This window comes from Tildeniella sp. (assembly GCF_059505325.1).
Genome location: NZ_JCACKI010000009.1, coordinates 57,672 through 114,758, shown reverse-complemented (window position 1 = coordinate 114,758; position 57,087 = coordinate 57,672). Strand labels below are relative to the sequence as shown.

Annotated in this window: 55 protein-coding genes (1 of these 55 cut by a window edge); 27 read left to right on the top strand and 28 right to left on the bottom strand. The window is 51.0% G+C overall.

Annotated elements, in window-relative coordinates; translation table 11 throughout:
- The 4 genes from AC5JO6_RS04525 to AC5JO6_RS04510 form a co-directional block, all read left to right on the top strand.
- Positions 1-351 carry the 3' portion of a tetratricopeptide repeat protein gene (locus AC5JO6_RS04525; protein WP_496079847.1) on the top strand. The gene continues 177 nt to the left of window position 1, outside the view, so only the last 351 of its 528 coding nucleotides appear in the window; the start codon falls outside the window, past its left edge; its stop codon occupies positions 349-351.
- Positions 352-547: 196 nt separating this feature from the next.
- On the top strand, positions 548-2,380 hold the full coding sequence (locus AC5JO6_RS04520; RefSeq protein ID WP_496079846.1) for a proline--tRNA ligase: 1,833 nt from the start codon (positions 548-550) through the stop codon (positions 2,378-2,380).
- A 3-nt stretch (positions 2,381-2,383) separates the two neighbouring features.
- Positions 2,384-3,175 carry an LmeA family phospholipid-binding protein gene (locus tag AC5JO6_RS04515; RefSeq protein WP_496079845.1) on the top strand — a complete coding sequence of 264 codons (792 nt, stop codon included), beginning with the start codon at positions 2,384-2,386 and terminating at the stop codon, positions 3,173-3,175.
- A 160-nt stretch (positions 3,176-3,335) separates the two neighbouring features.
- Positions 3,336-3,995: a GerMN domain-containing protein gene (locus AC5JO6_RS04510; protein WP_496079844.1), complete on the top strand. Its 660-nt coding sequence runs from the start codon at positions 3,336-3,338 to the stop codon at positions 3,993-3,995.
- A gap of 153 nt (positions 3,996-4,148) precedes the next feature.
- Here AC5JO6_RS04510 and AC5JO6_RS04505 read toward each other — a convergent pair whose 3' ends face one another.
- Positions 4,149-4,463, bottom strand: coding sequence for a hypothetical protein (locus AC5JO6_RS04505; protein ID WP_496079843.1), 315 nt, complete (start codon positions 4,461-4,463; stop codon positions 4,149-4,151).
- Positions 4,464-4,615: 152 nt separating this feature from the next.
- Entirely contained in the window at positions 4,616-5,731 is a 1,116-nt protein-coding gene (locus tag AC5JO6_RS04500; RefSeq protein WP_496079861.1) for a peptidylprolyl isomerase, read from the bottom strand.
- A gap of 304 nt (positions 5,732-6,035) precedes the next feature.
- Between AC5JO6_RS04500 and efp the strand changes: the two genes are divergently transcribed.
- From efp to AC5JO6_RS04485, 3 genes are all read left to right on the top strand, one after another.
- The gene (gene efp, locus AC5JO6_RS04495; RefSeq protein ID WP_496079842.1) at positions 6,036-6,596 is read left to right on the top strand and encodes an elongation factor P; all 561 of its coding nucleotides are present in this window, start codon (positions 6,036-6,038) and stop codon (positions 6,594-6,596) included.
- A gap of 100 nt (positions 6,597-6,696) precedes the next feature.
- Entirely contained in the window at positions 6,697-7,239 is a 543-nt protein-coding gene (gene accB / locus AC5JO6_RS04490) for an acetyl-CoA carboxylase biotin carboxyl carrier protein (protein WP_496079841.1), read from the top strand.
- 209 nt (positions 7,240-7,448) lie between these two features.
- Positions 7,449-7,799 carry an ArsR/SmtB family transcription factor gene (locus tag AC5JO6_RS04485; RefSeq protein ID WP_496079840.1) on the top strand — a complete coding sequence of 117 codons (351 nt, stop codon included), beginning with the start codon at positions 7,449-7,451 and terminating at the stop codon, positions 7,797-7,799.
- A gap of 231 nt (positions 7,800-8,030) precedes the next feature.
- Here AC5JO6_RS04485 and AC5JO6_RS04480 read toward each other — a convergent pair whose 3' ends face one another.
- From AC5JO6_RS04480 to psbB, 3 genes are all read right to left on the bottom strand, one after another.
- Positions 8,031-8,462 carry a GNAT family N-acetyltransferase gene (locus AC5JO6_RS04480; protein ID WP_496079860.1) on the bottom strand — a complete coding sequence of 144 codons (432 nt, stop codon included), beginning with the start codon at positions 8,460-8,462 and terminating at the stop codon, positions 8,031-8,033.
- Positions 8,463-8,872: 410 nt separating this feature from the next.
- On the bottom strand, positions 8,873-8,968 hold the full coding sequence (locus AC5JO6_RS04475) for a photosystem II reaction center protein T (protein WP_075600934.1): 96 nt from the start codon (positions 8,966-8,968) through the stop codon (positions 8,873-8,875).
- Positions 8,969-9,124: 156 nt separating this feature from the next.
- The gene (gene psbB, locus AC5JO6_RS04470) at positions 9,125-10,657 is read right to left on the bottom strand and encodes a photosystem II chlorophyll-binding protein CP47 (RefSeq protein WP_496079839.1); all 1,533 of its coding nucleotides are present in this window, start codon (positions 10,655-10,657) and stop codon (positions 9,125-9,127) included.
- A gap of 567 nt (positions 10,658-11,224) precedes the next feature.
- On the opposite strand from psbB, the gene AC5JO6_RS04465 reads away from it, so the two are divergent.
- Both AC5JO6_RS04465 and psbM read left to right on the top strand, forming a co-directional pair.
- Positions 11,225-11,530, top strand: coding sequence for a 2Fe-2S iron-sulfur cluster-binding protein (locus tag AC5JO6_RS04465; protein WP_496079838.1), 306 nt, complete (start codon positions 11,225-11,227; stop codon positions 11,528-11,530).
- 173 nt (positions 11,531-11,703) lie between these two features.
- Complete coding sequence (psbM, locus tag AC5JO6_RS04460; RefSeq protein WP_496069592.1) at positions 11,704-11,820, top strand: photosystem II reaction center protein PsbM; 117 nt, start codon at positions 11,704-11,706, stop codon at positions 11,818-11,820.
- 246 nt (positions 11,821-12,066) lie between these two features.
- Here psbM and AC5JO6_RS04455 read toward each other — a convergent pair whose 3' ends face one another.
- Both AC5JO6_RS04455 and AC5JO6_RS04450 read right to left on the bottom strand, forming a co-directional pair.
- On the bottom strand, positions 12,067-12,435 hold the full coding sequence (locus AC5JO6_RS04455) for a hypothetical protein (RefSeq protein WP_496079837.1): 369 nt from the start codon (positions 12,433-12,435) through the stop codon (positions 12,067-12,069).
- A complete protein-coding gene (locus tag AC5JO6_RS04450; RefSeq protein WP_496079836.1) occupies positions 12,413-12,616 on the bottom strand; it encodes a hypothetical protein in 204 nt (67 codons plus the stop codon). Before AC5JO6_RS04450 ends, AC5JO6_RS04455 begins: the two co-directional genes overlap by 23 nt.
- Before the next feature lie 245 nt (positions 12,617-12,861).
- Between AC5JO6_RS04450 and AC5JO6_RS04445 the strand changes: the two genes are divergently transcribed.
- Together AC5JO6_RS04445 and AC5JO6_RS04440 are read left to right on the top strand one after the other, a co-directional pair.
- Positions 12,862-13,692: a photosystem II manganese-stabilizing polypeptide gene (locus AC5JO6_RS04445; RefSeq protein ID WP_496079835.1), complete on the top strand. Its 831-nt coding sequence runs from the start codon at positions 12,862-12,864 to the stop codon at positions 13,690-13,692.
- A gap of 857 nt (positions 13,693-14,549) precedes the next feature.
- On the top strand, positions 14,550-15,326 hold the full coding sequence (locus AC5JO6_RS04440) for an RNA polymerase sigma factor SigF (RefSeq protein WP_496079834.1): 777 nt from the start codon (positions 14,550-14,552) through the stop codon (positions 15,324-15,326).
- 87 nt (positions 15,327-15,413) lie between these two features.
- On the opposite strand, the gene AC5JO6_RS04435 is transcribed toward AC5JO6_RS04440, so the two are convergent.
- Complete coding sequence (locus tag AC5JO6_RS04435) at positions 15,414-17,927, bottom strand: PAS domain-containing sensor histidine kinase (RefSeq protein WP_496079833.1); 2,514 nt, start codon at positions 17,925-17,927, stop codon at positions 15,414-15,416.
- Positions 17,928-18,364: 437 nt separating this feature from the next.
- Here AC5JO6_RS04435 and AC5JO6_RS04430 point away from each other — a divergent pair, with 437 nt between their 5' ends.
- Positions 18,365-19,591: an S-layer homology domain-containing protein gene (locus tag AC5JO6_RS04430; RefSeq protein WP_496079832.1), complete on the top strand. Its 1,227-nt coding sequence runs from the start codon at positions 18,365-18,367 to the stop codon at positions 19,589-19,591.
- Between the two features lie 146 nt (positions 19,592-19,737).
- Here AC5JO6_RS04430 and AC5JO6_RS04425 read toward each other — a convergent pair whose 3' ends face one another.
- On the bottom strand, positions 19,738-21,255 hold the full coding sequence (locus AC5JO6_RS04425; protein ID WP_496079831.1) for a GAF domain-containing sensor histidine kinase: 1,518 nt from the start codon (positions 21,253-21,255) through the stop codon (positions 19,738-19,740).
- A 415-nt stretch (positions 21,256-21,670) separates the two neighbouring features.
- Here AC5JO6_RS04425 and AC5JO6_RS04420 point away from each other — a divergent pair, with 415 nt between their 5' ends.
- A complete protein-coding gene (locus AC5JO6_RS04420) occupies positions 21,671-21,988 on the top strand; it encodes a DUF3155 domain-containing protein (protein WP_496079830.1) in 318 nt (105 codons plus the stop codon).
- Between the two features lie 404 nt (positions 21,989-22,392).
- Here AC5JO6_RS04420 and AC5JO6_RS04415 read toward each other — a convergent pair whose 3' ends face one another.
- The 3 genes from AC5JO6_RS04415 to AC5JO6_RS04405 form a co-directional block, all read right to left on the bottom strand.
- Entirely contained in the window at positions 22,393-22,923 is a 531-nt protein-coding gene (locus tag AC5JO6_RS04415) for a cofactor assembly of complex C subunit B (protein ID WP_496079829.1), read from the bottom strand.
- Positions 22,924-23,132: 209 nt separating this feature from the next.
- Positions 23,133-23,516 carry a PadR family transcriptional regulator gene (locus AC5JO6_RS04410; protein WP_496079828.1) on the bottom strand — a complete coding sequence of 128 codons (384 nt, stop codon included), beginning with the start codon at positions 23,514-23,516 and terminating at the stop codon, positions 23,133-23,135.
- A gap of 792 nt (positions 23,517-24,308) precedes the next feature.
- The gene (locus tag AC5JO6_RS04405; protein ID WP_496079827.1) at positions 24,309-24,986 is read right to left on the bottom strand and encodes a response regulator; all 678 of its coding nucleotides are present in this window, start codon (positions 24,984-24,986) and stop codon (positions 24,309-24,311) included.
- Between the two features lie 240 nt (positions 24,987-25,226).
- On the opposite strand from AC5JO6_RS04405, the gene AC5JO6_RS04400 reads away from it, so the two are divergent.
- Positions 25,227-25,796, top strand: coding sequence for a DUF3611 family protein (locus tag AC5JO6_RS04400; protein ID WP_496079826.1), 570 nt, complete (start codon positions 25,227-25,229; stop codon positions 25,794-25,796).
- Positions 25,797-26,037: 241 nt separating this feature from the next.
- On the opposite strand, the gene AC5JO6_RS04395 is transcribed toward AC5JO6_RS04400, so the two are convergent.
- Complete coding sequence (locus AC5JO6_RS04395; protein WP_496079825.1) at positions 26,038-26,229, bottom strand: DUF2949 domain-containing protein; 192 nt, start codon at positions 26,227-26,229, stop codon at positions 26,038-26,040.
- A 538-nt stretch (positions 26,230-26,767) separates the two neighbouring features.
- Here AC5JO6_RS04395 and clpB point away from each other — a divergent pair.
- Entirely contained in the window at positions 26,768-29,401 is a 2,634-nt protein-coding gene (gene clpB / locus AC5JO6_RS04390; protein ID WP_496079824.1) for an ATP-dependent chaperone ClpB, read from the top strand.
- A gap of 165 nt (positions 29,402-29,566) precedes the next feature.
- Here clpB and AC5JO6_RS04385 read toward each other — a convergent pair whose 3' ends face one another.
- Entirely contained in the window at positions 29,567-31,180 is a 1,614-nt protein-coding gene (locus tag AC5JO6_RS04385) for a hybrid sensor histidine kinase/response regulator (RefSeq protein ID WP_496079823.1), read from the bottom strand.
- A complete protein-coding gene (locus tag AC5JO6_RS04380; protein WP_496079822.1) occupies positions 31,177-33,057 on the bottom strand; it encodes a PAS domain S-box protein in 1,881 nt (626 codons plus the stop codon). Before AC5JO6_RS04380 ends, AC5JO6_RS04385 begins: the two co-directional genes overlap by 4 nt.
- Positions 33,058-33,463: 406 nt before the next feature.
- On the opposite strand from AC5JO6_RS04380, the gene AC5JO6_RS04375 reads away from it, so the two are divergent.
- Entirely contained in the window at positions 33,464-35,248 is a 1,785-nt protein-coding gene (locus AC5JO6_RS04375; protein ID WP_496079821.1) for an ABC transporter ATP-binding protein, read from the top strand.
- Positions 35,249-35,533: 285 nt separating this feature from the next.
- Here the strand turns inward: AC5JO6_RS04375 and AC5JO6_RS04370 are convergent, their stop codons facing one another.
- Positions 35,534-35,875, bottom strand: coding sequence for a hypothetical protein (locus AC5JO6_RS04370; protein ID WP_496079820.1), 342 nt, complete (start codon positions 35,873-35,875; stop codon positions 35,534-35,536).
- A gap of 282 nt (positions 35,876-36,157) precedes the next feature.
- On the opposite strand from AC5JO6_RS04370, the gene AC5JO6_RS04365 reads away from it, so the two are divergent.
- Together AC5JO6_RS04365 and AC5JO6_RS04360 are read left to right on the top strand one after the other, a co-directional pair.
- Entirely contained in the window at positions 36,158-38,338 is a 2,181-nt protein-coding gene (locus AC5JO6_RS04365; RefSeq protein ID WP_496079819.1) for a magnesium chelatase subunit D family protein, read from the top strand.
- A gap of 283 nt (positions 38,339-38,621) precedes the next feature.
- A complete protein-coding gene (locus AC5JO6_RS04360; RefSeq protein ID WP_496079818.1) occupies positions 38,622-38,909 on the top strand; it encodes a hypothetical protein in 288 nt (95 codons plus the stop codon).
- A 95-nt stretch (positions 38,910-39,004) separates the two neighbouring features.
- On the opposite strand, the gene AC5JO6_RS04355 is transcribed toward AC5JO6_RS04360, so the two are convergent.
- A complete protein-coding gene (locus tag AC5JO6_RS04355; RefSeq protein ID WP_496079817.1) occupies positions 39,005-39,316 on the bottom strand; it encodes a DUF6439 family protein in 312 nt (103 codons plus the stop codon).
- On the opposite strand from AC5JO6_RS04355, the gene AC5JO6_RS04350 reads away from it, so the two are divergent.
- Positions 39,283-39,822 carry a sll0565 family protein gene (locus tag AC5JO6_RS04350; RefSeq protein ID WP_496079816.1) on the top strand — a complete coding sequence of 180 codons (540 nt, stop codon included), beginning with the start codon at positions 39,283-39,285 and terminating at the stop codon, positions 39,820-39,822. The genes AC5JO6_RS04355 and AC5JO6_RS04350 overlap by 34 nt on opposite strands.
- Before the next feature lie 132 nt (positions 39,823-39,954).
- Here AC5JO6_RS04350 and AC5JO6_RS04345 read toward each other — a convergent pair whose 3' ends face one another.
- The 4 genes from AC5JO6_RS04345 to AC5JO6_RS04330 all read right to left on the bottom strand — a co-directional run bounded on the left by AC5JO6_RS04345 (position 39,955) and on the right by AC5JO6_RS04330 (position 41,909).
- On the bottom strand, positions 39,955-40,296 hold the full coding sequence (locus tag AC5JO6_RS04345; RefSeq protein ID WP_496079815.1) for a hypothetical protein: 342 nt from the start codon (positions 40,294-40,296) through the stop codon (positions 39,955-39,957).
- Positions 40,297-40,541: 245 nt separating this feature from the next.
- Positions 40,542-40,865: a Grx4 family monothiol glutaredoxin gene (gene grxD, locus AC5JO6_RS04340; protein WP_496079814.1), complete on the bottom strand. Its 324-nt coding sequence runs from the start codon at positions 40,863-40,865 to the stop codon at positions 40,542-40,544.
- Between the two features lie 62 nt (positions 40,866-40,927).
- Positions 40,928-41,182: a BolA family protein gene (locus AC5JO6_RS04335; protein ID WP_496079859.1), complete on the bottom strand. Its 255-nt coding sequence runs from the start codon at positions 41,180-41,182 to the stop codon at positions 40,928-40,930.
- A gap of 115 nt (positions 41,183-41,297) precedes the next feature.
- Positions 41,298-41,909, bottom strand: coding sequence for a hypothetical protein (locus AC5JO6_RS04330; protein WP_496079813.1), 612 nt, complete (start codon positions 41,907-41,909; stop codon positions 41,298-41,300).
- A 173-nt stretch (positions 41,910-42,082) separates the two neighbouring features.
- On the opposite strand from AC5JO6_RS04330, the gene AC5JO6_RS04325 reads away from it, so the two are divergent.
- Positions 42,083-44,197 (top strand): S8 family serine peptidase, encoded by a 2,115-nt coding sequence (locus tag AC5JO6_RS04325; RefSeq protein WP_496079812.1) that lies wholly within the window; start codon positions 42,083-42,085, stop codon positions 44,195-44,197.
- A gap of 102 nt (positions 44,198-44,299) precedes the next feature.
- On the opposite strand, the gene AC5JO6_RS04320 is transcribed toward AC5JO6_RS04325, so the two are convergent.
- Together AC5JO6_RS04320 and AC5JO6_RS04315 are read right to left on the bottom strand one after the other, a co-directional pair.
- On the bottom strand, positions 44,300-45,016 hold the full coding sequence (locus AC5JO6_RS04320) for a response regulator transcription factor (protein ID WP_496079811.1): 717 nt from the start codon (positions 45,014-45,016) through the stop codon (positions 44,300-44,302).
- A gap of 174 nt (positions 45,017-45,190) precedes the next feature.
- Positions 45,191-46,777, bottom strand: a complete 1,587-nt coding sequence (locus AC5JO6_RS04315; protein WP_496079810.1) for a glucose-6-phosphate isomerase — start codon at positions 46,775-46,777, stop codon at positions 45,191-45,193.
- Between the two features lie 113 nt (positions 46,778-46,890).
- Here AC5JO6_RS04315 and AC5JO6_RS04310 point away from each other — a divergent pair, with 113 nt between their 5' ends.
- The 6 genes from AC5JO6_RS04310 (at position 46,891) to AC5JO6_RS04285 (ending at position 50,459) form a co-directional block, all read left to right on the top strand.
- Positions 46,891-47,133 carry a hypothetical protein gene (locus AC5JO6_RS04310; protein ID WP_496079809.1) on the top strand — a complete coding sequence of 81 codons (243 nt, stop codon included), beginning with the start codon at positions 46,891-46,893 and terminating at the stop codon, positions 47,131-47,133.
- An 8-nt stretch (positions 47,134-47,141) separates the two neighbouring features.
- On the top strand, positions 47,142-48,332 hold the full coding sequence (locus AC5JO6_RS04305) for a branched-chain amino acid ABC transporter permease (RefSeq protein ID WP_496079808.1): 1,191 nt from the start codon (positions 47,142-47,144) through the stop codon (positions 48,330-48,332).
- A gap of 85 nt (positions 48,333-48,417) precedes the next feature.
- A complete protein-coding gene (locus AC5JO6_RS04300) occupies positions 48,418-49,197 on the top strand; it encodes an ABC transporter ATP-binding protein (protein ID WP_496079858.1) in 780 nt (259 codons plus the stop codon).
- 95 nt (positions 49,198-49,292) lie between these two features.
- The gene (locus tag AC5JO6_RS04295; RefSeq protein WP_496079807.1) at positions 49,293-49,484 is read left to right on the top strand and encodes a hypothetical protein; all 192 of its coding nucleotides are present in this window, start codon (positions 49,293-49,295) and stop codon (positions 49,482-49,484) included.
- A 140-nt stretch (positions 49,485-49,624) separates the two neighbouring features.
- Entirely contained in the window at positions 49,625-49,993 is a 369-nt protein-coding gene (locus AC5JO6_RS04290; RefSeq protein ID WP_496079806.1) for a nucleotidyltransferase family protein, read from the top strand.
- Positions 49,994-50,051: 58 nt separating this feature from the next.
- The gene (locus AC5JO6_RS04285; RefSeq protein ID WP_496079805.1) at positions 50,052-50,459 is read left to right on the top strand and encodes a ribonuclease toxin HepT-like protein; all 408 of its coding nucleotides are present in this window, start codon (positions 50,052-50,054) and stop codon (positions 50,457-50,459) included.
- 123 nt (positions 50,460-50,582) lie between these two features.
- Here AC5JO6_RS04285 and chlP read toward each other — a convergent pair whose 3' ends face one another.
- From chlP to AC5JO6_RS04265, 4 genes are all read right to left on the bottom strand, one after another.
- The gene (gene chlP, locus AC5JO6_RS04280; RefSeq protein WP_496079804.1) at positions 50,583-51,806 is read right to left on the bottom strand and encodes a geranylgeranyl reductase; all 1,224 of its coding nucleotides are present in this window, start codon (positions 51,804-51,806) and stop codon (positions 50,583-50,585) included.
- Between the two features lie 180 nt (positions 51,807-51,986).
- Positions 51,987-52,145: a hypothetical protein gene (locus AC5JO6_RS04275; RefSeq protein ID WP_496079803.1), complete on the bottom strand. Its 159-nt coding sequence runs from the start codon at positions 52,143-52,145 to the stop codon at positions 51,987-51,989.
- Positions 52,142-52,828, bottom strand: a complete 687-nt coding sequence (locus AC5JO6_RS04270) for a hypothetical protein (protein ID WP_496079802.1) — start codon at positions 52,826-52,828, stop codon at positions 52,142-52,144. The genes AC5JO6_RS04275 and AC5JO6_RS04270 overlap by 4 nt, the downstream gene beginning before the upstream one ends.
- Positions 52,829-53,133: 305 nt before the next feature.
- Complete coding sequence (locus AC5JO6_RS04265) at positions 53,134-53,901, bottom strand: Uma2 family endonuclease (protein WP_496079801.1); 768 nt, start codon at positions 53,899-53,901, stop codon at positions 53,134-53,136.
- A 113-nt stretch (positions 53,902-54,014) separates the two neighbouring features.
- Between AC5JO6_RS04265 and AC5JO6_RS04260 the strand changes: the two genes are divergently transcribed.
- On the top strand, positions 54,015-56,066 hold the full coding sequence (locus tag AC5JO6_RS04260) for a hypothetical protein (RefSeq protein WP_496079800.1): 2,052 nt from the start codon (positions 54,015-54,017) through the stop codon (positions 56,064-56,066).
- A gap of 42 nt (positions 56,067-56,108) precedes the next feature.
- Here the strand turns inward: AC5JO6_RS04260 and AC5JO6_RS04255 are convergent, their stop codons facing one another.
- Positions 56,109-56,744 (bottom strand): hypothetical protein, encoded by a 636-nt coding sequence (locus AC5JO6_RS04255; protein WP_496079799.1) that lies wholly within the window; start codon positions 56,742-56,744, stop codon positions 56,109-56,111.
- Positions 56,745-57,087: the final 343 nt, after the last annotated feature.

Here is a 57,087-nt window from a genome sequence, read left to right as displayed (position 1 = left end):
AGCATTTATTTAGATAAGAAAATTTATTCTCAAGCCACTATGCTCTTTCAGAAAGCGCTAAAGGCAGACGATTTGCAGGAGCCAGAAAGCCCACCCATTTACAATGCTCTAGGCTTTGCCTACTTTTCTCAAGAACAATACGACTTAGCCATCCGTCAGTATAAGGAAGCACTCAAAATCGAGCCGAACTATGTCACAGCGCTCAACAACATTGGTCATGCGTACGAGCGCAAGCAGCTGGCTGCTCAAGCGTTGGAGGTTTATGAACAGGTTCTAGAAGTAGAACCGAAAAACCCTACCGCCAGCCGTCGTGCTGAATCGCTACGCAAGCGTTTTGTGCCGTCTACTTAGATGACTTGGTGGTTTTGGCGGCTAACGGTTCCACCCATTTCGCTATCCTCGTGTGATGAACCCCTGCTGCAAACGCCGGTTTTTTTTGTTCATTTGTAAGATTGCATGTAATGGTTCTACAGAAGGAAACAAATCCAGTACATAGGATGTTCTAAACTGAAAAGATTGGTGACTGAATCGGAAAAGGAAATCGGCAATGCGACTGTCTCAGATGCTGTTTGTGACGCTTCGAGAAGACCCAGCAGAGGCGGAAATTCCCAGCCATAAGCTGCTGTTGCGAGCAGGCTATATTCGGCGTATTGCAGGTGGTGTTTATGCCTATCTGCCGCTGATGTGGCGAGTCTTGCAGAAAGTATCGCAGATTGTACGCGAGGAGATGGCAGCGGCAGGGGCACAAGAATGTCTGCTGCCTCAGCTTCAACCTGCCGAACTGTGGCGCGAATCTGGACGGTGGGATACTTACACAAAAGCGGACGGCATCATGTTTTCGCTCATCGATCGCCAGCAGCGCGAGATGGGCTTGGGACCAACGCACGAAGAGGTGATCACGACGATCGCCCGTGACATGATTCGCTCCTACCGCCAGTTACCGCTCAACCTTTACCAGATCCAAACTAAGTTTCGGGACGAAATTCGTCCCCGCTTTGGTTTGATGCGTGGGCGCGAGTTCATTATGAAAGATGCCTACTCGTTTGATGCTGATGAAACAGGACTCAAGCGGCAGTATGACAAGATGCATACGGCGTACTGCAATATTTTGCAGCGCTGTGGTCTGGCATTTCGGGCAGTGGATGCCGATTCGGGCGCGATCGGTGGCTCTGGCTCCCAGGAATTTATGGTGCTGGCAGACGCTGGTGAAGATGAAGTCCTTTACACTGACGATGGCAAGTATTCTGCCAACGTAGAGAAAGCGGTTTCTTTGCCTTCGGATGCAGAACCATCGCCCTTCAAAACGTATGAGAAGTTGGAAACTCCTGGCACTGAAACGATCGCGAAACTCGCTCAATTACTCAAATGCTCTCCCAGTGCGATCGTTAAAAATGTCCTTTACCAGGCAGTTTACGATAGCGGTAGGGTAGTTCTGGTGCTGATCAGCCTTCGAGGCGACCAGGAAGTAAACGAAATCAAGCTGCAAAATGAGTTGACGAAGCTGGCAGACCAGTACGGCAGTCAGACCGTTCTGTCGTTGACTGTGCCAGATGCAGAGGCTCAGGAAAAGTGGGCAACAAAGCCGTTACCATTGGGTTACATCGCGCCCAATCTAGACGATTCTTACATCAAAGCTCCCAAACCGATGCCAGCGGGTCAGGTAGCGGTCAATCCTGTGACTCCGAAATTCCTGCGGTTGGTGGATAAGACCGCTACTGAACTGACGCATTTTGTCACAGGCTCTAACGAGTCTGGCTATCACATTGTGGGTGCAAATTGGGGCACAGACTTTGAGTTGCCTAAGCTTGTTGTGGATGTGCGGAAGGCGATCGCGGGCGATCGCGCCCTCCACGATCCCATACAAACGCTGAAAACCGCGAGAGGCATCGAAATTGGACACATCTTCCAGCTTGGCACTAGGTATTCTCAAGCGCTGGGAGCCACGTATACCAATGAACAGGGTGAAGAAAAGCCTCTGGTGATGGGCTGCTACGGTGTCGGTGTCTCTCGTTTGGCGCAAGCGGCGGTCGAGCAATCCTATGACAAAGATGGCATTGTGTGGACCACTGCGATCGCTCCATATCAAGCGATCGTGGTGATCCCCGACATCGCCAAAGCCGAGCAGGTGCAGGCTGCCGAGACGCTCTACGACGAACTCAGTCAAGCGGGGATTGAAACCTTGCTGGACGATCGCAACGAACGGGCAGGCGTTAAATTCAAAGACGCGGATCTGATTGGCATTCCCTACCGGATTGTGACCGGGCGATCGCTCCAGCAAGGCAAGGTCGAAGTCGTCAAACGTGCGACTAAAGAAGCTCAAGAAATCCCACTTGAAGATGTTGTGACGACCTTAAAACAGTGGCTTGCGGAGAAGAACTAAGCTTTGGAATTTCTGACCATCTTTCTCTCTAGCTTGATCACACTGATTGCTCCAGCAGGGTTTGTGGTCGATCGCGTTGCCCAAAATGCCATTCGCAAGCAATTTACCTCTGTCGAACAATTGGAAGTCCGCATTGACAATGCGCCTAGCTACCAGATTGTGCAGGGCAAAGCCGATCGGGTGCGAATCGCCGGACGTGGACTGTTTCTCGCTCAAGACATTCGCCTGGATACACTGGAGCTAGAAACTGATCCAATTCAACTGGATGCCCGTCGGCTGCAACGCGGGAGACCACGCCTGGAAAAACCGCTCCGAGCAGGAGTACGGTTAGTCATCACTCAGGACGATCTGAATCGAGCGCTGCGATCGCCCACCGTCCTCAAACGTCTCACGTCCCTCGGCATCAACGCACTGGGGCAACGAGCAACGAGGCAACGCGTCCAGCAGTATACCTTGCTCAATCCTCGCATTGCCTTGCTCGCTAACCAGCGGCTTCAGATTCAGGCTGAGCTACAGGAAGCGGGTGATCCCGCGACGTTAAAAATCATGGCAGAGTCGGGTATTGAAATCATTGCAGGGCGGCAGTTGCGGCTCATTAATCCGCTGGTGAGGCTCAATGATGAAGCGGTGCCAGAACAGGTGGTGCGATCGATCGCTCAGGGGATCAGCGCACAGTCTGACTTGAGGCAGCTAGAAAAATCTGAAACAACAGCAAGAATTTTGCAATTGCAGGTGACACCCAAGCAAATTAATCTTGCTGCGTTCGTCCAACTCACTCCAGCACAGTCACGTTAGCTTGCAGACAGTGCTATCTACAGGCAAAACCTACCCAACTCATCTCTAGCTCTCAGCCCGTTACTTAAAAATATTTCCATGTTTCCGTAATCGCGCTGAGTAGACTGTAGTTACTTAGGAAGCCCCTTCACATCGCTTGCTATTTGTAAGGAGAACAGACATGGAAGACCAACGATCGCGTCGCCAACTCCCGCTAGGCATCATGGCAGGGTTGTCAGCCCTAGTGCTTGCCACAGGTAGCGCTGTCGCCTGGTGGGGGTGGCAAGCCTCGCAGAAAACTCCTGATGCAATTGAGCGTACTCAAGGGTCTTCAGAGCCGCAAAAAGCACCACCCGTAGCCTCTGCTCCAACGACGACGCAATCACCTACCAGCACCGCTCCAGCAGCACAAACAAAAACGCTCCAGGTTTACTGGTTGAAAGCGTCGAGTACCACGATCGCCCTTAGCCCCAGTCCCGTAACGTCTAGCACTAAAGAGAACTCAACCGAAACGCTGTCAGCCGCGATCGACACACTGCTTGCGGGTCCCAGCGATCCTGCCGTCACCACGACTATTCCTCGTGACACAAAACTTCGCAGCCTCGCCATTAAAAACGACGGCATTCATCTTGATCTCTCAAAAGCCTTCACGGACGGCGGCGGCAGCACCTCAATGACCGCCAGAGTTGGACAAGTACTCTACACCGCAACGAGCCTGACCCCAGACGCAAAGGTTTGGCTGTCAGTAGACGGTAAGCCGCTAGAAACACTGGGCGGTGAAGGTTTGATGCTAGACCAACCGCTGACCCGCGAGAGCTTTAAGCGCGATTTTCCACTTTAAGATGGGGCGATCGGCTCTCAGCCGTCAGCTTTCAGCTTTTCAGCATTCAGATATTGCGGTAGATAGATCACAGCCATCGTACACGTTGCTGACCGCCGACCGCTGACCGCTGACCGCTGACCGTCAATTGCTAATTGCTGACCGCTGTTACCCTCACTGCCACTCTTCCGGTTCGCTCCAGCGGCGCAACTTTGGAAAGCGATAAAATTCGTCACCATCATCATCGACTTCGGGCACGGCTCCAAAGAATTTCACTTGAGTATCGAGATAGCTTTTAGCCAATTCTGCATTGACTCGTGCTGAAGCGGCGAGTTGAATCAACGACACATTGCCATTTTCGACCTCTAGTAGTTGATAGAAGGCTTGTTCTAAACGAGACTGCTGCTGTCTATTTTGAATGACGTTCGTAACGGACACACCTGCTAGCACGCCAAAACCAACGAGAAAGATCCACTCAAAAATTGCCATAGCTTGTATGAGAGGATTTGAGACTAAAGACTAGACTTTGCGGACGATTGTCCTGAGATCTACTCCTATCCTTATCTCTACTTTAATGCGTGTACCGAATGAGATCCTCAAGGCTTGGACGTGCTGTACTCTCCAACATCCCATTCACTTGCTTACGCGGTCTTCGGCTCCACCAAGGCGTTTAGACCCTGAATGACTGTTGCTGATTCGATTTTGTCTCCGGCTCTCAGTTGCTCCAGCACGTCTTTGCCTTCAATGACGTAGCCAAACACTGAGTAGCGACCATCTAGTAAATTGCGTCCGGCTGGCGTTAGTTCTGGCTCAAACAGGAAAAAGAAAAACTGAGATGAACCACCGTTGGGATCTTCGCCAGGACGAGCCATTGCCAACGCACCGTAGGATGAAAACGGAAGCACGGGCTGGTCTTTGTAGCGTCCAGCATCCTCTAGAGTGATCTCATAAGTCGGTTCATTATCGCCTTGTACCAGCACTTCTAGCGGAATGGCTCGATACTTTTTCGTTTTGGGGTCGATGAAGCCAACGTCGTCTCCAGGCGGATCGCCGATTTGCAACACGTAAGATTCTTCGGAGCGAGTGAACGGCAGGTTGTTATAGAAGCCGCGCTGCACTAAATCAACGAAGTTGCCTGCGGTCACTGGAGCGCTGTAGCCGTCTACAACTGCCGTCATCTTGCCTTTGTTGGTCGTAAATTCGATCGTGGCACGCCCTTTAAGCTGCGGTAGGTTGCTGTAAGCGGCGGGCACTTCAAAAGGGAATGCCTGCACCATACTTTCTTCAAGCTGCCCGACTAGGTTTAATAGCTCCGATCGCTGTTGAAACGTTTGCTCTTTGTCTTTCACTTCGATCGCCGCTTGCAAAGGCGTAATGCCCTCTTTCATTTGAGTCAATAGTGCCTGTGCTTCGGCTTGCTTGGCTGCGGGAATGCTGGCAAGAATGGCTGGTTCTTTGTCTCGCAAAATCCAGCTAGCGCGCTTGACATCGCCCGCGATCGCGCCCCAACGACGATTTGCCCGCAGTTGTGTGGCAATATCTTCCAGACTGCCTTGCAATTCGCGCACAGGCGCATTGTCGATCGGTAAGGAGTACCGCAGTAACGCTTTGCCATCGGTAATCGGATTACCAGCAGGCATAATGTTGGTGGGTCTGCTAGCCGCAGCACTCAAACCTAGCGATAGAGCCACCATCAGGAGAAGCGTTGCTCCCGTTTTTAGCCAGTCTTTGAAGCGGTCAAAACCTTTTAGTTGCATATCTCGGTACAGATTGCTCAAAGTTAGCAAGTAGTGGTCGGGCGCTTTTGCCAACTCAACTGCATGTAAGGGCAGGCGATCGGGCGCTGCACAGGCAGCATTAAGCGCTCTCACTTAATAGTGCCACACAGAGGGTACTACAAAGGCAAAGGGCACGAGAGTAAGAAACCGCAGAGACGCGGAGAGGCAGAGATTTAATTCAATTTCATCCTTCACCTCTCTCCTATTCGTTAGCCTTCTTAGCGTGGTTCTCCGTGGAGCGGTACAATGAGGTGCCGAACATTTTCTCCCGATACACATACTCATGATCTCTAGTAATGACTTTCGATCTGGCGTAAGCATTGAGCTAGACGGATCTGTCTGGCGAGTCGTTGAATTTTTGCACGTCAAGCCTGGTAAAGGTTCTGCTTTTGTACGCACCAAGCTCAAAAATGTTCAAAGTGGGAACGTCATGGAGCGTACGTTTCGTGCTGGTGAAAGCTTGCCCCAGGCAAACCTGGAAAAGAACACCATGCAGCATACGTATAAAGATGGCGATGACTTCGTCTTTATGGAAATGGAGACGTATGATGAGGCACGTCTGAGCGCAAAACAAATCGGCGATCGCGTTAAATACCTCAAAGAAGGGATGGAAGTGAACGTCGTCCGCTGGGGCGAACAGGTGCTAGAAGTGGAACTGCCCAACTCCGTCGTACTGGAAGTGACTCAGACTGATCCGGGTCTAAAAGGCGATACGGCAACAGGTGGTACAAAACCTGCGATCGTCGAAACGGGTGCCCAAATCATGGTGCCGCTTTTTATTACCATTGGAGAGCGCATCAAAGTGGATACCCGCAATGATTCTTATTTGGGAAGAGAGCAGTAGACCAGAACGCTAAAGAATGAGGGATGAAAACACGTTTTAGTCTTTAGCCACTGACCCCTTTTTCGCTTCTACCCCCTTGTTTCTGAGGTCTACATTAACTGTGTCACTGGATATAAATGCACTCCGCGAACTTCTGGCAGCGATTAACCAGACCGATATCGCAGAACTAACCTTAAAAAGTGCTGATTTTGAATTAACCGTGCGTCGAGGCATCCGTCTCAATGAGCGGCTCAATACGGATGGGAGCGATCGCCTGAAGGCTGAAACATCTCCCCCTCCGCAGGTATTGGGCAACACTGATGCGGCACTGCCTGACCAGTACACGCCTGAAAGCACCACTCCACCAATCCAGACTCAGCCACTAACGAGCGAGGTGATGCGAGATAGCAAAGCTGATCGCCGACTGGTCGAGGTAATTTCGCCAATGGTGGGCACCTTTTACCGTGCTGCTGCCCCTGATGAACCACCGTTTATTGAAGTGGGCGATCGCATTCGTAAAGGACAAACCGTTTGCATTATCGAAGCGATGAAGCTCATGAACGAACTGGAAGCAGACGTTGGGGGCGAAGTCGTAGAAATTCTGGTGCAAAATGGCGAACCGATCGAATATGGTCAACTGCTGCTGCGCCTTAATCCAGATTAATCCAGCTTAGATGTGTCGTTCTGGTTGTCACCCCTCTTCCCAAGTAAAGGTAGACTGCTTAAAATTGCCACAGTCATCCAACTAGCCGCCAGACCTACTGAACAATGATGAAATTCTGAATAAATTATGGACTGTCATCAAACGCTCTATTGCTATAAAGCAGTCAAGTGGCTAAAATCTGGGGATCAGTGCCCCTCACATTAAATTGCATGAAATCTGCAAAGCCTTCGCAAGAAGTTGTCCAACAAGTGGCTGAATACTTCAGCGTTCTGGGCGAGCCAATGCGCCTGCGGATTCTCAACCTGCTCCGTGACGGTGAGAAATGTGTACAAGACTTGGTCGAGGCGACTGACACTAGCCAAGCCAATGTCTCCAAACATTTGAAGGTCATGATGCAGGCAGGTATTCTCAATCGACGTAGTAAAGGCACTTTGGCTTATTACAGCGTTAAAGATGACCTAATTTTTGAATTGTGCAATCTGGTCTGCGATCGACTCGCTAACCGCATCGAACAACAGGCTCTCCATTTCAGAGCCTTCACCTTTGCCGGAAAGCGTTGAGCATAGACAGTGTCATTGTTCATTCCATTGCTTGCCACTGCATCGGTAGCGTTTTAAGAAACGTCCACAACAGCTCTCACCACATACGCTCTTTTGATATTTTCTGCAAGCTGCTGTCGTCAGGCTATGAACAGCCTGCTCCTCTCGTTCCAGACGATGAGAACCGATCAAATACGTTGCGTTGCTCTTAGCACTAACCTTGGCGCTGTCAGATAGCTAAGTAGGGTCTTGCTAAAAGGGACGAGTCAACCGCTTATGCAAAAGCAACTTCTGGGGTTGTCTCAGGAACCAGCAGTGCCAAAAAGAATCAGCTTGCTTTGCTTGATAACCAGCTTTAGCGTATAGCTGTCTAGCCTGATGGTTATCCTCTAATACATGCAGGTACAAATCTTGAAAGCCTAAATCTAGGGCGATCGCCTCACATCGATCGAGAAGCTTTTGCGCCACTCCCTGCCTGCGGGCTTCCAACTGCACAGCTAAATTTGAAAGATAAGGGTAAGGAAGACTGCGGAACTGAAAAGGGCTTGTTGAACGGAAAGTGATTTCAACTGTTCCAACCAGGCTTGGGCTGCCGCTTGACAACGTCATCGTAGCAACAAGGCAGACGTAGCTCGACTCTGATGCTGAACGTAGGCGATAGCGCAGATCCTCGTACACACCCATCCGAAGGACAGGGAGAAACAAACGCGTAAGACCATTGCGAGGATAAAAACTAGCGGCAAGAACCTCAACGAGTTCAGTTAAGTCACTCAGCTGTGCAGAGCGAACAGAGAGATTTGGTGAGTTAAAAGACACTCCGTGAATGCTGTTTGCTATGGTTCAGGAACAAACGTAAAAACGTAAAACTAGAGCGTAAATCAAAAAGCTTGAGCTGGTTGCACTTTTTAATCGCGCAATGATTTTAACTACTTAATGAAAACATCCCACAGCTTCAAGATCTAGGGCTGTGGGATGTTCGCTTTTATCCGTATGAACAGATAAATTTTTCTTGAGACCAGCGTCTAAAAGACTGTGCGGTGGATTTAAATTTGACATACAGGCAGGAAAGCCAGTAGGTCACAATTCAAAATGAACTACTTACCAATACGGGGCGGTTCCCGAAAGGCGATCGCGAAAAAGAGCACACCGAGCGCCAGCGTAAGAATCAAAATGTAAGCAACGCTTTCCATTGTAGAATTTCTCAACCATTTACTAAGGGTAGTCTACCAACCAAACCGGAGAAAGTAGCCAACATTTAGAGAAGGGCATACAGCCGAACCATCAGTACGCTAGCGTAAAGCGGATACAGGCTGCACGTCCCTTCCCTAGTGTCACACAACTAAAGCCTACACAGCTTCTTTGCGACGGGTGCTCTTATCACCCACTTTTTGGAAGAAACCCCACTCTACTTGCTCCTCAGAAAGATCTGGATCAACACCCGCAAAGACATCTCGGAAGATGGTGCGAGTACCATGCCAGATATGACCGAAGAAGAAGAGTAACGCAAAGACTGCGTGACCAAAGGTAAACCAACCACGCGGACTTGTGCGGAATACACCGTCCGAATTCAGCGTTTCGCGATCGAACACGAATGGTTCACCTAGCTGATTGGCACGTGCATACCGTTTCACGGTTGCCGGATCTTTAAATGTCTGACCATTTAATTCACCACCATAGAAACTGACTGTCACACCATTCTGCTCAAAGCTGTATTTCGACTCCGCCTTGCGGAATGGGATGTCTGCCCGGACGATCCCATCTTTATCAGTCAAGACAACAGGAAAGTTCTCAAAGAAATTAGGCAGGCGACGAACCGATAGTTCTCGACCTTCGCTGTCTTTGAAAACTGGATGTCCCAGCCAGGATTGAGCAATACCATCGCCCTTGTTCATCTGCCCCGTGCGGAACAAACCACCCTTAGCAGGGCTGTTGCCCACGTAGTCATAGAACGCTAGCTTCTCAGGAATGGCTGAGTAGGCATCCGATAGACTGGCACCGCTCGCTAGACCTGACTGCACACGGCGATCGATTTCCTGTTTGAAGAAACTGCTGTCCCACTGATAACGAGTTGGACCAAACAGTTCGATCGGAGTGGTCGCGCTGCCAAACCACATCGTACCTGCCACAATAAACGCTGCAAAAAACACTGCTGCAATGCTGCTAGACAGCACTGTCTCAATATTTCCCATCCGTAACGCCTTATATAGACGCTCTGGTGGGCGTACGCTCAAGTGGAACAAGCCAGCAATAATGCCAACAATGCCTGCGGCGATGTGATGCGCCACGACTCCTCCTGGATTAAAGGGATTGAAACCTGCTGGACCCCATTCGGGCGCTACAGGTTGAACACTCCCAGTCAGACCATACGGGTCAGAGACCCACATGCCAGGACCAAATAGTCCTGTCAAGTGGAAAGCACCAAAACCGAAACAAAGCAAACCAGACAAAAACAAATGAATGCCAAACATCTTTGGCAAGTCGAGTGCAGGCTCACCAGTACGGGGATCTCTAAAGAGTTCCAAATCCCAGTAAACCCAGTGCCAACAGGCAGCTAGGAACAACAAACCGGAAAGAATGATGTGTGCAGCAGCAACACCCTCAAACGACCAGAAGCCAGTGTTAACATCAGACTCACCAGTGATGCTCCAGCCGCTCCAAGAACCAGTGACACCCAAGCGTGCCATGAACGGTAGCACAAACATCCCCTGTCGCCAGATCGGGTTTAGAACTGGATCGCTAGGGTCAAAGATCGCCAATTCGTAGAGTGCCATCGAACCAGCCCAGCCTGCCACCAGTGCAGTATGCATCAGGTGCGTTGCAATCAGCCGTCCGGGATCATTGATAAGGACAGTGTGTACTCGGTACCAGGGTAGTCCCATTGACTACGCTCCTCCTTGTGAATAGCTCAAGATCAACGTATTCCTAAACATTTTATTAAAGCGCCGGACATTGGTAAATGTACCAGGTCTAAGGCTACTTCAGCGTTGCACTCCCCAATCTGGTCTCCAGTTCGGTTCTTGAATGGAGCCGAATCGCAAGCCACCAGCTATGTTTATGAAAATGAAAGCGTATAAAGAAGTGTAACCAGTGTGAGAGACGATTGCAAGCAAAGGATGCATTTGGCAGAGTTTTGAGGAAATCCGATGCATTCTTGTAAACTTGTGTAACAGCTATCGTCTGTCTAGGTTTGCCAAATCAGTGTTGCGCTTTGGGAAACAACAATTAACTGTTCGTGACGACTTAATTCATCCACAATTCATCTGCAACCGTCGCCTTTCAAGGCAAGCGACTGGTTGGAGGAGCTTTTGCTCAGCCGATCGCTGAACTGCTCTGACTTGACTTCTCTGTCAGGGTGGAGATCAAATGGGATGCGATCGACGTGTGTCGATCGCATCCCATTTCGTTCCTCATCCGCACCACTGCTCTCTTAAAGGAAATTTAAGTTAATGACTACCATCAAATTTTTAAAGGAAGACCGAGAAGTGATCGTCGCGAACGGCGCGAACCTGAGGCTCAAAGCTATAGAGAACCGCATCGACATTTATACTTTTGTTGGAAAAATGACCAACTGCGGTGGCTATGGTCAATGCGGTACCTGCATTGTCGAGATTGTCGATGGCATGGAAAACCTTTCACCGCCCACCGAAACGGAAAAAAACAAGTTAAAGAAAAAGCCTGCGACCTACCGCTTAGCCTGCCAAGCCCTCGTCAACGGTGCCGTGACCGTTAAGACTAAACCTTCTGTTAAGTAGCCTTTCAAAGATGTCTTGCCTCTACCAGCATCCTGCCGTTGTGAGTAGCCAAACCTTGGGTCAAAAGGCACTCAGTGGCTATGGCTGATCTCTGCTTTTACACCCTGCACGGGGAGAGCGGACAGTGGTATCCTACTTGTATCGATGCAGCGCTATTTAATTAGGCAAGTCTTATGCAAGTCAACGATCTAGGGTTTATTGCAAGCATCCTTTTTGTCTTGGTTCCATCAGTTTTTCTGCTCATCCTTTACATTCAAACGGCAAGCAGTAATGCCAACAAAGATTCCTAAGAATGCTACCGAGTGTTCTTTGCTCTTTGCAAGCGCTGGAGGCAAATGCCTCCAGCGCTTTTTGATGTTATGGCAAAGGGGGCATAACTCGTCGTTGTCTAACTGTCGTTGTCTAGTTAAAGAGCAATCGAATCGCTGACTACAGGAGATTGGGCAAACTGGGCAGTAGCTTTACAGCGGGCTAGTACAAATGCCCCATCAGCTTGCTCAACAACGCACGAGAGACTGCCGTAGGACAGAGTCGTTTTAGCCGATCGTCTCATCGACAATTGACGTAGGGTTTAAGCTGGCAATTGCCCTCAGTTCATCCTCTGAGAGATCTTGAAAATTGCTTAGCAGCGATCGTAGCTTCATGCGGTGGATATAGGGCCAACCGCCCGATGCTTCAATATCTTTCAATAAGCTGTACAGTGCCTGACGATTGTCAGGTAGAGAGTCTTGAAAGAGGCTGTCGCGGATCTCCTGGTGTAACCCTTCTAACATCCTCAGCAACGACAGCAACGCCAAGCTATCTCCCTGACGACTGCTGGCGAGATTCCGAATAGTGTCGCACAGAGACTGTAGCTTAGATTCAAACTCAAGCTCTTCTGCCTTAGAGCGATCGCGATTGCTCATCAAAGTGGATTCCCATAAACGCCATCAGACAACCTAGACAGAGTTTAGCTTTAGATACTCCAGTACAGCGGGTAAAAACATTCCATAGCCGTTTGTCTCCTGTCTCCCAGTGAGCGGCACTAGCAAAGCCAATTTTGTTGTTCAAGCCAAAGTAAAGGTCACATTGCCATGTAGAATGCAAAGTGAAACCTTTGTTAAATCATTCCGGGGACATGAGAACTTAGTCAAGTGTAGGCGCGGTTCAGTTTGTCTCTTCAAAAATTAGGCACTGTCTCAGGTGATTAGCGTCTGTGCTTTATTCGGGCAAGACTGCCTCTTGGCAGCTTTACTGAGAAGGCAAACTTTTTGCCTGATGAGCGAAGACCATTGAAACCCGGCTTTGGATTACACTGGCGAAAAAATGTTTACGTCGATATTGAGGTTTTCATGAGGTACCGCGCTTTAACCGTTGCAGTTCTGGCACTTTGCTTCAGCCTATTGACCGCTTTTTCTACAAGCCCAGCGTTTGCTAAAGAAGCTCTCACCTACGATCAAATTCGAGGTACAGGCTTGGCTAACAGTTGCCCTCAGCTAGAGGAGACATCTCGTGGCTCGATTCCGATCGATTCTGATAAGTCCTACTCGCTAACCTCCCTTTGCTTACAGCCGACGAATTTTCTTGTTAAGGAAGAATCTGCGAACAAACGACAAAAAGCAGAGTTCGTTTCCGCTAAATTGATGACCCGCTACACCTCAAGCATTGAGTCGGTAGAGGGTAAGCTGAACGTCAATCCTGACGGCAGCCTTACCTTCATTGAGGAAGACGGTATTGACTTCCAAGCCATCACCGTTCAGCTTCCCGGCGGCGAACGTGTCCCGTTTCTATTCACCATTAAGAGCCTAGTTGCGACGACTCAGCCAGGGCTGAGCAGCATTGGCACCTCGACCGATTTTGAAGGCGTATTTAAGGTTCCCTCATACCGAACCTCTAACTTTCTTGATCCTAAAGGTCGTGGCTTGACGGCTGGTTACGACAACGCGGTTGGTCTACCTGGTCAAGCGGATGGCGAAGAATTGGCGAAAGAAAACACAAAGCAGTTCCAGCTTGATAAGGGTAACATTTCGCTTCAGGTTGCCAAGGTTGACAACGTGACGGGTGAAATCGCGGGTACATTTGAAAGCGAACAGCCTTCTGAGACCGACATGGGTTCCAAAAAAGCAAGCGATATTAGGATTCGTGGTCTTTTCTATGCCCGCGTTGAGCCAACCGCCGCGTAAGCCTTTCTGCCGCACTTGTTAATGTCTCTACGTGTTTGTGCTGAACCGTTTTCACTCTTGCCACAATCACTCAGTCCTAATTAGTGAAGCCTCTGGTACACTTCAGCCATTGCTCCACGGCAAGGCAAAAGATGTTACCTCACGCGATGTGCAACTAATTCGCCCTCATCCCCACCCTTCTCCCCAGGGAGAAGGGCTTCCAGACCGTTCCGGTTCCCTCTCCCGATGGGAGAGGGCTAGGGTGAGGGCAGTTTTGGCAGGTATTTTAGGAAAGTCGCACATCGCGTTACCTCTTGCAATTCAACCATTATCTATCTTTTTCTAAGGGGCTTTAAGCCCCTTTTTTATACCTATACGCTGAGTTCCCTACTTAGTAAATTAAGGTTGCAGTTAGCCGTTTGAGTAATATTTTGCAAGAATTAGTTTCTGCTTAGACACCTTTCCGTAGAATTAGTGAGTCCGTGGTTACGTTGCTGAGAGTGTGAGCTAATTGTGCTAACTTCCTCCTGACCATGATGTTCCAGTCACTGGTAAAAACCCGGTTTTAATCGAGCTAGTTTAATTGTCAAATCCGTAGGAATGCCGTTGCTGCAGTCTACAGGAACGAGTAGTGTTGGTTTGTAACCAGTAAGACGTTGGCACAATACCTGGTTATGCTGAGAACTCCGCTTTTAACTGAACTAAGTAGTTTTAGCGCTCTTTGCTGGAATACTTCAGCGTTTCTAGTCGAGTTACCAGTCGTTTGAAAAAGCCTATGCCCCCAGTCAATGCTTTAGCAAACAGTGCGCCCTGCTGAAAATCAAAAGACTGAGTTTGAATCGTCCTGATGTCACTTGCTCTACCGACTGAAATTCGTCATGCTTACGACAGCTAATTATGAACTGAAAAGCGAGAGTTTGCAGCTTCTGCGAACCTATCAACAATCCCCTTCTCCTCAGGTTCGGAATCAACTGGTCGAACTCAATTTTGGTTTAGTCAGAAAAGAGGCACACCACTGGATTCATCAATGCACAGAGTGTTACGAAGATTTGCTACAGGTTGGCTCGATCGGGTTGATTCGGGCGATCGAACGCTTTGATTTATCCAAAGGACACGCCTTCAGTTCGTTTGCCATTCCCTATATTCGGGGTGAGATTCAACATTACCTGCGTGATAAAAGCCCTTCTGTACGTATTCCCCGACGCTGGCAAGAGCTTGAGCGGCAGGCAGTGGTGGCAGCACGTGAGCTACAAATCAAGCTGAAACGTCAACCGCTAGATTCAGAAATTGCAGAGGCGATCAACATTGGGGTGTCTGAGTGGCAAGAAATCAAGCTAGCTTGCCGTAACCGTGCCATGCTCAGCTTAGATGCGCCAGTCCGTGATGAGGATGAAGGAGCATCGTCGCTGGGCGAATTGGTGCCAGATAATCAGTACCGGAGTTTTCAACTAGCGCAAGAAGATCAGCTTCGCTTGCAACAGGCACTAGTACAGCTAGAAAACCGGACTCGTGAAATTTTGGAATTTGTCTTTCTGCATGACCTAACCCAAAAAGAGACTGCCGATCGACTAGGTATCAGCGCAGTGACGGTTTCGCGTCGGGTTAAGAAAGGATTGGAGTCCCTTCAGCATCTTATGGTGGGCGTTGAAGACTAGCAGTTTGTCACCACTTACTTCTGCGTCTAGCGTGAGGCTTTTTAGAGCTGTCTCCGGCTAATGGCTTAGTTTGAGTCAGTCTTAAAACTAGGGTGCTAGCGGCAGCGTAAACCAAAAAGTGGCACCGTTACCTGGCGTGCTTGTCGCTCCGATTTGTCCACCATGAGCGGTAATAATCTGACGGCAAAGATAGAGACCCAAGCCGACTCCGGTAGAGCGGCGGGCGCGGGTACCACGAGCATACCGTTCAAAGAGGGAATCGCATTCGCTAACAGTCATGCCGACTCCGTTATCCCGAACGCTACAACAAATTAAATCATCTTCGATCGCGGCTTCTAGGGTCACTTGTAGTCCGGGAGGGTTGTGCTTGAGAGCATTCGTGAGGAGATTCTCAAAGACACGTCGAATTAGCGCTGGATCGGCAGTGACCAGTGGCAGATCAGGCGAAACCTCATTGACTAACGTTGCCTGACTCTCGACTAGCAGTGGTTCTAGATCGTTGACGATCGCCCGTACTAGATTGCCCAGAGACAGCCGTTCGCAATTTAAGTTGATACCCCAGGCTTCGCTGGAATGAGCCTCTAGCAACGAATTGATCATCTTGAGCTGACGATCGCCGCTTTGGATCATCCGTTCCAACACAGAGCGGGAGATGACAACGGTGTCGCCAGCTTTTTGCTGGAGATTTTTGAGCACCATCATTGTGCCCATGACAGGTGTCCGTAAGTCATGCGAAACGGCGTTCAGGAAGTCGTCTTTGGTTTGGCTGAGTTCCTGAAGCTCCTGCATATTTTGCTGAAGCTGGGCTGTGCGTTCCTGCACCTGCTGCTCCAGATTGGCGGCAAGGGTTTGTACTTGCTGGTACAGTTCTGCTTGCTGGATGGCGATCGCTACTTGTACTGCCAGTTGTTCTAGCAGCTGAATCTCGAAGGCTGTCCAGTGACGCGGTTGCTCACATTGATTAGCGATTAACACACCAAAAAATTCGTCGCCTAGAATAATGGGTACACCAAGACTAGCTTTGATATGACAGCGGGTGTAATAGTCTGAAAGAAGGGGTGATAGCGTTGCGGTGGCTGTGTCGTCGATTGCTTGCACTTGTCCTTGAGCAAAGAGTGCTCGAATTTCGCGCAGGTAGATATCGTCTGCAATCCAGGTAAGAATTGATCCCCAGGCGGGGGCGGCGGACTCGGCAACAACCTTACCCTGCCAGGCAGCATCGATTTGACCGATAAAGACGCGATCGACCTTCAAGAATTGACGTACCTCAGCTACGGTTGTTGTGAGGATTTGATCCAGGTTCAGCGATCGCCGAATGCGTAGAGCAATGAGTCCCAACAAGCGATCGCGTTCGGCATTTGCTTGAAGCTGTGCGATCGCCCGTTTTCGCTGCGTAATGTCACGCACAATGGCTAGCACTTCATCTTTGCCGCTGACCACTAAACGGGCTTCATAATCGCGTAGCTCCTCCCGGTTTAGCAGTTGATATTCAAAAATTTGGATCTCACCCGTTTCTAGCGTGCGCTCGATATGATCCATACGCTGTTGGGCGGCGGCTGGGGGGAGTACCTCGTAGACAGTTTTGCCGATCATGCTGCTTGGCAAGATGGCAAAATCGCTTTCTTGATCCGCCTTGCAGTCGAGGTACATGCCGTCTCGACGGATGCGAAACATCATGTCGGGGATGGCGTTCAAAAAGGCAAGGTTCCGTCCTTCGCTAATTTGGAGCGCTTCTTCTGTACGTTTGCGATCGGTGATGTCGATCGTGACTGTCTGCAAGCAAGGAGTATCTTTGAGGTGAATGATTTCCGCAGAGAGCAGCGCGACTCCTACTTCACCGGATTTGCGGCGAAAGTTCATCTCCAGGTTATGAACCGAGCCAGCCGCTTGAAGCATTTGCAACATTTGGGCACGCGCTTCTAAGTCTACCCAAAGGTTTAAATCTGCAATGGTGAGTCCAATGATTTCGTCTCTCTGATAGCCTGTGATGTCTAGAAAGCTATCGTTGACATCAATGACACGCGATAGAGTGGCTGGTTGCAGCGTTGTCAGGGTGATGGCGGTGGGGCTGGAACGGAAAGCGATCGAAAACTTTTCTTCCGATTCGCGTAGTGCTGCCTCGGCGCGTTTGCGTTCAGTAATATCACGCTCGATTGCCAGCACCTCGTTTTCACCGCTGATCACCAGACGCACTTCATAATCTCGTAATGCGGTTGTACCAGTATCCCAGTCGTTCAGAAGCTGGTACTCAAGTGTTTGCAGTTCGCCGGAGTCAAGGGTACGGGCGATCGCATCCAGGATCGTTTGTGCCAGATCAGGCGACAAATGCTCACAGAGGTTGGTTCCTACGATCGCTTCACGACTAACCCCGTGCTCAGCATCTTCTGGCGTACCTTTAAAATCCAGAGTGTCACCGTTCCGATTGCTCAAAAACACGCGATCGGGCAATGCACTCAAAATCGCCTCGTACCTTACACGTCGCGGTTCTATCTGCGGTTGCAGCAACTGGCGCTCTACCAGTAGGTTCAGAAGCCGCTCAAACGCCTCGTCATCTTGACAGCAATCCCGTATTGCCTGTAAATCAGCCGTCTCAAGAATCATCGCCAATGCCTGCAAGTAACGCTACTGTCTTGCTTCCTGGTTTCTACTGCTTCTATTTTCCTGTTAAAACCTGGAATGGACTCGTTTTCAAAGGAAGAATTTAAGCCCTTTGAGTCGTTTTAGCGTGACTCTAAACCGCTACAAACTCCTTCTTTGAGTGCCCTGCGAAAAATAATCGTGCATTCGTGTAGGGAGCGAGTATCATCACGGTCAACTTTCTATCGTCGCTCCTGTCGATTTTAACCGCAACTAATTGCATAACCATACGTCTTCAATGTTAGAAGGAGAAATGCCGTTCTCGATCGTGAGTCTCAAAAAAACGGCTTTTCTGCTAAAAATCGAAGCTTTTTGCCGATATTTCCTCACAGGAACCTTCAGGCTCCTTCAAGGTCTATAAATCTAACGAATCATCAATGTGTCTTTGGAGAACTTTTCCCATGTTTTATGTCAATGCGTGGAAATCTGGGACAGCCATTTTGGTTGCTCTTGGTATGACTGCGGGAACCGCTGCACCCATAGTCATGATGGCTCCCGCTTCTGCCCAAACCACCTTTCCAGATGTACCGTCTAGCTATTGGGCAAGCGGCTTTATTCAAGAACTGGTCACACGAGGCATTATCGCTGGGTTTCCGGATGGGTCTTTCCGCCCTGAAGAGCCAGTCACGCGCGCTCAGTTTGCCGCCATTGTGAGCAAAGCGTTTAACAAAACGCCCACTCGCAACCCGGTACAGTTTACTGATATTCCGGCTGGTTTTTGGGCAACCGATGCCATTCAGAAAGCTTACACGACTGGCTTTCTGGCTGGCTATCCTGGCAACACCTTCAGACCGAGCGAAAACATCCCTCGTGCCCAAGTGCTAGTCTCTTTGGCGAACGGGCTGAATTACGCCGCTACTGGTCCAGTTGATAGTGTGCTGGTGGCGTACAACGATGCTGCCAGTATTCCTGACTATGCCCGTCCTAGTGTCGCTGCCGCGACCCAAAAGCAAATTGTCGTCAACTACCCTGATGTCAAGACACTCGGTCCCAATCAAACAGCCACACGGGCTGAAGTTGCCGCCTTTGTTTATCAGGCATTGGTAAGCACAGGACAGGCATCTGCAATCAATTCGCCGTATATTGTTGGGGCAGTTCCACAAGGAGTACGTATTCCGGCTGGAACTGCGCTGCCTGTACGCTACGAAAAGGCAGATAAAATCCTGCTTGCCAAAAATGAACCGAATCCCACGCCGATCACCCTGAAAGTGTCACAGAATATTGTTGACGCTCAAGGAAAGGTGCTGATTCCAGTGAACAGCGATGTGATTGGGCAACTGCAAACGACCCAGGGCGGCGCTCAGTTTGTTGCTAGTCAGATTGTGCTGCCGGATGGTGCTCAATTACCTGTAAGTGCCAATTCTGAACTCATTACCAGGACTGAGACGGTGACCAAAGGTGCCAACGTCGGCAGAATCATCGCGGGTACCGTTGTGGGAGCTGGTGCAGCGGCTGGTATTTCTGGAGTCACGGGCGATCGCGTCATTAAAGCTGAAGAAGTTCTGCCAGGTGCAGCCGTGGGTGCGCTTGCTGGATTCTTTCTCGGTAAAGACAGAGTGGATCTAATTGTGATCAATCCCAATACGGATCTGAACTTAACGCTGGCATCAGACCTCGTGATTCGTTAAGGCTAAGTGAAACAATAGCGGCATGTTCCTGTATTCGCTATCAGCTATCAGATTTTCTCTGATGGCTGACAGTCACAAGGCATGACGTTATTTTTTGTAGTCGGTAACCACTCTTCATTCTGAGGTCAACCGACTGAATCTAAAGGTTAGGCGATCGCCAGTCGTATGACCACTGTTGTGCCAGGTCCTTTACTTGTCACAGTGCCCGTCACTTCTTGAGCTACCCAACTCATCCGTGCAGGGCTAAACACATCGATTTCGCCGTGCATTTGTGTCACTAGAGTACGCGCGATCGACAACCCCAGACCACTCCCAGGAATATCGGTTTGAGCTTGAATACCTCGATAACGACGCTCAAAAAGATGAAGCAGATCTTGAGGTGGAATACCTGGTCCAGTGTCTGTAATCGCAATTTCGGCTGACTGTTGTCGGTCTTCTGCTGTTTGCCCCTTCACATTGCCTACGCTTGCCTGCAATAGAACTAAGCCGCCAGCGGGGGTGTACTTCAGGGCATTGTCGATCGCATTACTGAGTATTTCTTGCAGCATCTGAGCATCTGCTTTCACAGGTGGCAGGTCTTCGGGAATATTGGTGAGTAGTTTGAGGTCACGATCTTGAGCAATCGCGCTTGCCGATGCCAGCAGCGGCTCCAGGACAGTTGCTATCTTGCAAGGCTTTAGAACGAGGGGAATGCTTGACAGAAAGCCTGCTGCTGGTAGCAGAGGCAGATTTTGTGCGCCCTGTCGTAGCGTCGCAGGATCGTCCATAGTACGATCGCCTAACTGCCGATCTTGGGTAGCGGGGGGCAGCGCTAGTGGTGGCAGGTTCACTGCATCAGCTCCCGCTACAGCTAATTCAAGCTGCTGGGCGAGGTCACGTAAGCGCGCTGTCTCACGCACAAGACTAGCAGCAATCTCACGATTGCTATCTTCGGGTAACAACCGTTTGAGAATTAATTTGCCAAAGGTCTGGAGCGTTGTCAGAGAGTTGCGAAACTGATGCAGCAAATTATCTAGCAGGTCATGCTGCTGTTCTTGAAGCATCTGCTGCTGACGATGGTCTTGCTTTAACCACTGATAGCGCTGGTCAAGGACACACGCGATCGCCAGTGTCTCGGCAATCTGATGAATTTGCGTTTGTTCCCACTCCGTCCAAGAGCGATCGCTCCGCTCTGTAACCAGCAACCCCAACACCACTTCTTCGTGCATCAGCGGCAGCACGATACGGCGCTCAGGCACCAGCGCTCTACGTTCCGACTGCGAATGTTCCGACGGCGAATAGGTCGCCGCCTCGACGCGTGAGACGCGATCGCTCTCAAGCCAAAGCCAATCAGTCGCTGTCTCTGCTGCTCGAACGGTTGCTTCATTCGATGTCGAGGCGGGAAGATGCTTGACCTGCAATAAGTCAGGATGCGGCTCTGCTAGTAACCACGGGGGAGGTTTAGCAGCATCGATCGCCGACGTGAGCGATCGAGCCACCCCCTGCGCTTGCCAATCAACAGCCGTCTCTGGATAAGCGACTACAGGTATGAGCTGTGTCTCTGCGCCGTCCACTAATTCTTGCGTTAGATACACTACGCTCAAGGAGGCACCCAACGTCTGCGTCAGGAGTACAACCTGTGCCCGACAAAGAGAGATGAATTCTGCACTGTTCAGCGTCAGCATGAAGCGATTTCTAAGAGCAAGCTGCAACGAGGGATTTATTCTCAAGCATAGCTCGGTTATTGGTACATCCAATGGAGCAGAGTTACCGTAGATTGGCAATGATGCGCTTCCAGGTCGCTTTACTAATGGCAACAAATGCCGAATCAGGGCTTACGTAAACCTCGGAGGTTTTAACCAAGCATCAAGCATCGTTACCAATCTAGTCGCTTAAACCTCCGAGGCTTTAATCACAATGCGTAGGTTTAAGTGCACAGCATCTCACGCTGAAACCTTTTCCTGACCTACTTCCCTAGGAAGTTCTAAATCTTTGTATCTTTGGGTTAAAAGAAGTTGAAATTCTAGCCCCAAATCGATATACTTGCGTCGTCTTTGTAACTATCACTACACTTGAGCGACAATAAAGGGGGTAACGGGATTGGCAAGGAGACGTAAGCGGAAAAGCCGTAGAAGGCAAGAGGGACGGAGGATTCTGGAGAATGTACCGCAGTTTAGCATTGAGTGCGGTGAGGATAAGCCAGTGACAGCAGCTCGAAAATTCATTCATTCAGAAGGCATTGCACCACCAGCCTTACTGCTTGTGAAGCGCAACGAGCACACCACCGATCGGTATTTCTGGGCGGAAAAGGGGTTGTTTGGAGCGCAATACGTTGAAGAAAACCATTTTCTGTTCCCCAGTCTGAAGCTCTCGGATGAAGAGTCCGATGAACTTCCAGTGGTTGCTCAGAGCCGTTAATCGTCAGATGACAGTTTTGGCAATTGCTACCGAGTATGTTGTTGACCTTACAGCATGCAAAATCTCGATCCACCAAGCATTTAATCCAAAAACCCCGTCCGGAGTCTCTCTCAGGCGGGGTTTGGCTTATGCAGAGGCTTTTAAGTAGACGCTTCGCATATCAGCGGGAGAATCAGCAGACTATAACCCGCGGCGTTGGTGAATGGCGGGATGCATTGCCCTCATCCCCTTTCTTGAATGCCCGAAGGGCTATACCCTTCTCCCCAGGGAGAAGAGAGTAAGAACTCTGGTTCCCTGTCCTTTTGGGAGAGGGCTAGGGTGAGGGTCAGTCAGATGGATTCATCCCAGGGTTCAGCAATGCCTACCCCGCAATAGACAACTCTTTTGGCTTGCCCGATCGATCCTTAAAGCGGCTTTAGGGAAAGGTTTCGCTGTAGTTCTGCCAACTCGTCACGATGCGCTGTGACTGTGACGACACTCATCGCCTGTGGCTCTGAAGTGCTCTCTCCGTCAATCTGAAGCACAACTTTTTCAGGTCGCGCAGCTCCACGCCAGTAAAAAATTCCCGCGATCGGCGATAGCAACGTTAGTCCCAGCAGTGCTTGAGAAAAATCGGGCAAGAGCATCGTCAGCATCAGCGCAAGACAGAGGAAACCGATCGCTGCCAGTAGCGTCAAAAAAACAGCCATTGCCCAACTCGGTCGAACCAATCCCTCAAAGGTCACCCGAAGTTGTGTCGCATCCGTTGCTGCAATGCGATAAGCACGGCTTGAAAAGTAGTTTTGCAGTTGGTCTAGAAGTGCCACTTCTGACTGCTCTGACGCAAGCCTAACCACTTCGATCCGATCCTTAACCGAAGCCCGAATAAAAAACATTAGCCCTACCGACATCAGCAGCGCTAGCACGAACGTTGACGGCAGAATAGCGACATTCATTATTTAGACGGTTGCCTGGAACAGCTTACCGCTTAGTTTACGTCATAGTCTCACAAATTCGGTCAGAGCAGGGGAGTGTCAGCAGTCACCCCCCTACATCATCACAACTAAAGCCTAATCATCTGGAACCTGAGCGTGCTCAAAAACTGAAGCATGGGGACTCGATCGCGCGACCCAAGACAGTCACATCATCACAAGCACACTAAATGCTAATTGTGACTTGGAGCTAACCCATTTGAGTGAACCACAGTACTGTGGTTTCTGACATAGTCGTACCATAGCCGAGTCAAGTCCTGCGCCTGCTGCGCCATCTCAGATTTGATCTGGTACATCCGGCGAGGACGACCTCGTCCCTCCACCTTTTTCCAATAACCTTCGATGATTTGCTCATCCTCTAGGAATTTCAGCGCGCTGTAAAGCACAGTATCAGAGAGACGGTAAGTTGGATATTCGTTCTCCAGCAGTTGAATCAGCTCTGTACCGTACGAATCGCCACGCGATAAAACGGCAAGGACATAACACACTGCTAACTCTTTGTTGAGGTAAAACGGTGGCGGTGCTTGAAAAAACTGATAGATATCGTCAAACTTCATCTTTCCCATCCAGACATACGAGTTAGTTCATGTTTTCTGCAGAAAGTGCAGAATGAACGGAGGACAATAAACATACCCTAGCAATGACACCCCAAGGACAGCCATCATCCAAAAGCATTAAATTTGCACTCAAAGTAAAAATCTTATACTGCTTGGTGATTGTCCCTGTTTTGTACTTAACCAGCCCAATGGTTTGGTTAATTGAGCCTCGACTATAGCGTTTCTTTAATCCAGTGAGTTGTGAACACGGCGCTCAAGCCCCTTCCTTTAGATGTCGATGATCTCACTGTTCTAAGAGGTGCTGTAGTCAGTTGAGCCTGCGGACGCTAGGGTTAAACGTGAAGAACCTCAATGATTGAAAGCAATCTTGAGAAACTCTTACTCTCAGCCGCTAATGATGGAATCCTCATTCCATTGCTCATGCATCGCTAGTAAACAAACTGAGCTTCTCGAAAGAAGTCCAACTTGAGGTGCAAAGAGTATGAACAGAGACAACGTTAGACTCTGTGGCAGACAACAAGGACTTTAGCTTGCACACCCTCATTCTAGATCGTAATCCGAATATCGTTCGCCTAGAAAGAAATAAGCTTTGCTTTCTAAGGCTAATGCATGATACGTGATGTTTGGCTTGAGGGGTGACAGCTATCAAAGTGACCAGTCGTAGAAAGAAAACTGATGGTCGAGTTGCACTCCTTAGCTGGATTGATCGGCTGCCGCTGCACTAAGACCAGCTCCAGTGCACTTGTATACCGCTCTGCAAGCTGTTCGTAGGCGATTGACAAGACTCTGGCTTTACTTGACCAAGCCCGATCGCAGCGCAACGACAGCCGCCTGAACGCGATCGTCAACAGCGAGTTTATTCATAATGCCGCGAACATGAGTTTTCACCGTATTGGGGCTGAGGTAAAGCGCTGCGGCAATTTCAGGATTACTTTGACCTTCAACCATGAGTTGCAACACCTCCTGCTCTCGATGAGACAACTGACCAATGTTACCTGTGGGTGTCGGTGGTTTGAGATGTTCGATCACACGACGAGCAATTTGTGGATCGAGATAAGTTGCGCCTTCTTGGGCAGCCGCGATCGCAGCCAACAAGCGTTCCACGTTGGTGCCTTTAATGCAGTAAGCATCTGCACCGCTAGAGAGCGCTGCAATCACTTCAGTTTCGGTTGTGTGCGACGTTAGCATCACGACACGCACAGAAGGTAAGGCTGCCTTAATCTGCTGCGTCGCTGCAATACCGTCCAGCCGTGGTAGTCCAATATCCATCACGATGATGTCGGGCTTCAGTTTCAGTGCGGCTTCAACGCCCAAGTAGCCATCGCTGGCTTGTCCGACCACCGTCAGTTGAGGGTAGTCTTCCAGGCATTGCTCTAAGCCTAGCTGCATCATGGGGTCATCTTCGACAATCAGAATCCGCAGAGGCGGCAGGTCTACAGCAGGACTGTGTGGTTGAATCTCATCAGGCATAAAAGCAACTCGAATTGAATGAGGAAGTGACTCGTCAGATCCCGCGCACGCAAATGCTCATTGCATCCTATGGTAAACGAAAAAACTGACTGCTTATTTTTGTGCAGAAACCCGGTTTTTGCGTTGACTTTGACCAACGTGCAGTGGCGCGATCGAAGTTAAGCAGTTGCTGCTACCGTCTAGCTTGATCAAGCCTTGCCATGAGAGACTAAGAGCAGTGCGCTTTCAGGCATTTGCATTATGTTCGGTAAGTCAGCCACCTCGCCCACTTTAAGGGAGATTGCCAAAACCTTTCGCATGACAGGCTGGATTAGCCTTTGGATTCAGCTCGTGCTTACAGTGGTTTCGAGCGTTATCTTAATTTTTGCTGGTGCGCTAAGTCGTTCTGGCGGTGCCAACCAGAATAGCCCCACGACTGGGATCGGTGTCCTTGTAACGATCTTTGGCATCGCGGTGCTGGTTTTTAATATGTATTGGGCGCTGTTCCGCTACATTCCGATCGGGCGCAAACTAGACGGCGTAGCAGCCAACCGACCTCGCAAGTCCGATACCATTCAGGTTTTGCGTACTGGTTTGATTGCAAGCCTCATTGGCATCTTACTTTCCCTGCTAGGTGCAGAAGCGACTGTAGGCTTGCTGGCAGCCAAAGCGTTTAATCAGGGTATTGGTGGCTTCGTAAATACCGATCCGTCAAAGTTTATTCAGCCGCTCGACATTTTGGTTGTTCAAGCGAGTATTAATGTCATCCTGGCGCAGTTTTTTGGCATTGCAGCGTCGCTTTGGCTGCTAAACCGTATGAGCCGCCAGTAGGGGAAAGGAGGCAGGAGGCAGGAGGCAGGAGGCAGAAGGCAGGAGGTTGAGCTTTCAGCCGTTGGTTTTCAGCCCACTCCCTACTCCCCACTCCCTACTCCCCACTCCCTACTCCCTACTCCTCACCCCTCACACCTCACTTCCGCGAAGAGGCAGAAAGCAGGAGTGAAGAGAGTTAACGTTGATCTGCCGATCGGTCTTTTTAGCCTTTAGCCTTTCTACTCTCTTCTAAAGCTGACTCCTACCCTTCTAGCCAGTCGAAGATTTGCTCAAGCTGCTCCAGTGAAACCAAGCCGTACTGCCAGAGAATCATAGGCAAAGGTCCGGGGTCTTGCTCAGAGTGACGGAGTGCCATGGCGATCGCCGCTGCTGAAAGAGCCAGTTCTTTTTGTAAAAAATTGATGAGTTGAGTGTTGCTACGGTCAGATTGCACGGCTAGACTTTTTACCCCTGAATGTTAAGTTGACGAATTTGAGTGCGCGATCGCTACAGTGACGGGTATAGCGTGGCGCTATGCTACTGAATGCCCACTGCAAAGGCATCACCCACTGGGGTCGCCCAGTTGAGTGAGGTTTGCTGATTGCAATCGTGATCTTACGTATTTGCCACTCACTTAAACCATAATCCTTGGTAAATGAACAGAGAATTTTATTCGGTCGTCAGCCCGCAGTGGCGATCGTCTACACGCTTGGCGTTTACAACAGTAAAAAGTAAGGTCTAGCCCCATATATAGAGTCTGAAGCGGTTGTGAAGATTTACGATGATGTCTCCGTTTGTTAAATGATTGCCTGGTAGCTATCAGTTGCAATTTTGCGTTTAGGGCTGACTGCCGATGCTAGCAACTGGAGGCTTTAAATACTCTTACGGTTTCGGCAATACTCATTGAGATGGCGTGAACACCGACCCTAACAATCGTGCTGGCTTCTCTACAATGACGTTAGTAACTACAGCGAACGTTTATCGAGGGGAACATGCAGCCAACCAACCCCAATCAATTTACAGAAAAAGCCTGGGAAGCGATCGCGCGCACACAAGAGGTTGTGAAGCAGGCGCAACAGCAGCAAATTGAATCAGAACACTTAATGAAGGCGCTGCTAGAACAGGACGGACTTGCCAGCAGCATCTTCAATAAACTGGGCGCAGAGGTCAGACTGGTCAGCGATCGTACGGATGAGTTCATTCGCAGACAGCCCAAGGTTTCTGGCAACAGCACATCAATTTATTTAGGACGTAGCTTGGATAGCTTGCTCGATCGTGCCGACAGCTACCGCAAGCAGCTTGGCGACGAGTTTATTTCCGTGGAGCATCTGTTATTGGGCTATGCCAATGACGATCGCTTTGGTAAAGGATTGCTGGCGGAACTTAAACTAAATGAAACTCAGCTTAGAAACGCGATCGATCAGATTCGAGGAAGTCAAAAGGTGACAGACCAAAATCCAGAAGGCAAGTACGAGTCCCTAGAAAAATATGGGCGCGACCTGACACAGTTTGCCCGTGAAGGCAGACTCGACCCTGTGATTGGGCGTGATGATGAGATTCGTCGCACCATCCAGATTTTATCTCGTCGAACCAAAAACAATCCCGTGCTGATTGGTGAACCGGGCGTGGGTAAAACGGCGATCGCGGAAGGACTTGCCCAACGCATCATCAAGGCTGAGGTGCCAGAATCACTCAAAGATCGCAAACTAATCTCCCTGGATATGGGTGCACTCATCGCGGGAGCAAAGTATCGCGGTGAGTTTGAAGAACGGCTGAAAGCTGTGCTCAAGGAAGTCACCGAAGCACAGGGACAAATCATCTTGTTTATCGATGAAATTCATACCGTGGTTGGAGCAGGAGCCGCACAAGGCTCAATGGATGCCGGAAACTTGTTGAAACCCATGCTGGCAAGGGGCGAACTTCGTTGTATTGGTGCGACAACACTGGATGAATACCGCAAGTACATTGAAAAAGATGCCGCGCTAGAACGACGCTTCCAACAGGTTTACATCGATCAACCGAACGTTGAAGACACAATCTCAATCCTGCGCGGCTTGAAGGATCGCTATGAGACACACCACAGCGTCACGATTTCAGACAATGCCTTGGTTGCCGCAGCCACCCTTTCTTCTCGTTATATCAGCGATCGTTTCCTGCCTGATAAAGCCATTGATTTGGTTGATGAGGCGGCTTCAAAGCTGAAGATGGAGAAGACTTCAAAACCGGAGGAGCTTGAGATCATTGATCGTCGCATTACGCAATTGGAGATGGAAATCCTGTCTCTTAAAGGCGCGATTGACTATGGTTCGGTGGAGCGGCGTCAGCGGTTAGAGAAAGAGCTTGCTGATCTGCGAGAGGAGCAGCACACCCTAAATGCTCAATGGCAAGCAGAGAAAGAGTCGAGTGATCGAATCCAAAAGCTGCGTGAAGAAATCGCTCAGCTTAAGACCGAGCTTGAGCAAGTCGAAAGTCCCCAAAGTCCAAGTTATGACCTGAACCGTGCATCTGAGATCCAACACGGTCGGTTGCCCCACTTTCAGGAGCAACTTCAAAAAGCGCAGGATAAATTCAATCAGTCACAAACTCACGGTATATCTCTACTGCGTGGAGAAGTCACTGAGTCTGACATTGCTGAAATTATCTCGAAGTGGACGGGCATTCCCATCAGCAAACTGGTGGAATCGGAAATGCAGAAACTCCTGCATTTAGAAGATGACCTGCACAAGCGCGTGATTGGACAGGAAGAAGCGGTTACGGCTGTGGCAGATGCGATTCAGCGATCGCGCGCTGGCTTAGCAGACCCCAACCGTCCCACTGCTAGCTTTATCTTCTTAGGACCGACTGGTGTTGGTAAAACCGAACTTGCCAAGGCACTCGCTGCTTACTTGTTCGACACGGAAGACGCGCTGGTTCGTATCGATATGTCTGAGTATATGGAGAAGCAGTCGGTTTCACGCTTGATCGGTGCACCTCCAGGGTATGTAGGTTACGACGAAGGCGGACAGTTGACGGAAGCGATCCGTCGTCGTCCCTATGCGGTGATTCTGTTCGACGAAATCGAGAAAGCGCATCCGGATGTATTCAACGTGATGCTGCAAATTCTGGATGATGGACGCGTGACCGATGCTCAAGGGCACACGGTGGACTTCAAAAACACTGTCATTATTATGACCAGCAATATCGGTTCGCAGTACATTCTGGACGTTGCGGGTGACGATAATCGCTACGACGAGATGCGATCGCGCGTGATGGAGGCAATGCGTACTAGCTTTCGCCCCGAATTTCTCAACCGAATCGACGAGATCATCATCTTTCATGCGCTACAGCGATCGGAGCTACGGCAAATCGTCAAGCTTCAGATATTGCGACTGGCAGAGCGGTTGGACGATCGCAAAATGTCTCTCAAGCTCTCTGACAGCGCATTGGACTTTCTCGTGGAAGTCGGCTACGACCCTGTCTTTGGTGCCCGTCCACTCAAACGTGCCATTCAGCGTGAACTCGAAACGCAGATTGCCAAGGCGATCCTCCGTGGGGAATTTACCAACGGCGACACCATCTTTGTGGATGTGGAGAATGAGCGACTAGCATTCAACCGCCTATCGTCGGAAGTGCTGACAACGCAGTAGAGGGGGCGGAGGAGGCACGGGAGCAGGGGAGGCTGAAGGGGAAAAGGGAGAAAAGCAAGAGGCTCAGGTTGAGCGCTGTAGGATTTTGACCCTTTTGAAGAGGCGCTGCATTGCGCTCCCTTGCTTCCACTACTGCCTCCGCCTCCCCTGCCGATAGTCTTCCTGTCAACCTGCGGGTGCGTTGGTCAAGTCAACAGGCAGCTCGACTGTAAAGCAGGTTTGTCCTTCTCCGCTCGTGACCTGAATGGAACCGCCCAAATGGTTGAGTAACTTCTTTACCAGCGTCAGTCCTAGTCCTGTTCCTCCTTGCCGCCAGCGATCGGCGCTAGGAATGCGGTAGAACTGATCAAAAATGCGAGGGAGTTCAGTTGCCGGAATTTCAACGCCAGAGTTACAAACCTGCATTTGAATCGTCGGTACGGTGGTTGATAGGGCATTTTCGATTAGCTGCACAGCGAGGCTAATTTGCTCATTGTCAGGCGTATACTTGACCGCGTTATTCAGTAATTCTGTCAGCACCCGACTGAGGGCAGAGGCATCTGTCACGATCGGCGGCAGGTTAGAGGCAGCCGTCATCTGTAGCTGTTGCTGCTGATTGAGTGCGCGTTCCTGAAACGTTTCTAGTAGTTCGGGTAGCCAGCTTTGCAGGTGAACGGTCGTCAGGTCGATCGTGTATGCGTCAGCGTTGAGCCGTTGTAAATCCAACAAGTCATTCACCAGGCTCAACTGGCGGTTACACTGATCGCTCAAAATCGTGAGATAACGAACGGTTTGGTTAGGATCGGTGCTCTCTATGAGATAACCCTGTTGACTTAAGGAAATTTCCAACATGCGGATTGCCATTTTGATGTTGGTGAGTGGCGTTCGCAGTTCGTGAGAAACCGTGTTCAAGAAGTCATCTTTAAGTTGATTGATGGTTTGAAGTTCCGTCATTTGTGCCTCTAGCTGCACTGCCCGGGCGATCGCCAGATTGCGTTCTTCTACCTGCCGCCGCTCGGTAATGTCGCGGAAGACTAAAACCGCTCCGGTGATGGTGCCTGCTTCATCACGAAACGGCGCAATACTATCTGCAATCGGAATGGTGTGACCCGTACGGGAACACAGCAGCGTTCTGTCTGCCAACGAAGTAACGTTGCCCGTTTGCAGTACGTCAGTCGTAGGGTTGGGTAATAGGCATTGAGTATCTTCATGGATCAGGTGGAAAACGTCGGTGATGTTCTGACCGATCGCCTCTTCCTGCCGCCAGCCAGTTAACACTTCAGCCGCAAAATTGATAAATTTGACGCGGCTATGAGCGTCAACCACAATGACACCATCACCGATCGATCGCAGGATGTTGAATAACCACTGTTCGCGCCGTTCTAGCTCCTGATCCAGTCGATGGCGCTGTAGTGCAGTTTCGATCGCAACATACAGTTCACGTTCCTCGATTGGCTTGAGGACGTAACCGAACGGACCCGTTACTTTAGCTCGTTCGATCGTGCTGCGATCGGAATAGCCTGACGCATACACTACGGGAATATGTAAGCGCTCCCAGATTTGTTGTGCTGCCTGAATGCCGTCCATTTCGCCCTTCAGCCGGATATCCATCAGCACGATGTTAGGATTTGTGGTGCGCGCAAGCTGCACTGCCATTTCGCCCGAAGTGGCAATATCTACCACCGCATAACCCAAGTTTTCTAAACAATCCCTAATGTCGGCAGCAATAATGCTTTCATCTTCAACGATCAGAATCTGAACCTTTTCTACATTGGGCGTTGGAGCCGGAGCGGTCATCATGCTTTACTCCCAACAAAGGTAATTCTGAATTCTGTGCCACGATCGCGGTTAAGCTCGATCGTGCCCTCTAATTGGTTGACCAAATCTTTCATTAGTTTTAATCCCAACGAATTGACTTGAGCGAATGCAAAGTCCGCTGGCATCCCAATGCCGTTATCACGCACTGTGAGCACGATGGTATGGTTGCCCTGCCGATGCAGCTCGATCGCAATTTCGCCGGGTTGATCAGCAAACGCGTATTTCAGCGCATTAGAAACTAATTCATTAATGATTAAGCCACAGGGAATTGCCGCATCAATATCGAGCGAAACATCATCAATACACGTTTTAAGCGTAATGGCATTGGAGTTGATGTTGTAAGAGCTAAACAGGCTGGCTGCCAGATTTGGCACATAATGGCTCAAGTTAATGTGTGCCAAATCTTCAGAGCGATACAGTTTTTCATGCACGAGCGCGATCGATTTAATGCGAGTTTGGCTTTCTAGCAAAATGTCGGTTGCCTGTTTGTCTTTCACTCGCCGTTGTTGCAGACGGAGCAAGCTATAAACAATCTGCAAATTATTTTTGACTCGGTGATGAATTTCCTTCAGCAGTACATCTTTTTCGCCCAACGAAGCCTGCAACCGCTCTTCTGCCTGACGCAGCTCCTCCAACTGTTTTGCGGCTGTAATATCGACCGCAACACCCAGAATTTGTTGCGCTGAGCCATCCGGGTTGCGGGCAAACAGCGTTTCCTGGCGTTGGAAGTAGCGCCACTCGCCATTACGGTGTTTCATCCGCAACTCAGTACCGAGGATCGCGCCATCGCTTGCCGTATTCCAGCGTCTAAGATCTACGTATCTCTGTAAAAAGTCGTCTGGGTGCATGACGGTTTGCAGGAAGGTGGGCTGCATCGCCTGAATCTCATCCACGGTATAGCCGAGGTGCTCTCCAAGCTCACGATTCACGTAGATGCTGTCTTGCTTAGCCAGGTCGAATACATCGATCACGGCTGGGCTAGTGTCAGCGATTTTTTGAGCAAATCGCTGGCTCTCTTGCAGTGCCGCTTCTGCCTGTTTGAGGTCAGTGATATCGCGCCCGACAGACTGATACTCGACGAACTGACCTTGCTCGTCAAACAACATTCGATTGTTCCACTGCGTCCAGCGCCGTTGTCCGGCAACCAGAACTCGGTTTTCGTTCGTGGCGATCGGGTGCTCCTGGTTCATTGACTGCAAGGTACGTTCGATCTGTTCATCGTCTTCCTTAACCACAAAGGGCTTGTAAGAAGTGCCGATCGTGTCCTCTTTCTGCCGTCCAAAGTAACGGCAATAGGCTTCATTCACAAAGGTCAGCGTGCCATCTGGTTTGAAGCGGGCGATCAGTTCTGTCTGATCTTCGACGATCGCGCGATAGCGGGCTTCACTGGCTCGAAGGGCGGCTTCAATTTGCTTGCGCTCAGCAATTTCGCGCTCTAGCTCTCGGTTTGCCGCCTCCAGTTGTGCAGGACTGGGTAAAGAGAGTGCTTTGGGCAACAGCGGTATCAGCTCCAGCGCCGTAATCAGAGAGATGGTTGCTGTCGCTACTTTGATGGTGCCTGACAACCAGTAGACGGGGTACCAGAGCGTCCAGATTTCCAGAATATGCGTAGTGCCACACGCGATGATGAAGGCTCCAAAGAGCAGGAAGATCCAGCTAAAGGGTAAATCTTGCCGTTTGCGGACGAAGTAGAGTAACGCGATCGGAATGGAGTAATAGGCGATCGCAATCACCGCGTCTGAAAGGATGTGCAGCGCCACCAATTCAGGCTGCCAAAGGTAGCAGTGCCCATGCGGAATAAACGATCCGGTCGTGAAAAGAGCCTGGATAGCGTCCAACATTGAAGTAACGTCTGACACAGTTTTTTCCGAGAAAGAGACGGTTAGGGGATTGCAAGAAAACAAGATACCAGTGGTTTGGGTTTCGGCTACGCTCAACCCGCGATGACTGAAGGTTGAGCGCCGTCGAAACCTGGTTCATTGGTCGGTGATTAAACCGCAAAGCCCTTACGTCAAGTGATAAACCTAAATAAGGACTTGCTAGGTCACTTCTTCTAACCAAAGTAAACCCAAAAGCTTTGAAACAGGAGCCAAATGGCGGTAATTTTCTAGTTATTTAGCGCAAGACAAATTTTTGTGAACACAACATCCCCGACTTCTTCAAAAGTCGGAGATTTTAAGTGAGGCGAATTTGCACATTGATGCAGAGAAGAAAGACGGCTTACAATCTTGACGGAAGAGTAGATACGCCAAGCATGAGGCGGTAATGACTTTGGTACAGCAAGCAGAGCTTCGAGAACCGTCATCCATACAGCCCATCTGGCGCGTGTTGGGCAGTTTGCGCGGCTACGTCTGGACGGCTCTGGGCGCACTGGGCAGCCTGTTACTGCTCACTGTAGCGAGTGCAGTTACGCCTCAACTGTTTCGCTGGGGCATTGATCAAGGCATTGCGAAGCAGAACCTGTCGATCGTGCTCTCCAGTGCTGGCTGGCTGGTGGTTGCGGCGATCGGTCGTGGTTTGTTCAACTTTGGGCAAAGCTATTGGGCTGAAGCCGCCTCTCAAGGTGTTGCCTACGATTTACGCAACACGATTTTTAGTCAGATCCAAAACCTCAGCTTTAGCTATCACGACCAGTCGCAAACGTCGCAACTGCTGACTCGCGTGACCAATGATATTGAGCAGATTCGCGCCTTTCTCAGCACCAGTTTAATCCAGGTCATTAACTCAATCGTCACGCTGGTGGCGATCGCTGTCATTCTGCTGGTCATGAACTGGAAGCTGGCGTTGATTACGCTGACCGTCGTGCCGATGGCGGGTTTTCTACTAGCAAACTTTCTCACTCGCAATGGAGCGCTCTTTAAGCAGGTGCAAGAGCAACTGGGCGACCTCAACGCCATCCTGCAAGAAAATCTGGTGGGCATTCGCGTCGTGAAAGCGTTTGTGCGCGAGTCTACTGAAACAACGCGCTACACGTCGATGAATGATGCGCTGGTACGGGCAAATATGAAAACCATCCGTGCCATCCGCAATACGTTTCCGTTCATCTTCTTATTGAGTAATTTGGTCACGCTGGCAGTGTTTGGCTACGGCGGCGCAGAGGTCATTGATGGTCGGTTTTCGGTGGGCGAACTGGTCGCGTTCAACTCCTATTTGTTGTTGATTTTGCAGCCAATTTTGTTAATTGGCTTTGCGGCACCCGCGATCGCCCAGGCAGTTGCTTCTGCTGAACGGGTGTATGAAGTGGTGGATGCCAAAGTGGAAATCCGCGATCGACCGAATGCGGTGCCCTTTGAAACCTGCGGCGGCAGACTGACCTTTGAAAACGTATCCTTCCGCTATCCCGGTGCTACGACTGAGGCGCTCAAAGGAGTCTCGTTTGAAACCAGACCGAACGAACTTATCGCCGTCTTGGGCATGACGGCATCAGGTAAAAGCACCATCATGAACCTGATTCCGCGCTTTTACGATGCCACGACTGGTGCCATTCGCATTGATGGGCGAGACGTGCGCGATTTTACGCTCCAAAGTCTGCGATCGCGCATCGGTATTGTCTTTCAAGAAACGACATTGTTCTCTGGCACTCTCCGCGAAAACATTGCCTACGCTAAGCCGAATGCCTCCTTAGAGCAGGTGATCGAAGTTGCCAAAGCCGCTCAAATGCACGACTTCATCATGGGCTTACCCGACGGCTACGAAACGATCGTTGGTGAACGTGGCGTTGGCTTATCAGGTGGGCAAAAGCAGCGAGTGGCGATCGCCCGTACGCTACTCACTGACTACAGCATCCTGATCCTGGACGATAGCACCTCTGCCGTCGATGCCCAAACCGCCGCCCAAATTCAAGCCGCCTTAGATGACTTGATGCACCAGCGTACCTGCACTTCATTCGTCGTCGCTCAACGCATCAGCACCGTTCAAAACGCCGATCGCATTTTTCTGATGGATAAAGGTCGCCTGATGGCACAAGGCACCCACGACGAATTAATGCAGACCAGCCCACTCTATGGCGTGATTTTGGAATCGCAGGTCAAGCGATCGGTATCTGTGTAGAGGCGATCGCCTGTTTAGGGTTTTGCGGTTTAATCACCGACCCATGACAGGTTTTGACGGCGCTCAACCTTCAGTCATCGCGGGTTGAGCGTAGCCGAAACCCAAACCACAGGTATCTTATTTTCTTGCAATCCCCTTAAGAGAACTCACTTTGAACCCAACCTGGCTGAACCCAACCTGGAGCCTCAAACAACATCTTCTCGTGAAGAAACCTGGTTCTGCATAAGCTCTACAAAACAGCCCCAGACATCGCTGCCTGGGGCTGTTTATTGATTGAACTAGGCGCTAGGCACTACGTCGGATAGGAATCACATTGAGTGCCTTCAACGCTTCAAGCATCTCGTGTTTTTTAAGGTGCTTATTTTTCCCATGTGCATCACGCCATTTGATGCCTGCCTGCTGGCATTGCTGTCGCAACTGCTCTACTGGCGAGAGCGATCGCTTCGCTGGTGGGACTGGTTCAACAATTCGGGTCGATGGCGTTGAGATGTGCTTGGATCTGGACTTGGACTTTAACTGAACGGGATGGGTGAACCGCTGATGGGTATACAAAGCAAGCGAACCTGCAACGTAACTGAAACTCAACAATTCGATCGCAACCGTCGCCTGGGTCAGTAACTCTTCCATGATCAAAAATTCCTTTTGTGACCCACCTGCCGCCAACAAATGTAGCGAAGCTGGGGACAGATGGAGATTTTGAGACAATAGTAGCAGCCTGAGCCAAAAAGGGAGCACTTTTTCTTCAGATTATTGCGGTGATGGAGCAAGACTCCGTTAGGCTAGAAATGCTGGTTGCTGATTGGACTCTAGACAGTCACTCCAGGCGCTTCAAAAGCCTAAATCTAGAGCGTTTTTTCGCCAACCAGTTGCCCGTCCCGCAAGCACTAGAACCTTTTTCAACCCCCATTCATGCCTGCACTTACGACCCCATTCATACCGCTTGCTTTTCCCCTTACTGCCGTTGTGGGTCAGGAAGCCATCAAACTCGCCCTACTGCTGGCAGCCGTCGATCCAGGCTTGGGCGGTGTGGTCATTGCCGGTCGTCGAGGTACTGCCAAATCGGTCATGGCACGGGCACTTCATGCACTGTTGCCGCCGATCGAAATTGTCGAAGGCTCCCTTAACAGCGATCCACTGCATCCCGAAGAGTGGGACGACGAGACCATTGAAAGGATAAAGGATGAAGGCTCAAGGCTAAGTATGGAACCTGTTTTAGACTTTAGCCTTGATATTTTAGCCTTTCCTACAGCAGTGATTCCCGCGCCCTTTGTACAAATTCCTCTGGGCATTACAGAAGATCGGCTGTTGGGTTCAGTGGATGTCACCCAGTCAATTAAGCGGGGCGAGACGGTATTTCAGCCCGGACTGCTGGCAGAAGCGCATCGAGGCGTACTTTACATTGACGAAATCAATCTACTGGATGACCAGGCGGCAAATTTACTGCTGTCGGTGCTGACGGATGGACGGAACCAGATCGAGCGCGAAGGCATTAGCTTTCAGCATCCCTGCAAACCGCTGCTGGTAGCTACCTACAATCCAGAAGAAGGAGACTTGCGCGAACATCTACTAGACCGGATTGCGATCGCCCTTTCTGCTGACATGGTGCTGGGTTTAGACGATCGTGTACTTGCGGTCGAGCAAGCCACTCGTTACACCGACTCACCACAGACGTTTTTGACTCAATACACCGACGACATCGACTCGCTCAAGACTCAAATTGTGCTGGCGCGAGAATGGCTCAGAGACGTGCAGATCACCTCCGAGCAAGTGGGTTATCTGGTGAATGAAGCAATTCGTGGCGGTGTGATGGGGCATCGAGCCGAACTATTTGCCGTGCGCGTTGCCAAAGCTCATGCTGCGTTAGATGGTCGTACAGACGTAACCGCAGACGATTTACGACGTGCCGTTGAATTGGTCATCGTGCCGCGATCGACCATTATACAAACGCCTCCTGAAGCACCGCCGCCGCCGCCCCCCCCCCCTCAGAGCCAGCAGGAACCAGAAGACGAGACAGAGCAGGAGCAGGACGATCGCGACGACGATGATCAGGATCAAGACAAGCCAGAACCAGAAACACCCGCTATTCCTGAAGAATTCATCTTCGATCCCGAAGGCGTAATCCTCGATCCGTCCGTCCTCTACTTTGCCCAGTCAGCAACCCGACAGGGCAAATCCGGTAGCCGTGCCATTATCTTCTCGGACGATCGCGGTCGCTATGTCAAACCCATGCTACCCAAAGGAAAGGCACGCCGCATCGCTGTTGATGCCACACTGAGAGCTGCGGCTCCCTATCAGAAAGGGCGACGGGCGAGGAGAGAGGAGTCAGCGGTCAGCGGTCAGCAGTCAGCAGTCAGCAGTCAGCTTGCATCCAACTCGACATCCTACTCGCCACTCGCCACTCCCTACTCCCCACTCCCATCCCCTCCCCCCAAACGCGTCTTCGTCGAGCAAGCAGACATTCGTGCCAAACGCTTAGCGCGCAAAGCCGGAGCGCTCGTTGTCTTCGTTGTGGATGCGTCTGGCTCGATGGCGCTCAACCGGATGCAGTCAGCAAAGGGTGCCGTGCTGAGGCTGCTGACTGAGGCATACCAGAACCGCGATCAGGTCGCGTTGATTCCGTTTCGGGGCGAACAGGCAGAGATTTTGCTGCCGCCCACCCGCTCGATCGAAGCTGCAAAACGACGACTCGATCGCATGCCCTGCGGAGGCGGTTCACCCTTGGCACACGGGCTAACTCAGGCAGTACGAGTGGGCATGAACGCCAGACAGTCGGGCGATATCGGGCAAGTGGTGGTGGTTGCCATTACTGATGGTCGCGGGAATGTACCGCTGGCACGATCGCTCGGTGAGACCATTCCACCCGATGAAAAGCCTGACATCAAAGCCGAACTGCTCGACATTGCTGCCAAAATTCGCGCTCTTGGCATTCAGCTACTCGTTATTGACACCGAAAACAAATTTATTTCCACTGGTTTTGCCAAGGAACTGGCGCAGCAAGCAGGCGGCAAATATTACCATCTACCAAAAGCCAACGATCAGGCGATCGCAGCAATGGCGCGAGGGGCGATGCGTGATATGACTCGTTCTTAAGAGCGGTCAGCGGTCAGCGGTCAACGCAGGATTGAAAGCTGAAAGCTGACGGCTGAAAGCTAAGTAGGACTACTCCATACCATGAACCGTTCTTAAGAGCGGTCAGCGTAGGATTTAAAGCTGAAAGCTGACGGCTGAAAGCTGACCGCTAAAAGCCAAATAGGACGACTCCATACCAGGAACAGGTTCATACCCCAATCCGTCTAAGCTAGACAGGCTTGCGATCGACTTGGGTATACTGAGAAGTCCAAGCCTTCTATCCGTTATCAACCGTTGCAACCCTATGACGCGCACCCGACTGAAGCAAACCATTTCCGGTTTTCCCGTCCGCAAAACGCAGCGGCGACTGTTAAGCAAAGAATTGGATTTGCTGCTCCTCACAGGTTGTTCCTGTCTGCTTACCCTGTTGCACCACCCCATTAGTGAAGCCATCCAAGCGCAATCTCCTGCCCGTAATGCGCCCTTAGAAGCATCCACCCAGACAGGTCAGCAGAACCTCAAGCTGGCTGGTCAGTTTTCGCTCACCATGCCACCCGAACGGAAGAAGGTCAAGGTGGTGAAGGAAGGGTAGGAGAAGGCAGAGGGCAGAGGGCAAAGGGCAGAAAAAGCTGGATGGTCAAAACAGCTTTAGCAACGTCATAACCGCTTCACTTGTGCCTTTTACCTTCATTCCCTCGCTCGATCGCCGTGTGATGGACAGGGTGGCGCAGAAATCGAGCGATCGAGCCACGCGACGGCTTGCTGAAGTCTGGGTAATGCTTCCTCTGGCTGATCTTTGAGCAAAAAGACGATCGCGGCGGCGGCTTGCTCATTGGCACGCACCTTGCGGTTGGACTTGAGGCGATGCCAGTCTCGTTCGGCGATCGCAAGTTTTTCCAATAACGCTTGCGCGAGTTCAGCCGCGCTAAATTGGCTCAGGCTATTGCTAGTAGCGGTAACTGCTGGTGACGACGCTGTGGAAAGGGAGGTATCAGGCATACGGTTGCGGCGATCGTGGGCATAATCAAGGGTATCTCTACTCTACTACTGCCGTTATGCCGCTGCCGCCACCATCGCCTGATTCTGCCTCCAATCACGATCATGACGTACCGCTGTTGGAAACGTTCGAGCAAGAGTTAGCAGCCGTTGAGCGATCGCTGCATGATCTCAAAGAGCGCTATACGCAGGTGCAGCAGGATGAGCAAACGCAGGCACAACTTCAGGAGCGTAAGGAGCAGCTTAAACGGCAAATGCAGCGATCGTCCGCCCCAGACCTCAAAGCCGAGTTAACCCATCTTCAAGCGCAGATTGACGAACTGGAAGTAAACCTGGAAAGTAAACTATTTTCCTGGGGCAGTCTGCGGGAACCATTTTGGCAAATAGTTCGTTTCGGTGGGTTAGGCATTGTCATTGGTTGGTCGATCGCCTTTACCGTGTTGCAAAGCCCCAATCCATCGCCTCGCCCTCCGGTTCCTGCACCCGGATCGCCTCAGCTAGAAAGGTAGGATGAGGTTTTTTCAGCCGTCACTGCTGACATAGCATCAACTCTAGGGGAATGATTGTATTTGGATACGGTGTAAGACTCTCTGTAAAAGAGCAATCGCACTTACAAATTCAGGCAAGCCTACTTGAAGCTATCAATTATACCAGAAGTGACCATCGGCAGAGCCACCAATTTGACTGTTAATTATTTCAACAGCACAATATTTACTGGAGGAGCCTTCTATCTTCTCGGAACTGGTTTTCTCGAACTGCCAATTAGGCTGCTTAGACGATCGCCAGGGTCTGCCAAACCAGGTATTGCCACTCTCGTCCTTAAACCAAATCAGGGCGGAATTCTGACTGTAATCTATCACTTTGATAGTTCTTGCATAGCCAATCAAACATCCATTATCAGAGGCTTGTTTGATCGCAGGAGAGAACTCAGACGCATACAGCCACGAAAGAAACTCCCATTTGCCATAAGTACACCCAAACATCAGTAAAATGAATCCAATTACGTACATCCGGAAAAACTTGTCAAGCCGGAATGCGGGTTTCTGTTTTACCATCATGACCTTCAGCCATTAAAAATAGTATCTGGTGAGATTGCAGCCAATGAAGTAGTTAAGCTTTTCAAAGAGCCACATAAATGCAAAAAGGTCAGGTCTAACAATTGACCTAACCTCTAAAGTCTTTCCAAAAACAATTGGCTTTGCTGGCGAAGGCACTGCCCAACGAAATGTTAGGAAGCCATTGCGACTTCGACCATTTCTTGCAGTTCGCCTTTTTGGTACAGCTCAATCAAAATATCAGAGCCGCCGACAAATTGACCGTCTACATAGACCTGGGGAATGGTGGGCCAGCTAGAGTATTCTTTAATGCCCTGACGAATCTCCTCATCTGCGAGGACATCCACTGTCTCGAAGGGAACGCCGAGCGTGTTGAGGATTTGCACAACGTTGTTGGAGAAGCCACATTGGGGCATAAGCTTGTTGCCCTTCATGAAGACCATGATTTTATTGTGGTTGATGAGGGTTTCGAGCCGCGTTTGGGTTTCAGGAGTCATAGGTTTGGAGGGGTGAGGTGTGCGAAAGAAGTGGAGCCAAAAGAGCCGAGCTTGACACAATTTCAGACCGCTTGGCTGGCGATCGCCCAAGCTTGAGGGGTATACGTCTTAATTGCCATTGCGTGGATTGCCCCGCTGAGTAAATGCTGCTGGACTGCCTTATTCACCAACTGATGCTGCTGCACCAGGCGTTTGCCGTCAAACTGAGATGACACAACGGTCACTTCGTAGTGTTCACCGTCATTTGTCAAGACCTGCACCTGGGCATCGGGCAGTTCAGCTTTGATCATGGTTTCAACCTGATCGGGGCTAATCATGTGCTCTCCTTGACCGCTACTAATATTCATAGCTCCAGTTTAACGTTCAGTGTCAAGCTGAGTTTCATTCGTTTGGAGAGAGATACGATCGCCTGCCCTCTTCTATAAACACCTACTAGCGCGGTGCCGCGCTCGGCTGGTCAGCGCGAGGACGAGGGTAAGGCGCATCTACAAAACCCAACTCCAGGAGCTGCTGATACGCTTTTTGTCCCAGGTTACGGGTTGGCTGTTGACTGCGAATGATTTGCACAAGCAGCGGTACTGCTAGTTCAGGCTGGTTCTGAGCACGATGTACGAGAGCCAGTTGATACGTCGCCTGGTCACGCATTTCAGCAGACTCCAGCGCTTTGCGTCGTTGAGTATCGGCAATGCGGTTGTCAATGCCGGAAAAGCTGCCAGCCAGGTCTTGATAAAAGTTAGACAACTGGTTGAAGACTTGCCGCGCTTCCTGAAGTTTTTTGATCGCGTTCGGGTAGTTTTGAGCCGACACAGCCTTGTCCGCTTCATCCATCAGGCGCTTGCCACCCTGTTGGCTGAGCAGTCCGGCATCTTGATCGGTTGGTTTCAAAACGCTTGGGTCGTTCGGGTTGATCGGCTGCGCCCGATCGGGACTGGATGGCAACGCTTGAGCAAAACCGCTTGCAGGCTTTAGCAGTACGGCAGCAGCCAACAGAGAAAGGGAGAGAATCCCCGCAGTGCGGAAACGAGTAGTTCCAAAGAGTTCCATGAGTCAGCTCTAGCCCTTATTGCAGAAATAGAAAGTGTAGAAAACAGAAGAAACACAACTGTATCAAAACTGTGAGTATATTACCATTGCAGGGTAACTCTACGCCTGAGTAGTCGTTAGCGACTAGGCACCGTCCTCTAAGCCTGCACCCTTCGTCTCAATGAGGTGTTTCAATGACGAATCAAACGCCAGCAAACTCAGCGCAAGGTACTCAGGGCGCAGCCATGCCTGAGTCAAGCATCAATAAAGTGTTGCAGCGCGGTGGCGAAGAACTGTTGCTGGAAAAAGTGGACGATCGCTTTACGGTCAACGCCACAGATCAAGCGGCGATCGCAAATCTCCTTCAACCGCTGCCCGCAGATGTCAGCCCGGAGCGTGCGCCAGCTCAGCTCACAGAAATTGTGGTCGCCCCAGCGCAGCGTGATGCGGTGATGCAGCAGGTGCGAGATGCCGATGCCGTCAACTACGCCAGTCATGTCTATCAACTCAAGGACGATCCGGCATCGCGGCTGTATTTAACGGATCAAATGACGATTCAGTTTGCGCCCTCAGTCACACCAGACGCGATCGCGCAAATCACTACACCGATAGGGTTACGCCAGGTGAAGCCGATCGCAGGCGTGCCGAACACCTTTGTGTTTGAAACCACTACTAGCGCTCAAGAAAATCCGCTTAAAATTGCCAATCGCCTGATGCAGCGATCGGAGGTACTGACCGCTGAGCCAAACATTATTGTGCGGACGCAAGATCACTATCGTCCTCGTGACCCCATTTATCCCAAGCAGTGGCATCTTAACCACAACGGCGGCGCTGATCTGGCTCTCAATTCTCATGTTTTCGCCGAGACAGCGTGGGATATTACGCGAGGCATTCGATCGGTCACGATCGCTGTCATGGATGACTCTGTAGACCTCACCCATCCGGACTTTCAGGGCATTGGCAAAATCGTTGCCCCGCGTGACTTCAAGGAGAATGACTTTCTGCCACTGCCCGGTGATCCCGATGACAATCACGGTACCGCCTGTGCAGGAGTTTCTACCGCTGAAGAAAACGGCGCGGGAGCCGTTGGAGTGGCTCCTGGTTGCGCCCTCATGCCCATTCGCACAACGGGCTTTTTGGATGATCAGACGATCGAAGACTTGTTCGGCTGGGCAGCCACAAAAGGTGCATCGGTCATTTCCTGTAGCTGGGGACCCGCGGCTGTCTACTTCCCACTCTCACTCCGACAGCGTGCCGCCCTCACTCAAGCTGCCACCACTGGGCGCAACGGCAAAGGCTGCGTAATTGTGTTCGCTGCTGGAAACGCTAACCGCCCGACCAACGGCACCATCAATGAAAGCGGCTGGACTAACAATGCCTTGAGCGGTGATACTGCCTGGTTAGGAGGCTTTACCGTGCATCCCGATATCATCACAGTTGCCGCTTCAACTAGCCTTAATAAAAAAGCGGCATACAGCAACTGGGGCGCAGAAATCTCCGTTTGTGCGCCCAGCAACAACGCACCACCGGGTATCGGTCTTCAGGATATCGGCTATGTTTTTACGCCACCGCAAGTCAGAGGCGCGTTGCCTGGATTGGGCATTGTGACGACCGATCGCGTGGGTGCAGCAGGCTATGCTCCCGATAATATTGCGATCGATTTTGGTGGTACATCCAGCGCTTGTCCGTTGGTGGCAGGAGTTGCAGCGCTGGTGCTATCGGCAAACCCTGATTTGACAGCAACAGAGGTTAAGCAACTGCTACAGCAAACCGCAGACAAAATTGTGGACTCCAACCCCGATCCGCAGTTTGGTTTCCGCAAAGGTACGTATGAGGCAGGGGGACGGTGCGACTGGTTTGGCTACGGTAAAGTGAATGCTGCCAAAGCGGTTCAGGCAGCCGTGCAGCGACAGGCAATGGCAGCGATCGCTCCCTCTCGCCAGATCCAGCAGCAAAACACGACCAGCAGCGCCATTCCCGATCACAATCCCCAGGGATTAACCAGCACGATTCAGATCACGGAGACTGGCACCGTACGATCGATTCAAATCAGCGTAGCGATCGACCATAGTTTTCTCGGTGATCTACAAATCAGCCTGACCTCACCCAGCAATCAAACCGTTTTGCTGCAAAGCCGCACCCTTGGACGCAGCACCCGCCTTCAGACCACTTACACACTGCAAACGACAGCACTACTCAGGCGCTTCTTGAACCAACCCGTTCAGGGACGTTGGCAACTGCGCATTGTCGATGCCGCCGAAGGCGACACGGGGACGCTGAATAGTTGGACGTTGACAGTGGGAGTGTGAGGAGTGAGGAGTGAGGAGTGAGGAGTGATTTCGAGTTGATCCTGACCGCTGACCGCTGACCGCTGACCGCTCCCTCCTGCCTTCCACCTTCTGCCTTCCACCTCACTCCACCAAATGATGATCCATCGCAAACCGCACCAGTTCAGCGCGGTTGTTGGTATCGGTTTTGCGCAGCAAGCTGCTGACGTATTTTTCGACGGTGCGTGGGCTGAGGTGCAAATGTTCACCAATTTGCATATTTGATTGCCCGTCCGATAGCACTTTGAGGACTTCGCGTTCGCGTTGAGTGAGGTTTAGCGCTGCAACAACGATAGTTAACGCCGCGTTCTGCGCTGCCGTGTGATTGTCGTTGTGAGTTGCCTGGGACGATCGCGATCGCTCCGTACGTTCAACATCACGCAAGCGCTCTGCATTCCCCCTTGCAAAGCGCCACTCCAGCTCAATCAATTGCAGTCGCTCCAGCAGATTTCGTACGACTGCTCCTAGCTCTTGCAGCTCAAACGGCTTGGAGAGATACACGTCACAGCCTGCCTGATAGCCTCGAATACGCTCTTGCGTGTCGTTGCGTGCCGTCAAAAACACTACAGGCAACAAGCGTGAAGTAGGGCGCTGCCGAATACGGCTTACTAGCTCGTAGCCATCCATCTGCGGCATGGTGATGTCGGTGACAACGAGATGGGGCTGATAGTCTTCAACCAGCTTGAGCGCCTCTCGACCATTTTCAGCAGTGACAACCAGATAGCCGATCGTCTCCAGATAATCGCTGATCGACAGACGTGTTCCTAAGTCATCATCAGCAACAAGGATTGTGAGAGGCATACAAGAGCTGCTGCTAGTGTGTCTAAGTCTTAAACATTACATTTTTTAGAAAGCGCTATCAAAACTAAAATATATCGGTTTTGTCCGTGTCTGTGTGGCATTGATGAGCGATCGCTAACAGAAATTTGTAAAAGCCTGCGGGCGATCGCTCATTCCATCCGAGTGAGAGCAATTTTAGCGAAGGCGTACGTTCAAGCTAGAGGGATCGCCGGGATTGCCTTCCAACGAAACATTTCGCTCATTGGCAGAGAGGTGACGCACAATCTTGTAAAGCGTCTCAGTGTGGTCAGATGCACCGATTTTTGCTGCTAATGCTGTCAGAGAGAGCGGCGCTCCTTCCTGCTCCAGCGCTTCTACTACTTCCATCTGTAGTTCTAAGATTGCTGCTGCTGCTTTCTTTCCAGCTTCTACCCCTGGTTGGTGGTAGGCATTGATATTGACGAGAAAGCCATAGAAACCCACGGCTCTTTCGTACAGTGCGATCAAGGCTCCTACCTGTCTGGGAGTAACTTCAGGAATGGTGACCGTGATGGAATCGCGCTGGTTTTCGTAGAGCGCTTGCCGGGTACCTTGGAGCAGCCCGGAAAGGTAATCTCCAGCCGTCACACCGGGTTCCACTTCAATGGATGGCTTGTCACGATCTTTCAGTACTTCGATAAAGGTGAGAAAGAAGTTTGGCACGCCTTCGCGTAGCTGCTGCACATAGGCATGTTGGTCAGTCGAACCCTTGTTGCCGTAAACCGCAATGCCCTGATAGACCGTTTTGCCATCCAGGTCTTTTTCTTTACCCAACGACTCCATCACTAACTGCTGAAGGTAACGGCTAAACAGCAGCAGGCTGTCTTTATAGGGCAGCACCACCATATCTTTTTCGCCCTTGCCGTTGCCTGCAAAGTACCAGGCAAGTGCCAACAACGCAGCCGGATTTGTTTTTAGCTGTGGCGCACGAGTGGCAGTATCCATCTCTTTTGCTCCTGCCAGCAGACTGCGGATGTCAATGCTTTGCAGGGCTGCGTCGAGCAATCCGACAGCCGAAAGCTCTGAGGTGCGTCCGCCCACCCAGTCGAACATGGGGAACGTTGCCAGCCAGCCTTCCGATCGCGCCAGGTCATCCATTTTGCTACCAGGCAGGGTGATTGCAACCGCCTGTCTGGCAAAGTCTAAGCCCTTGTCTGCGAAGGCTTTCTTTGCCTCAAGCATACCGTTGCGGGTTTCGGGTGTGCCGCCGGATTTGGTGATGACGATGACCAGTGTGCTGCTGAGACGATCGCCCAAACGCTCAAAGGTGCGATCGAAGCCATCCGGGTCAGTATTATCAAAAAAGTGAATCGCTAGCGGTGGCTGCTCAGGTGCCAGTGCCGCAGCGACAAATTCGGGACCCAATGCTGAACCGCCAATGCCGATCGAGAGAATATCGGTGAATTTGGTCGCTTGTGGTGGACGAATATCGCCTGCATGAATCTTTTGGGCAAACGCTTCAATTTGGTCAAGCGCCCCAGTAATTTCTTGCTTGAGCGCTGGCGTGGGTGCCAGGTCGGGATCGCGCAACCAGTAATGACCCACCATACGGGTTTCGTCGGGGTTGGCGATCGCGCCTCCTTCCAATGCCGCCATGTTCTTAAATGCCTGTTCAAATTTGGGCTGCATGGTCGCCACAAAGACATCATCAAACCGCATTCGGCTGATGTCTAAGTACAGTCCTAAACCATCGTGATAGTAAAGCCAGTCCTGGTAACGTTGCCAGAGTGCAGCAGCATCCATAGCGGGGTTCACGCCTCTTAACGTTCGTCACTGTTTAGTGTATCGGGGTGTGGGGCTAGGAATGTGAGGTTTTGGAAAGAAATAAGTAAAGTCGCGCAAGAAGGGGGAAAGTTTTGCGTTTTGAGTCGATCGAGCAGTCAGCGGTCAGCGGTCAGCGGTCAGCGGTCAGCAGTCAGCGGTCAGCGGTCAGCGGTCAGCGGTCAGCGGTCAGGATCAACTTGAAATCACTCCCCACTCCCCACTCCCCACTCCCCACTCCCCACTCCCCACCCCTCCACTCCCCACTGCTACGTATAAAATGTATCGCTACTGGTTCAACTTGCCTGATACGATACGATTCAATCGCCCTTTGCTAATAGTGTCCATGTTCGATTTCAGCGGCATTCTGCTGTTCTTTACACCTGGCTATCTTGTCTCGCTCATCATCTTTACGGCAACCTTTGCGCTGTTCAGCTTGGGCTTAAATTTGCAATGGGGTTTCACAGGGCTAATTAATTTTGGTCACATTGCTTTTATGACGGTTGGGGCATACACCACCGTGCTATTGAGTTTAAGGGGAGTACCGCTCATTCTGGCAGCGTTGATTGGGGCAGTCTTGGCGGCTGGATTAGGGCTGCTGATCGGACTATCCACATTGCGACTGCGGGAAGATTATTTGGCGATCGTGACCATCGGCGTGTCTGAAGTCATTCGGCTCATTGCGCTTAACGAAGAATGGCTGACACAAGGCGCACGCGGTGTTTACAGCTACCCCTTGCCACTGGAAGCGCTGACTCGACCCACGTTTATCAGTAAACTTGGCATGATTGGCATCTGGACAGCAATTTTTGCGCTGGCAGGCTGGCAGCTCTGGCGGTGGACATGGCAACGGCTCGATCGTCTCGGTCAAAAAGATACCCGCAACAGCACTCAACCGGGGCAAATCGGCAAACTGGCGCTTGGCATCTCGACTGCTCTTTTAGGCTTAGTGCTGTACTGGGCAGGTGCCGTTTCGCTCTACGATTATTCTTACAAAGCGGGCTTGATGCTGGTGCTGGTGATCGTGCTGGCGCTAGTGTACTGGCGACTGGAGGCGCTAGTGCGATCGCCCTGGGGTCGCGTCTTGAAAGCCATCCGTGAAGATGAGGAAATCGCCAAAGCGCTGGGCAAGAATGTGTTCTGGTACAAGCTACAAGCGCTGATGCTGGGTGGGGCGATCGCAGGTATTGCCGGAGCCTTCTACGCATGGCAGTTGAGCTTCATCAATCCGGATGGCTTCATTCCGCTGATTACCTTTCAGGCATGGACGATCGTGGTTCTGGGTGGCGCTGGCAACAACGCTGGAACACTGCTAGGAGCCGCGATTTTTTGGGCATATAACTCTGTAACGCGGTTTTTGCTGCCTGCGATCGCCCCTGCCCTACACGCGATCGTGCCTGCCATTCCGCCGCAATTAGATGAAGGCAGAGCCGGAGCGTTTCGGATTATGATCATCGGCTTGCTGCTCATTGTGCTGATGATGGCGCGACCACAAGGCATTTTAGGGAAGAAGGAGGAACTGTCTCTTGGTCGATGAAAACTCCCATACCGTTGATCCAGTTGAACACTTGAGCCATCCTGACAGTGAAGACCTGGCAGACATTCTGGCAGACGTGGAACCGATCGATCGTCCTGCTAAGTTACAACTGCCACTCCTGGCAGCAAGTGGGCTGATCAAACGCTTTGGTGGGCTGATTGCGATCGATCATGCCTCGATCGAAGTCGCCAAAGGCAGCATTACTGGACTCATCGGACCCAATGGTGCGGGCAAAACGACCCTCTTCAACCTGCTCTCCAACTTTAGCCATCCCGACAAAGGGCGCGTGCTATTCGATGGCGAACCCATTCACCAACTCCAATCGCATCAAATCGCGCAACGCGGTATGATCCGCACCTTTCAGGTTGCACGAGTTCTTTCGCGCCTCTCGGTGCTAGAAAATATGCTGCTGGCAACCCAACATCAAACGGGCGAAAATTTTTGGCTCACCTGGTTTAAACAAAAGCAGATTACCGCCGAAGAACGTCAGCAGCGCGATCGTGCCATAACCATTCTGGAGTCGATCGGGCTGGCACACATGGCACACGAATATGCTGGCGCTTTATCCGGCGGTCAACGCAAACTCTTGGAAATGGGACGAGCGCTGATGAGCCAACCCCAACTCATTTTGCTCGATGAACCCGCCGCTGGCGTGAACCCCACGCTCATTAATCAGATTTGCGATTGCATTCTCACCTGGAACCGTGAAGGGCTGACCTTTCTCATCATCGAACACAACATGGATGTGATTATGTCCCTGTGCGATCAGGTCTGGGTGCTCGCCGAAGGTCGCAATCTCGCCGTTGGCACACCCACCGAAATTCAAACCAATGCTCAGGTGCTAGAAGCCTATCTGGGGCAGTGAAGCATGGATTTCAATGCCTTGGTAGCCGCGATCGTGGCTGATCGAACCGTTTATCGTCCTGATCCAAGCCGTTGGGTTAACTGGAGATTCAGAAGATGACCTTGCAAGATTTACAAACGTGGGCACAGGCGCAGATTGACAATACAGCACGACCAGAAGTGCGACCAGAGGTTGGTGTTTCGGTGCTGCAAATGGTGGATGAGCTGGAACAACTCCAGGCGTATGTGCAGGAATTAGAAGCAAAGCTGGCAGCAACGATGCAACCATCATCGCAGGTAAGCGGCTGATCGACATCATTCGCAATCTCGCCATTGGCACCCCCCGAAATTCAAACCAATGCCCAGGTGCTAGAAGCCTATTTGGGGCAGTAAAGAGTTAAACCGTCGTCTGACGTATACTCAAAACTAAGAGTTAATCGGGGGTCTATATGGCTCACATTACGCCTGAGCAGATGGCAGTTTACCAAGCATCTCATCATGCCAGAAAGGAGCAAAAGCAGCAGCAGCTCTTGCTTCGCCAACAGCACGGATTGCAGGTAGCGCATCAGGCAGCACAGTTGTTAAAAGAGAAATTCGGCGCTACACGCATCGTTCTCTTTGGTTCTTTACTTGATCTGAATCGGTTGCATCCTCAGTCTGATATCGATCTTGCCGCATGGGGCTTACACGAGCAAGACTATCTTCATGCCGTATCTCAATTACTAGATTTGTCAGACTTCTCCATCGACTTAATTGAAGCAGAATATGCTCCACCAAAACTTTTAAAGTCCATTCAGGACACTGGAAGAGAATTGTGACTACCTATGCACTGCTGATTGGGCAAATTGCCAGGATTTGACCGATTTAGAACGGTTAGTGACGCAAACAATAACGCTGTTACAGAAAGTTCAAAGGACTGGTGATGAAGACTATCTGGGTACAGTTGCCTTAAATCTACACAGTTTTTACTCTGGTACAGAACGAATTTTTCGAGAGATCGCGAGAACGGTTGATGATTCCATGACTGAGGGTACAAATTGGCACAGACGCTTATTGAGGCAAATGTCAACAGAAATTGCAGATGTTCGCCCCGCTGTGCTTACAGAAGCAACCCGTAATACATTGGATGAATACTGTGCCTTTCGTCACGTCGTCAGGAATGTCTACACGTTTGATCTACGGGTAAACAGAATTCAGGCATTGGCAGCAGAGTTACCTGCTTGCTATGAATTGTTTCGGCAGGATACTGAAAGCTTTTGCGCCTTTTTAGCAGCAATCACTTAAGAGAAGGCATTGGATCGCCACAAAAAACCAGCATCAGAGACACGCTCCAATGCTGGCAATCAAAGTCTATTGGTTGATGGTGCAGTAGCCGTCTAACAACCAAAAACTAACCACTAACAACTTCTAAGGTGCAAGGGCATTGCCGCGAATCAGGCTGCCGATCGTCTTCGCGGTAATCTTCAACTGCGTCAGGGGATTTGCAGGCACCACTGTTTTATACAGGTAGCTGTCGAAGGTAAGTTTCTGCACATCGATGTCAGAACACATTTCGACAAACGCCTCACGGGTGGCATCCGATCGGTAGAAGACGGTTTGCAGGATATCCAACACCTTATAAGTCAAGCCATACTGCTTATCCCAGCGCTTGATGTAGACCTTGAGATCCGCTTCGGTGGGGACGCGATCGCCCTTTTCCGAAAACTCGACAATTGCCTCAGCACACATCCGCGCCGACTTTGCTGCGAAGTAAATGCCTTCACCCGATGACTTGGTGACGGTGCCTGCTGCATCACCCACCAGCGCCACACGCCCAACCACCCGGCGCGGTCTGGGATGTTCGGGAATGGGATGTGCTTCCACGCGAATAATTTTGCCGCCGCGCAGTCTTGCCGCTGCACGAGCGCGAATGCCCGCTTGCAGTTGCTTGATTTTCGCCTGGTTGGGCTTCATTGTGCCCGTACCAACGGCAACGTGGTCGTATTTAGGAAAGACCCAGGCATAGAAGTCGGGTGACACATCATCACCGACATACATTTCTGCCAGCTCGTTGTAGTACGCCATCTTGTCTTCGGGCAGGCGAATCCGCTCCTGAAAGGCGATCGCGTAGTTGTAATCACCCGCATCGATCGCTTTCGCCACGCGTGAGTTGGCACCATCGGCACCAATCACCAGATCCACTTGCAGCGTTTTCGGCTCACCTTCCAGACTGCCATTAGAATGATCGGCATAGTGCAGCGTGTAAGGATCTTTGTCATTGCTGGGAATTTCTAGCTTGTGCATCGTGCCATTGATGACCTTCGTACCCAGCTTCTCAGCCCGATCGCGCATAAAGCCATCCAGCACTTCCCGACGGCACATCCCAATATATTCATCGTCCTTCAGCGTGCCGCCAATATTGACCTCCACGTTTGATGGCGAGATCATTTTCATCTTGCGAACACGGCGATCGATAATCTCCGGCGGCAAGTCAAACTCGCTCACCATACACAGTGGAATCGCGCCGCCACAAGGCTTCACGTTGTCTAACTTGCGCTCAATTAAATAGGTTTCAATCCCCGCTTTTGCCAAAACTTCCGCCGCAGAGGAGCCTGCTGGACCGCCACCGACAACCGCAACCCGTAGTGCCAAAGGTTTTCTCCTACATCATTAGAAGCTACAGGATGCATGGTATCACGGACATTTCACGCAGATCCCTGAGTTGAAGGAGATCCCGCGAAGTTGAAACAGAGCTTAATAAATTGAAGGCTAAAGGATGAAGACTAAAGGATAAAAGTTGGAGTTAGCGGTCAGCGGTCAGCGGTCAGCTTTTTAGCCTTCTGCCTCTTCGCGGAAGTGAGGTGTGAGGTGTGAGATGTGAGGTGTGAGGTGTATTAGCTTCTGCCTTCTGCCTTCTGCCTTCTGCCTCCTGCCTCCTGCCTTCTGCCTTCTGCCTTTTGCCTTCTGCCTTCTGCCTTCTTCGTCCCTCACTTCCCAATATTCCCCGGTGTTGGAATGCGCGACGGGAGAATGGCACCAGGCGTAGTTGTAGCTGGCTGAGGACTCCCAGTGATTGCACCACCAGGAGCAGTTGTCGGTGCAGTGGGAGTCTTTGGGGTAGTCGATCGCGGCTGAGATGAGGTTGTCGGAGCTGTGGGTGCAGTTGGCGTTGATGTCACCGTAGGCTGAACGGTAGTCGCAGCGACAGATGGCGCTTTATTCAGACCCAGAAGTGCTTTGGCGGTACTGTAGTAGGTTGCCCAACGGCGTGGATCGGGCTGGCTGCGCCACTGCGATCGGGTGGTTGCCAGTGACAGTACGGGAACAGTAGATACGGCATTTTCAGCGATCACAACGATCGCCACATCCGTGACCAAAATATCGCGATCGAAGCTCCGTTGCGTGGCGGCTCTGGCGATCGCTTCCGCACGACGTACCAATGTATCGTAAGTTTCACTCGGCTGCACGTCGATCGTCACATTCACTGTTCCTGTATACGCATGGACGGCGAGAGGGGCGATCGCGTGAGTCACCAGCAAGCCACTAGCAAGCCCCAACATCACTGCTAAATTTGTCAGCACCACTTGCCGTTTCAACCAGCGACGGGATCTACGCCCGGTTAGAACGATGATCAATGGTAAAGGGTTGCGGTGAAGCGACTCCAAGGGCAGCATAATTCCTCCTGGTTGCGGTGAAGCGTGGGACTTGCAAATGGGATGCCCCATTATGGTTCAGCCTGCCCAAAAAACAACCGATTAAACTACAGCGCCAGTCAAGAACTAAATGTGACAGGTTTGTATTGGCTCACATTGCCATTGCATCGACCCACACCTCGACTTGATCGACTTCCAATACGATCGTGTTACCTACCAATACCATTGCATCGCGTCACATTTTGATTGATTCAACTCACTGGTTTGAGCAGCTCATTGGTTTGAGAGCTTGGCAGCTTGTTGAAGAAGTCGCAAAGCTGTGTTGTCTACACCTGCTCTGGGTCAATGCCGAGCGATCGCAACCGTGCTGCCAAACGCTCCGATCGTTGTCGCTCTTGTGCTGTCCGTTGCCGCTCTTGCTGTAGCTCCGTCTGTTCGCGTTCAGTCGGTGTGAGTATCCAGTTTTCGGCTGCGTCGTACCAGCGCAACCACAAGCGTTCAACACCCTGATAGGTTCCTTGCCATACGCCTAACCCCAGCGCTAAACCTGACATCCAGAGGCGGGGGGCTGCCAGGGTCAATTCGTGGTAGCGATCGGCTTGCAGCTCAAAGGCTCGGAGTGTATCGGTGTAGCGGTCAAACACGATGTAATAAGGTACTCGCAGGATCTGTTCGTACACCTGCCATTTTGTCGGCGGTTGCTCGATCGATCGCAGCGTTTGTCCCAGATCTTCTTTTTCAGTTCCAGGCGAGAGAAGTTCGACTACCACAAAGGGCGTAACGCCTTCTTGCCAGTTCACGTAGCTGAGGCGTAGATCGCGTCCTTCATAGAGGCGGGATGTCCCGACAACCGCAAACCAGTCTGGGCGCTTGTACCAGAGCGGATGCCGCACATCATAGTAAAGATTGAGATCGCTGGCGACGAAAATCTCAGCAGCAGCATAGTTTGGCGGATTGAACGTTTCTCGCAATAGCTGGGGCTGAAAAACGTGAAATTCGTCGGGCAAGCCGGGTTCCTCAGGATCTTCGCTAGGAAGATCGTACATGGTAGGGAGAAATTCTTTGGCGGGACGTGGGGGGTCGGTTTGATACATGGTGCGATCGCTTGACCAACTACCTTACATATAGCATTTTGCCTTCTAGAGCGAGCGTGTCATGATAGAGAGGACTGGGAATGCTATGTCAATAAATATCTGGGGCATCTGATATGAGACAGTGGGCAATCAGCGTTGGCATTAATCAGTATCAGTTCTTTCAGCCGTTGAGCTACGCCCAGCAGGATGCTCAGGCGATTCAGCGGTTTCTGATTACAGAGGTGGGCATTCCGGCTGAACAGTGCCTGCTGCTCACGGAGACATCGCCTCCTCAATGGGGCAAATCGACCTATCCCGATCGCCAAACGATCCAGAGTTGGCTTGATCTGCTGATGCAGCGATACATGCAGCCAGGAGACGCTCTCTGGTTTTTCTTCAGCGGCTATGGCGTGTGTCAGCAGGGGCAAGATTATCTGGTGCCGATCGAGGGTAATCCAGCAGCGATTCAACCGACTGCTATTCCACTAGAAAGCATCTTCCGTAGCTTGAGGCAGGTTTCGACGGAGAAGGTTTTGGTGCTGCTGGATGCGAATCGCAACGAAAGCAGCTTTTCGTATGAAACAGTCGGCACGCATACAGAGCATTTGGCACGCATCACAGGCATTCCCACGATGCTGTCTTGTCAGCCAGAGGAGTTTTCGCGCGAAACGTCAGCGTTGGGACACGGCTTTTTCACAGCAGCGCTGTTGGAAAGTTTACGAGACCATCATTGTACGACGGTAGGCGCGTTAGGACAGTACTTGAGCAGGACTGTACCAGCGCTAGGTGAACACTATTGGCGACCCCTTCAGCACCCAGTAACGATTTGTCCAGCCGAAAAACTTCAGCAACCGCTTGTACTGCCGGTGTCTGCCGTTGCGATGCATTCAGGTGACGATGGTGATAGACCGATCGGAGGTCATCGTGCCACGCCACAAACGACAGCAAATGGTACGGTCTCGACAGCCTCGCAGACACCCTCCAATGCAGGCACCCCCGATCGGTCTGGTACTACTAACGGCAACGGTGGTTGGCATTTCGCTTCAACAACGGCTGTGGTGGAACCGACACAGCGATCGCCCTTCACGTCCAACGGTGGCACGATTAATACTAATGGTGGGTCGATCGCTCCATCAGGAGAAAACTCAGGCGCTCATGCTGTCTACCCATCGTATGGTAATCCTGGTAGCTCCAATGGCTCGACGAACGGTTCGACACAGTCTGCTAATGTGACCACTCATCCAAGCAATGGCACGTCAGCCCACACACAACCAAATGGCTTCAAAACACACTCCCCTATCGACAGTGCTCCTAAAAATCACGAGAATGGAGTAGCTCAATCCACTCCCGCCGCCGTGCCTCAGCTATATTCTGACGATCCGGAAGACACAAACGACAGCTCTGATGCTCTTTTCTGGCAGCCTGTATTGCGGTGGGGCAGCTTTGTGGTGGTCGGGCTGATTCTAGGAGTGCTGCTGCGTAACTGTGCCTCTTTTACACCCAAAACTTCAACAGTCGCGCCGCAAGCCGCCAATGGCATGAAGCAAGCAGGCTCTGGACAAGTACCCACATCAACAACACCGCCTGATGTAAAGCCATCTGATGCCAGACCATCTGATGCCAGACCATCTGATGCAGCGACGATCGTGCCAGTGGTTCCGTCAGCAGCTCCAGCGGTCAATGCGCTCTCACCGCAGCCGATCGCCACCACTCAATCGTTTGGGGTATCGGGTGCGAGTCGAATTAATCTGTCTGCTAGCGCTGGAGCCGCAGCAACCCCTCGACCCGCTCAGCCAACAGTGGCTACTCGCACTCTTCAACCGCCAGTCCAATCTCATTTGGCGAAAGCGAGAGCATTAGCAGCCGTTAACAGCGATCAGGCATCGCCGTACTGGTTTGCCATTCAAGAAGCCAGCAAGGTGCAGCGGGGACAACCTGACTACGCACAAGCAAAGCAGGAGATTGCCCTGTGGAGTCGCCAAATTATGTCGATCGCCAACCAACGGGGCAGACAGAGCAGCTTTGATGCGGCAATTGTCGCGGCGCGGTTAGTCCCTCAAGACCAGCCAAGGTACGCTGAGGCTAAAGGCGCGATCGCGCGCTGGTGCCCATCCCTCAAACGTCAGCGAGTTGCTAATCCTGTTCAGCGACAACAAGCAAAGACTACTTGCCGCAGCCTTAGCTGATGACTTTCGGTCATGACCGAATTGCTTGTGCTTCGACGTTCGCTAAGGTCGGTGAACGTTTTCTTGTGACTGAGCCGCGCCTGAATCCACATTGTAGTGGGGCAACAACACCGAACCACCCCACAGCAGAACAACACCAACCAACATGCCAGTCAGCCAGCGCACTTGTTGTTGCAACTGCCGAATCTGACGATCGCGCTCTGTTGTTGGTGCCAAATTGCCTGCCAACGGTATATTAACCGCAGGGGCTGCTGGATCGGTCAACGGTGCGGGCAGTGGTGCAGGTGTTTCCTGAGCTTCAATCACTTTTGTCACAGTAACGGCAGGCTGTGTATCTGGCGCGTTGAAGCGGACTTTGCGGTGCAGCCAGTTAGTGATCAAGCGCGGGCAGTTTTTGTATAACCAGCGCAACGCGAAAGGCTTGAAGGCTGGCTTCGACATCACCGCGATCGCCTTCATCAATTGATTGAGCGGTTGAGCGCGAAACTTTTGATTAATCAGGTTGACTGAGCCAACATCATACAGGCAGTCCAGGATGAACTTAATCGTCACCGCCTCCTGCCTGAGCATGTGATCTAACAAAAGCTGCACATCTCTCATGCGTTCAGCCTGTCTCTCTGCCTCTGCGGTCAATTGTCTTGACTTCGCTTCTTGTCCTGATAGTGCCAGTTTAGCCATCGCAACTTGGTTAAACCCGTGAATATATTCAAATATAGTACGCGTATCATCCCAGCATGGCAAAGACTATGACTATTCGCCTACTGTCTAAAGACGGTAGCGTTTTGTCCTTGTGCAATTGACGATACAGAGCTGGGTTTTGGCGCGTTGTGCGATCGATGCAGCTTCTGGGTGAACATCTCAATGAAGCGTTTAGTTGCAGGGCTAGAGGATATCGCAACAAGAGTGGAATGTTGTCAGAGAGTTGTTAATCTGGCAACGAAGGATTGACGTTGGGCTTGTAGCGAAGGGAGCATGTCACTTTCGCAGATTGCCAATTTTGCCCTCATCCCCAGCCCTTCTC

What these genes read in the sequence shown, in the direction of transcription:
- AC5JO6_RS04520 (WP_496079846.1), top strand. Translation starts at nt 548, where the DNA reads ATGCGACTGTCTCAGATGCTGTTTGTGACGCTTCGAGAAGACCCAGCA.
- AC5JO6_RS04510 (WP_496079844.1), top strand. Translation starts at nt 3,336, where the DNA reads ATGGAAGACCAACGATCGCGTCGCCAACTCCCGCTAGGCATCATGGCA.
- AC5JO6_RS04505 (WP_496079843.1), bottom strand. Translation starts at nt 4,463, where the DNA reads ATGGCAATTTTTGAGTGGATCTTTCTCGTTGGTTTTGGCGTGCTAGCA.
- AC5JO6_RS04500 (WP_496079861.1), bottom strand. Translation starts at nt 5,731, where the DNA reads ATGCAACTAAAAGGTTTTGACCGCTTCAAAGACTGGCTAAAAACGGGA.
- efp (WP_496079842.1), top strand. Translation starts at nt 6,036, where the DNA reads ATGATCTCTAGTAATGACTTTCGATCTGGCGTAAGCATTGAGCTAGAC.
- AC5JO6_RS04485 (WP_496079840.1), top strand. Translation starts at nt 7,449, where the DNA reads ATGAAATCTGCAAAGCCTTCGCAAGAAGTTGTCCAACAAGTGGCTGAA.
- AC5JO6_RS04480 (WP_496079860.1), bottom strand. Translation starts at nt 8,462, where the DNA reads ATGGGTGTGTACGAGGATCTGCGCTATCGCCTACGTTCAGCATCAGAG.
- AC5JO6_RS04475 (WP_075600934.1), bottom strand. Translation starts at nt 8,968, where the DNA reads ATGGAAAGCGTTGCTTACATTTTGATTCTTACGCTGGCGCTCGGTGTG.
- psbB (WP_496079839.1), bottom strand. Translation starts at nt 10,657, where the DNA reads ATGGGACTACCCTGGTACCGAGTACACACTGTCCTTATCAATGATCCC.
- AC5JO6_RS04465 (WP_496079838.1), top strand. Translation starts at nt 11,225, where the DNA reads ATGACTACCATCAAATTTTTAAAGGAAGACCGAGAAGTGATCGTCGCG.
- psbM (WP_496069592.1), top strand. Translation starts at nt 11,704, where the DNA reads ATGCAAGTCAACGATCTAGGGTTTATTGCAAGCATCCTTTTTGTCTTG.
- AC5JO6_RS04455 (WP_496079837.1), bottom strand. Translation starts at nt 12,435, where the DNA reads ATGAGCAATCGCGATCGCTCTAAGGCAGAAGAGCTTGAGTTTGAATCT.
- AC5JO6_RS04445 (WP_496079835.1), top strand. Translation starts at nt 12,862, where the DNA reads ATGAGGTACCGCGCTTTAACCGTTGCAGTTCTGGCACTTTGCTTCAGC.
- AC5JO6_RS04440 (WP_496079834.1), top strand. Translation starts at nt 14,550, where the DNA reads ATGCTTACGACAGCTAATTATGAACTGAAAAGCGAGAGTTTGCAGCTT.
- AC5JO6_RS04435 (WP_496079833.1), bottom strand. Translation starts at nt 17,927, where the DNA reads ATGATTCTTGAGACGGCTGATTTACAGGCAATACGGGATTGCTGTCAA.
- AC5JO6_RS04430 (WP_496079832.1), top strand. Translation starts at nt 18,365, where the DNA reads ATGTTTTATGTCAATGCGTGGAAATCTGGGACAGCCATTTTGGTTGCT.
- AC5JO6_RS04425 (WP_496079831.1), bottom strand. Translation starts at nt 21,255, where the DNA reads ATGCTGACGCTGAACAGTGCAGAATTCATCTCTCTTTGTCGGGCACAG.
- AC5JO6_RS04415 (WP_496079829.1), bottom strand. Translation starts at nt 22,923, where the DNA reads ATGAATGTCGCTATTCTGCCGTCAACGTTCGTGCTAGCGCTGCTGATG.
- AC5JO6_RS04410 (WP_496079828.1), bottom strand. Translation starts at nt 23,516, where the DNA reads ATGAAGTTTGACGATATCTATCAGTTTTTTCAAGCACCGCCACCGTTT.
- AC5JO6_RS04405 (WP_496079827.1), bottom strand. Translation starts at nt 24,986, where the DNA reads ATGCCTGATGAGATTCAACCACACAGTCCTGCTGTAGACCTGCCGCCT.
- AC5JO6_RS04400 (WP_496079826.1), top strand. Translation starts at nt 25,227, where the DNA reads ATGTTCGGTAAGTCAGCCACCTCGCCCACTTTAAGGGAGATTGCCAAA.
- clpB (WP_496079824.1), top strand. Translation starts at nt 26,768, where the DNA reads ATGCAGCCAACCAACCCCAATCAATTTACAGAAAAAGCCTGGGAAGCG.
- AC5JO6_RS04385 (WP_496079823.1), bottom strand. Translation starts at nt 31,180, where the DNA reads ATGATGACCGCTCCGGCTCCAACGCCCAATGTAGAAAAGGTTCAGATT.
- AC5JO6_RS04375 (WP_496079821.1), top strand. Translation starts at nt 33,464, where the DNA reads ATGACTTTGGTACAGCAAGCAGAGCTTCGAGAACCGTCATCCATACAG.
- AC5JO6_RS04370 (WP_496079820.1), bottom strand. Translation starts at nt 35,875, where the DNA reads ATGGAAGAGTTACTGACCCAGGCGACGGTTGCGATCGAATTGTTGAGT.
- AC5JO6_RS04365 (WP_496079819.1), top strand. Translation starts at nt 36,158, where the DNA reads ATGCCTGCACTTACGACCCCATTCATACCGCTTGCTTTTCCCCTTACT.
- AC5JO6_RS04360 (WP_496079818.1), top strand. Translation starts at nt 38,622, where the DNA reads ATGACGCGCACCCGACTGAAGCAAACCATTTCCGGTTTTCCCGTCCGC.
- AC5JO6_RS04355 (WP_496079817.1), bottom strand. Translation starts at nt 39,316, where the DNA reads ATGCCTGATACCTCCCTTTCCACAGCGTCGTCACCAGCAGTTACCGCT.
- AC5JO6_RS04345 (WP_496079815.1), bottom strand. Translation starts at nt 40,296, where the DNA reads ATGTTTGGGTGTACTTATGGCAAATGGGAGTTTCTTTCGTGGCTGTAT.
- grxD (WP_496079814.1), bottom strand. Translation starts at nt 40,865, where the DNA reads ATGACTCCTGAAACCCAAACGCGGCTCGAAACCCTCATCAACCACAAT.
- AC5JO6_RS04335 (WP_496079859.1), bottom strand. Translation starts at nt 41,182, where the DNA reads ATGATTAGCCCCGATCAGGTTGAAACCATGATCAAAGCTGAACTGCCC.
- AC5JO6_RS04330 (WP_496079813.1), bottom strand. Translation starts at nt 41,909, where the DNA reads ATGGAACTCTTTGGAACTACTCGTTTCCGCACTGCGGGGATTCTCTCC.
- AC5JO6_RS04325 (WP_496079812.1), top strand. Translation starts at nt 42,083, where the DNA reads ATGACGAATCAAACGCCAGCAAACTCAGCGCAAGGTACTCAGGGCGCA.
- AC5JO6_RS04320 (WP_496079811.1), bottom strand. Translation starts at nt 45,016, where the DNA reads ATGCCTCTCACAATCCTTGTTGCTGATGATGACTTAGGAACACGTCTG.
- AC5JO6_RS04315 (WP_496079810.1), bottom strand. Translation starts at nt 46,777, where the DNA reads ATGGATGCTGCTGCACTCTGGCAACGTTACCAGGACTGGCTTTACTAT.
- AC5JO6_RS04305 (WP_496079808.1), top strand. Translation starts at nt 47,142, where the DNA reads ATGTTCGATTTCAGCGGCATTCTGCTGTTCTTTACACCTGGCTATCTT.
- AC5JO6_RS04295 (WP_496079807.1), top strand. Translation starts at nt 49,293, where the DNA reads ATGACCTTGCAAGATTTACAAACGTGGGCACAGGCGCAGATTGACAAT.
- AC5JO6_RS04290 (WP_496079806.1), top strand. Translation starts at nt 49,625, where the DNA reads ATGGCTCACATTACGCCTGAGCAGATGGCAGTTTACCAAGCATCTCAT.
- AC5JO6_RS04270 (WP_496079802.1), bottom strand. Translation starts at nt 52,828, where the DNA reads ATGCTGCCCTTGGAGTCGCTTCACCGCAACCCTTTACCATTGATCATC.
- AC5JO6_RS04265 (WP_496079801.1), bottom strand. Translation starts at nt 53,901, where the DNA reads ATGTATCAAACCGACCCCCCACGTCCCGCCAAAGAATTTCTCCCTACC.
- AC5JO6_RS04260 (WP_496079800.1), top strand. Translation starts at nt 54,015, where the DNA reads ATGAGACAGTGGGCAATCAGCGTTGGCATTAATCAGTATCAGTTCTTT.
- AC5JO6_RS04255 (WP_496079799.1), bottom strand. Translation starts at nt 56,744, where the DNA reads ATGGCTAAACTGGCACTATCAGGACAAGAAGCGAAGTCAAGACAATTG.